Below are 57671 nucleotides of genomic sequence, written 5' to 3' on the forward strand. Positions count from 1 at the left end.
CCAGCACCACGGCATTCTGCGCCATCTTCTCCGCGCCGAGCTTGGCCGGGTCGAGGAACCAGTAGGCATACCAGCCATCCGCCTCGCCCCGCGCCAGCGCGTAGACGAGATAGGCGAGCGGCGGCGCCATGGCCCACACCGTATCGGCCAGCCGCAGCCGGCCGTGCGGCCCCACCAGCCAAACGATCAGGAACAGCACCGGCACCGCCTGATGCAGCAGGCGGTCGGCGACAAGCTGCGCGCCTTGCGGATTCCACACATGGCGCAGCAGCAGGGCATAGATGATGCCCACCAGCACGATGGAGACCACGCTCGTCAGCCGCGCCCGCGCCCCGGTGAGGGCGTGCAGCCCGCCCAGCGCGATCTCCGTGGCCACGATGGCGACGCCCAGATTGGTGAGCACGGTGAAGAAGCCGAGGAAGCGCCACAGCGCGGGGCCGAACCCCTGGCCGACCGCCGCCATCTTCTGGACCACGATGACGAGCTGGAGGATCAGGGCCGCCCAGCCGACCACGGCCGTGAGCGCGGCCATCCGCCGGCACCACACATCATGCCCCATGCCCCGCCTCCCCCGGCCGCGCCCCCCCGGGCGTGGAAAAAGGGTAGGCCGAAGCATCGGCCATGGGCAAGGCCATGGCCGGGCCGCAATCAGCCGCCGGTCTGGACGATGCGCATGTACTGCCCCGGCGCATCGGCCGGAACCACGCCACGGCGCCCGAGATGGTGCAGGCCGTTCACCGCGAGATCGAACGAGCGGTAGCAATAGTGGGCGACGAGCACGAGGTGCTTGAGCTGCTCGGACGTCATGGCGTCCGGCTCGAGGAAGTTGCGCACATAGACCGCATCGCCCTCCACCAGCTGGTTCAGGGCGGCGTAAACGTCGGGTCCGCGCATGGGCAGGATCATCCGCCGGCTGGTGGATGCCATCATGTGCGGAATGAACCCCCGCGCCCGGAGCGCAAGGTCCATCTCCCCATACGTCGCCTGGCCCTTGTAGAGCGGCACGAACGAGACCTCGAGCTGAATGCAGACCGCCTCGGCGAGGGTATCGCCGGCGCCGTCCAGCACCGCGCGCTCGCCGCCCTGGAGGTCCATCTTCAGCATCTCGATGCCGTCGATCTCCGGCACGGCCGAGAGGGCAACCGTGTCGATCTGCCGGCGATCCAGCACCCGCCCCCAATCACCGAGACCGGGGAAATGGGAGAGGACGTGCGGATCTGGCTCCAGCAGGCTCGTCATGCCGGACGCGGCGCAGACGTGGAGCGTCCGGTGCTGCCCGTCAGCGATCGCGTGGGGCAGATAGGTCTCCAGATCGCTCTTGGCCGCGTTCAGCCGGGCCAACGCCTCCGGCTGGGGCTCGAAGCCGACGACGCGGCACAGGCGCCGGGCGAGAAGGGGCTTGTAGGGCGGATCGCCGTCGATGGGATTCGCGCCGATATCCACCACCCGGGTGAGGTGCTCCGGGCGGAGCAGCAGCGCGAGCTGGGACGGCGTGGCGTCTGTCACTCCGGTCCCTTTCCTGTCACCGCGCGGCGCTGGTGGCGGTGGACGCCGAGGCGGCGACGGGCCTTGCCGCTGCTGTGACCACTGGCTGGGTCTTGGCGCCCGAATTGGCGGGATCGGCCGGAGCCGCCACCGAGCCCGTGCTGGCCGGGGCGCCGTCGCCTTCGTCGGCGCGCAGAAGCGCGTCGGCCTGGAGCTTGGCGGCGGTCTCCTTGGGCGGGTTCACATATTCCGGCAGCCGGCCGGGCGCCTGGGTGTAGGAGAGCTGGCCGGTCTCGCGCTCCTTGAGCTTGGCGAGGAAGATCGGATGCATGCCGCCATCGGCACCGGTCTTCACCGGGGCAACGGGCGCGGAGGTGGAGAGCGCGGCGAACTGCGCATCGTCGGCCCGCTGCTTGGCGGCCACGGCGGAGGCGATCTGCGGCGCCACCTGATAGGGCGGGCAGGCCTGGGCGGCATCGAAGGCGCGGCCCGGCGCGGGCGTGGCGTCGAACACGTAGGTGCGGTTGCAGACCGACACCTTCGGCTCCTGCTTCGTCACCTCGAAATGGTCGGAGCCCTGCTTCAGGTTCCGCCAGAAGGCCATGTTGGGGTTGTTGCGGTAGCGGGCGAGGTTTTTCGCCGTCATCCGGAAGGGATAGGCCTGCACCTGGAAGGCGCGCTGCCCGCCAGCGAAGCTCTCGCGGGCGAGGGAGAAGATCTCGGAAATCTGGTCGTCGGTCATGGCGTAGCAGCCCGAGGACGAGCAATCGCCATGCACCATCAGGAAGTCGCCGGTGCGGCCGTAGGCCTTGTCATAGGCGTTGGGGAAGCCGAGGTTGAACGCCAGATAATAGCTGGAATTCGGATTCATCTGGCCGGGGGTGATGGTGTAGAAGCCCTCCGGCGCCTGGCGGTCGCCGGTGCCCACCTTGGGGCCGAGTTCGCCGGACCAGCGGCAGATGGGATAGGTCTTGAGCAGGGCATAATTGCCCTCGGACGTGACCTTCCAGACCTCCAGCTCGGATTCCTGCTTGAAGATGCGGACGAGGATGGGGGTCGAGGGCGCCATGTCCTTCTTGGCCAGCAGCGACACCATCTCAGGCGACAACGGCTTGTTGGCCTTGCGCGCGACCTCGGAATCGGTGGCGTTGCAGCCCGCGAGGGCAAGGGCCGCGCAGGCGGCAAGGCCAGCCATGCGCAGGCGCGAGGCGAAGCGCGAGGAAGGGGTCGTCATCGGACGGCTCATGGCGAAGCGGCTCAACGCAAACTCCCGGGTCCGGACCGGCCAATCAGGCCGAGAAGGCTAACCGGTCCCCCTTGACGCGACGTTATCAACGCCGCTCCGGCTCGATGGAGAAAATAAGGCAAATGCGGCCAAGATGGGGAGGCTCCGTCGCCGATCCCCCATGCCGCAGCGCCATGGTTAAGGATTCCTTACCGCTGTGGCCGCGAAACCGCGCCCCTTACAGGGAGCGGCCGATGGCGAGGAACTTGTCGCGGCGCGCCTTGCGCACCTGCGCGCCGTCGAGGCCGGCGAGGGAGGACAGCGCATCGGCGATGGCGTCGCCCGCCGCCGCGATGGCCGCGTCCGCGTCACGGTGGGCGCCGCCGGCCGGCTCCTTCACGATGCCGTCGATGACACCGAACCGCAGCAGGTCCTGCGCGGTGATCTTCATGTTGGTGGCCGCGTCCTGCGCCTTGGCGGTGTCGCGCCACAGGATGGAGGCCGCGCCTTCCGGCGAGATCACGCTGTAGATGGCGTGCTCCATCATCAGCACCTTGTTGGCGGTGGCGATGGCGATGGCGCCGCCCGAACCGCCCTCACCGATGATGAGGGCGACGTTGGGCGCGGAAAGCGCGAGGCAGGCGTCGGTGGAGCGGGCGATGGCCTCGGCCTGCCCGCGCTCCTCCGCGCCGATGCCGGGATAGGCGCCGGCCGTATCCACCAGCGAGATCATGGGCACGCCGAAGCGGTCGGCCAGCTCCATGATGCGGGCGGCCTTGCGATACCCCTCGGGGCGGGCCATGCCGAAATTGTGCCGGATGCGGGTCTCGGTGCTGGAGCCCTTCTCGTGGCCCAGCACGCACACCGCCTCGCCACGGAAGCGGGCGAAGCCGCCGATGATGGCCTCGTCCTCGCCGAACTTGCGGTCGCCGGCGAGCGGGGTGAAGTCCTCGAACAGGCCGCGGGCGAAGTCGGCGAAATGCGGCCGCTGCGGATGGCGGGCCACCAGCGTCTTCTGCCAGGGCGTCAGATTCGCATAGAGCGCGACCAGGGCGTCCCGCGCCTTGCCCTCCAGCTTCAGCACCTCGTCGGTGATGGCCACGCCGTCGCCGGAAGAGGAGAGCGCACGCAGCTCTTCCACCTTGGCCTCGAGTTCGGCAACCGGCTTCTCGAAGTCCAGATAGCTGCGCATGAGGGTCCGTGAGGTTTGAGGAGGTCGGCGCCCCCTAAAGCGGCGGGAAGCTGCCTTTGCCACGCCGTCAAGTCAAGGTCGCCAGATCAAGTCGGCGCGCGGCGCGAACAAAAGGCCCGTCGCGCGGCCCTGCCGTAGGGCAAGGCGACACTGCAACGGAACCGAGCGGGGAGCGTTGTCCCCAAATCATGGTGACATCATGGAGGCTGTCATGAAACCGCAAGACGCGACGCCGCAGAAGGCCAAGGAAGGCCACCCGCCCGCCCCTGCCGCCGAGGAGCGCCCTCCGGAGGCGCAGCGCCAGAAGCCGGCCGCCGGCCCCCATGCCAAGCCGCAACTGACCGATCCCGAGAAGACGCCGGGGGCCGGCGCCCTGGCCGATCCCGACAAGCCGCAGGACCCGGACGCGACCGGCTGACGCAGCCGGCCGGCGCCGGGGGCCGGCGGCCGGCCTTGTTCCCGGGGGGCTGCTGGGGCTATTGCTGGCACGCCACTTCCCGGGGACCCTTCCGACGATGCGCGCGCTGCTCGACGTTATCCTTGTCGTTCTCCAGCTCTATGTCTGGATTCTCATTGCCGCGGCCGTGCTGTCCTGGCTGGTCGCATTCAACGTCGTCAATCCGTACAACTCGTTCGTGCGGAACGTGGGCGAGTTCCTGTTCCGGGTGACGGAACCCCTGCTCGCGCCCATCCGCAACGTGCTGCCCAATCTCGGCGGCATCGACCTGTCGCCGATGGTGCTGATTCTCTTGATCTTCTTCCTGCAGCAGGTCATCGCCTACTACATCTACCCCTACGTGTTCTGAGCCGGCTGCCGTGGCGACCGACCCGTCCTTCCTGCGCGTCCTGCCGGACGGCGTGGAGGTGACGGTGCGCGCGACGCCGCGCGGCGGGCGCGATGCCGTGGACGGCGTCGCCGCCCTCTCGGACGGGCGCGAGGTGCTGAAGGTGCGGGTACGGGTGGCGCCGGAGGATGGCGCCGCCACCGCTGCCGTCGCCAAGGTGGTGGCCGGGGCGGCGGGTGTCGCCACCTCCCAGGTCCGGCTCACCTCGGGCGCGACGGCGCGGGTGAAGACCTTCCGCATTGCCGGCGACGGCCCGGCCCTCGCGGCGAAGCTTGCCGCCGCCGCGGGGAAATGAGCCTCAGGCGGGCTTCACGAAATCCTCGCGCATGGGCGTGAACACGTCCACCAGCACGCCGGGCTCGATGCACACCGCCCCGTGGTGCACGCCGGAGGGCACATAGAAGCTGTCCCCCGCCTTCAGCCGCTCCGTCCGCCCGCCGATGGTCAGCTCGAACAGGCCGCTCTCCACGCTGGTGATCTGCGTGTGCGGATGGCTGTGCGGCACCCCCATCTGCCCCGGCGCGCGGGCGATGACGCGGACCAGCATGATCTCGTCGTTGAAGGTGAGGATCTGCCGGCTCACCACCTCGTCCAGCACCTCCACCGGTGTGGTCTCGGCGAAGGCGAAGACGTTGCCCTTCTCGCTCATCTCTTGATCCTTTCAGCGCGCCAGCCAGCCGCCGTCCACGGGCAGCACGATACCATGCACATAATCTGCCGCCCGCGATGAGAGGAACACCGCCGCGCCGCCGATGTCGGTCGGGTCGCCCCAGCGGCCGGCCGGGATGCGGCCGAGGATGGCCGCATTGCGATCCGCATCCGCGCGCAGGGCCTCGGTGTTGTTGGTCACGAAATAGCCGGGGGCGATGGCGTTCACGTTGATGCCCTTCGCCGCCCATTCGCAGGCGAGGAGGCGCGTAAGGCCGGCCAGCCCGCTCTTGCTCGCCGTGTAGGACGGAATGCGGATGCCCCCCTGAAAGGAGAGCAGGGAGGCGATGTTGACGACCTTGCCGCCCTTCCCGTCCGCCAGCATCCGCCGGGCGAAGGCCTGGGTGAGGAAGAAGGTGGACTTGAGGTTCACGTCCATCACCTCGTCCCAATCTTCTTCCGTGAAGTCGATGGCGTCGGCGCGGCGGATGATGCCGGCATTGTTGACGAGGATATCGACGCGCCCGCCGATCTCCGCCTCGGCGACGATGCGGTCGATGGGCTTGAGGGTGGCGAGGTCGGCGCGGACGGCGGTGAAGCTGCCGCCGGCGGCCGCCACCAGGGTGGCGGTCTCGTCCATGGCGGAGCGGCCCACCCCCACCACACCCGCGCCGGCCCGCGCGAGCGCGACGGCGATGGCCTGGCCGAGGCCGGTATTGGCGCCGGTGACGACGGCCCTGCGGCCGGACAGATCAAACGGATTCACGACACTCACTTCAGTTGGTCCATGGCAACCATGTCCATGTCCGTATAGTCGATATTGTCGCCGCCCATGCCCCAGATGAAGGTGTAGGCGCGCGTGCCGCAGCCGGAATGGATGGACCAGGGCGGCGAGATCACCGCCTGCCCGTCCGCCACCACGATATGCCGCGTCTGGGTCGGCTGGCCCATCAGGTGGATGACGCGGGCGTCCGCCATGAGGTCGAAATAGAGATAGACCTCCGAGCGCCGGTCATGGACGTGGCAGGGCATGGTGTTCCACACATTGCCCTCGTCCAGCTGGGTCATGCCCATCACCAGCTGGCACGAGGTCACCACGTCAGGGTGGATCATCTGGTAGATGGTGCGCCGATTGGCCGTGGCGGCCTCGCCCAGCAGCATCTTCTTGGCTTGTGCGATCCGCACCACCTTGGTCTCGTATCGCGCATGGGCGGGCGTGGAGAGCAGATAGAAGCGGGCCGGCACATCGGCGCTGTCGGAGGTGAACAGCACCTCCTTCGTGCCCATGGGCACATAGATCGCGTCCCGGTTCCCCAGCGCATGGGCCACACCGTCCACGCTCACCTTGCCGGCGCCGCCGATGTTGAAGACGCCCAGCTCCCGCCGGTCGAGGAAGTTGGGCGAGCCGATGGTGGCCTTGTCGCTCTCCAGCGCCAGCGGCACCGTGACCGGCGTGGCCCCGCCGATGACGAAGCGCTCCACATGGCTGTAGGTGAGCAGCACCATGCCCGGCTCGAACAGGCGCTCCACCAGATAGTTGCGCCTGAGCGCCTCGGTGTCGAAGCCGCGTGTGGCGTCCTGGTGGTGCACATGGCGCACGTCGATCATCATGGGGCAGTCTCGGGGCAGGAGAGCGGAGAGAAGAGAACGGCGGCTAGCGGAACACCCCCGGCAGCCAGAGCGACACGGCCGGCACGTAGGTGACGATCATCAGCACCGCAACGGAGGCGCCGAAGAAGGGCCAGATGGTCTTCATCGCCTCGCCGATGGTGATTTTGCCCACGGCGCAGCCCACGAACAGCACCGAGCCCACGGGCGGCGTGTTCAGCCCGATGCCGGCGTTGAGGATCAGGATCACCCCGAAATGCACGGGATCGATGCCGAAGGCCTTCACCAGCGGCAGGAAGATGGGCGTGCAGATGATGATCATCGGCGCCATGTCCATGAAGGTGCCGAGGATGAGCAGGATGATGTTGATGAGCAGCAGGATGACGTAGGGGTTGGACGAGACCGCCTGCATCAGTTCGATGGTAGCCTTGGGCACCTGGAGGAAGGCCATGAGCCAGCCGAAGGATGCCGCCGTGCCGATGACGAGCAGCACCATGGCCGTGGTGCGCACCGCGCCCAGCGTCGCCTCCACGAAGCCCGCCCAGTCCATCTCCCGGTAGACGAAGGTCGTCACCAGCAGCGCATAGATGACGGCGATGCAGGAGCTTTCCGTCGCGGTGAAGATGCCCGAGCGCACGCCGCCGAAGATGATGCCGATGAGCATGATGCCGGGGATGGCCGCCACGACCGAGCGCAGCACCGCGTACCAGCCGGGAAAGGTGCCGGCGGGATAGCCGCGATTGCGGGCCACCATGTAGGCCGTGATCATCATCGCCGCGGCGAGCAGGAGGCCGGGCATGATGCCGGCGGTGAACAGGTCCGCAATCGAGATCGTGCCGCCCGCCGACAGGGAATAGATGATCATGTTGTGCGACGGCGGGATCATCAGCGCGATGATGGCCGAGTTCACCGTCACGTTGACCGCATAGTCCTTGGCATAGCCGTGGCGCGCCATCTGCGGGATCATGATGCCGCCGATGGCCGAGGCATCCGCCACCGCCGAGCCGGAGATGCCGCCGAACAAAGTGGAGGCCACCACGTTCACCTGCCCCAGGCCCCCCCGCAGGTGCCCGACGAGGCTCGCCGCCATGCCGATGAGCCGGTCGGCGATGCCGCCGCGCATCATCAGGTCACCGGCGAAGATGAAGAAAGGGATGGCCAGCATGGAGAAGGCGTTCATGCCGGAATTCAGCTGCTGGAACACCACCACCGGCGGCAGATCGAGATAGAGCACGGTCGCGAGCGAGGCGAGGCCGAGGCAGAAGGCCACCGGCGTGCCGATGACGAGGAGCAGCGCGAAGACGCCGAAGAGGATGGTGATGGCCATGGGTCTGGTCCGGCGTCATTCCACGGTGTGGACATGGGCGAGCGGCACCTCGGGCACCCGCCCCTCGGTGAGGTCGGTGAGGAGCCGCTCGAACGAGAACAGGCAGATGAGCGCGCCGCCGCCCACCAGCGGCAGGTAGTCCACGCCCTGCGGCAGGTCCACGCCCGCCATCTTGGCGCTCCAGGTGCCCATGGCGAGATCCCAGCCATACCAGGCCATGGCGCCGCCGAAGCCCATGACGAGGACGTGGGTTGCGATCTCCATCACGCGCCGCACCGGCGGGGAGGCGAAATGCAGGCCGATCTCGAAACCGAGATGCATGTTCTCCCGCACGCCCACCGCGGCGCCGAGCAGGATGAACCAGCTCATGAGCAGCAAGGACAGGGGCTCGGTCCAGCTCGGCGAGGCGTTCAGCACGTAGCGGCCGATGACCTGCCAGAACACCGCCGCCGTCATGGCGACGAGGCCGGCGCCGGAGATCCACAGCGCCACCGCCGACAGGACACGCACCACCCGCCTCAGCGCGAGCAGCGGAGCCGGCCTTGCAGCCTCTCCGCTCCCGCCGGAACGCTCGCTGGACTTGATGTTCATGCCGCTGCGCCTCCCGGGGATGGCCGGGCGCGCAGGCCCGGCCGGTGCCGCGCCTTCAGTTCACCGCCCGGATGCGGGCGACGAGGTCCTTCATCTTGTCGGTGGTGACGAACTTGTCGTAGACTGGCTTCATGGCGTCGATGAAGGGCTTCTTGTCCACCTCGTTGATGATGGCGCCGCCCTTGACCACGTGGTCCTTGGCCTCGACATCGCGCTTGGCCCACAGCTCGCGCATCTTCTTGGTGGCCTCGAGCCCGGCCTCCTTGAACATCTTCTGCTCGTCCGGGCTCAATTTGTCGAAGGCGCGCTTCGACATCACGAACACCTCCGGCGCCAGCGAGTGCTCGGTGAGCGAATAGTATTTCGCCACCTCGTAGTGCTTCACCGAGTCATAGGAGGGATAGTTGTTCTCCGCGCCGTCCACGAGGCCGGTCTGCAAGCCGGAATAAAGTTCGCCGAAGGGCATGGGCGTCGCGTTGGCGCCCAGCGCGTTGATCATGGCGATGAAGAGGTCCGACTGCTGCACCCGGATCTTCATGCCCTTCATGTCGTCGAGGGTCTTGATGGGCTTCTTGGAATTGTACATGGAGCGGGCGCCGCTATCGAAGAAGCCCAGCACCACGAGGCCGTGCGGCTCGAAGGCTTTCGCAATCTCCGCGCCGATGGGGCCGTCCACCACCTTGTACATGTGGTCGGTGGAGCGGAACAGGAACGGCATGCCGAGCACCGCCGTCTCGGGGATCAGATTGTTGAACGGCGCGGTGTTGATGCGGTTGAGATCGATGACGCCGAAGCGGGTCTGCTCGATGGTGTCCTTCTCGCCGCCGAGCTGGCCGGAGGAGAAGACCTGAACCTTGTACTTGCCGTTCGACTTCTTCTCGATGATCTCGCCGAAATACTTCACGGATTCGACGGTGGGGTAGCCGTCCGGATGGATGTCGGCGGACCGCAGCGTGGTCTGTGCCATCGCCGGCAGCGCCGAGAGCGCAAGGCCGGAGAGCGCGAGCGCGGCGGCGCGGGAGGTCAGTCGGCGTCGGGTCAGCATGGGCGTTCTCCCTGTGTGTCGGATATTTTTCCGCTTTATTGCGGCCTTTGCGGCCGTTCACTTCCCACGGGCGCGGCGGCCTACATCACCGCGCCGATCTGCCAGGGCACGAACTCGGCATCGCCGTAGCCCAGTTCCTCGGACTTGGTGTGGGCGCCGGAGGCAACCGCCAGCACCTTGTCGAAGATCTCGCGGCCCTTCTCCTCCAGCGACACGCCATCGAGCACGTCGCCGCAATTGATGTCCATGTCCTCTTCCATCCGGCGATAGATGTCGGAATTGGTGGCGAGCTTGATGGAGGGGGTGGGCTTGGCGCCGAAGGCGGAGCCGCGACCGGTGGTGAAGCAGATGACGTTCGCCCCGCCCGCCACCTGCCCGGTGGCGGCCACCGGATCGTAGCCGGGGGTGTCCATGAAGACGAAGCCGGCATCCGTCACCGGCTCGGCATATTCATAGACCGCGCGCAGGGTGGAGGAACCGCCCTTGGCGGCGGCGCCCAGCGACTTCTCCAGAATGGTCGTGAGCCCGCCCGCCTTGTTGCCGGGCGAGGGATTGTTGTTCATCTCCCCCGCATTGCGGGCGGTGTACTCCTCCCACCACTTGATGCGGGCGACCAGCTTCTCGCCGACCTCGCGGGTCGCGGCACGGCGGGTCAGCAGGTGCTCGGCCCCGTAGATCTCCGGCGTCTCGGAGAGAATGGAGGTACCGCCCTGCGCCACCAGCAGGTCGGAAGCCACCCCCAGCGCGGGGTTCGCCGTGAGCGCCGAATAGCCATCCGAGCCGCCGCACTGGAGCGCCAGCACGATCTCGGACGCCGGCCGGGCCTCCCGCTGGGCGGCGGCGGCGCGGGGCGCCATCTCCTTCAGCGTGCCGAGGATGTGCTCCACCGTGCGGCGCGTGCCGCCCTCGTCCTGGATGGTGAGGGTGCGAAAGCCGTCCGCCTCCTCCACCCCATATTCCTGCTTGAAGCGGGCGATCTGGAACATCTCGCAGCCGAGCCCCACCATCACCACGGCGGCGAAGTTGGGGTGGGTGGCATAGCCCCAGAGGGTGCGCGAGAGCACGTCATAGCCCTCGCCCTTGGAGGCCATGCCGCAGCCGGTGCCGTGGATGATGGGCACGATGCCGTCGATGCCTGGAAAGTCCGCGAGGATGCCGGAGCGCTCCGCCGCCTGCGCCGCGAACCGCGCCACTGAGGCCGAGCAGTTCACGCTGGTGAGGATGCCGAGATAGTTGCGCGTGCCGGTGCGCCCGTTGGAGCGGCGGAAGCCCATGAAGTGGGCGCGCTCGGCCTCCGGCACCAGCACATCGTCGCGGGCGTCGGCGGCGAAGGCGTAGTCGCGGGCGAAATCGTGCAGCACCACATTGTGGGTGTGGATGTGGGCACCGGGGGCGATGTCCTCGCTGGCAAAGCCGATGACCTGGCCGAACTTCACCACCGATGCGCCGGCGGGAATGGGCTCGATGGCCACCTTGTGGCCGCGCGGGATGCGCTGGGTGGCGACGATGCCCGCGACCGAACCGCCGGGCGCAACCTCGTCCAGCGCCACCGCCAGATTGTCCTTCGCAGAAAGCCGAAGGGTGCGTGGCGCCATGCCCGCCTCCATCCCCATGAGCACGTCTCCCCGACCTGTTTCACGGCCACTCTCGGACCCGCGCCTTCGTTGACGCTCTTGATATGCTAATATATTAGTATGGAAGACCTCGCAAGAGCGGGCAGGCTGCCGGGGAGGCTGGAACGGTGGTGGTGACGGGGGCGGATCTCAGGCGCAGGCCGGCGCTTCGCAGCGAGAATGTCCGTGCGGCGCCGGCATCCTCACGCATCCACGCCGCCCTGCGCGACGACATCGTGGCCATGACCCTTCCGCCCGGCGCGCCGCTGCAAGAAAAGCAGATCGCCCTCGCCTACGGCGTCAGCCGTACGCCGGTGCGCGAGGCCATCCTGAAGCTCGCCGACGAGCGGCTGGTGGACATCTTTCCCCAGTACGGCACCTTCGTCTCGCGCATCTCGGTGCCGGCGGTGCGCGACGCCATGATCATCCGCAACGCGCTGGAACGCACCAGCGTGCGCGAGGCGGCGGCCCATGTGGCGACGCTGCCGGAGAAGGCGCGGCGGGTGGCGATGGCGCCGCTCCTCGCCACCCTGCGCCAGCAGCGCGCCGCCCACCGCGCCGGGGCGCTGGCGGAGTTCCACGCCGCCGACGAGGCCTTCCACCAGATCATCGCGGAGCTTGCCGGCCACCCGAACATCTGGCGGGTCATCCGGCAGGAAAAGGCGCACGTGGACCGCTGCCGCCTCCTCACTTTGCCCTCCCCCCAGCGCCGCGCCAGCGTCATCGCCGAGCACCAGATGGTGGCCGATGCCATCGGCGAGGGCGATGCGGATGGGGCGGAAAAGGCCATGGCGGCCCATCTCGGCCGGGTCATCCCCAGCGTCGAGGATCTGGGCGCCGCCCACCCCGATTATTTCGAGGCGGAAGGTGCGCCCGCCGATGCCGTGAACGCGAGGTGAGTTCCGTGTCCAGCCTCCTCCATCCCGATCGCCTGCTGCCCGCCGATCCGTCCGTGCGCGCGGTGGCCCGCCGGCTCTATGGGGAGGTGGAGACGCTGCCCATCGTCTCGCCCCACGGCCACACCGACCCGCGCTGGTACGCCTTCAACGAGAACTTCCCCGATCCCGCGCGGCTGTTCGTGGTGCCGGACCATTATGTGTTCCGGATGCTCTACAGCCAGGGCATCCCCCTGGAAAAGCTCGGTGTTCCCCGCGCGGACGGCGGCGAGACGGAGCAGGATGGGCGGGCCATCTGGCGCCTGTTCGCGGCCAACTACCACCTGTTCCGTGGCACCCCCACGCGGGCATGGCTGGACCATGCCTTCGCCACCCTGTTCGGTCTTGAGGAGCGTCTCAGCGAGAAGACCGCAGATGCCGCCTACGACCTCATCGCCGATAAGCTGCAACAGGAGGCGTTCAGGCCCCGCGCCCTGTTCGAGCGCTTCAACATCGAGGTGATCGCCACCACCGAGAGCCCGCTGGACGACCTTTCCGCCCATGCGGAAATCCGCGCCAGCGGCTGGGGCGGGCGAGTGGTGACGGCCTATCGGCCCGATCCGGTGGTGGACCCGGAGTTCGAGGGCTTCACCACGAACCTGCGCCGCTTCGGCGAGATCACAGGGGAGGACACCTTCTCCTGGCCGGGCTATCTTGCCGCCCACCGCAAGCGGCGCGCCTTCTTCAAGACCTTCGGCGCCACCTCCAGCGACCACGGCCACCCCACCGCCGCGACCTTCGACCTGCCGCCGCAGGAGGCCGAGGCACTGTTCCGCCGTGTCACCGGCAATGCACCCGTGAGCGCGCAGGATGCCGAGCTGTTCCGCGGCCAGATGCTCACCGAGATGGCGCGCATGAGCCTGGAGGACGGGCTGGTGATGCAGATCCATCCCGGCGCGGTGCGCAACCACAACGGCCAGATCTTCGCCCGCTTCGGCCGGGACAAGGGGGCGGACATCCCCTCCCCCACCGAATATGTGCGCGCGCTGAAGCCGCTGCTGGACCGCTTCGGCAACGAAGCCGGCCTCACCATCATCCTCTTCACGCTGGATGAGACGAGCTACGCGCGGGAGCTGGCGCCGCTGGCCGGCCATTACCCGGCGCTGCGGCTCGGCCCGGCGTGGTGGTTCCATGACAGCCCGGAGGGCATGAAGCGCTTCCGCGCCATGACAACCGAGACTGCCGGCTTCTACAACACCGTGGGCTTCAACGACGACACCCGCGCCTTCCCCTCCATCCCCGCCCGGCATGACGTGGCGCGGCGCATCGATTGCGGCTTCCTCGCCGAGCTCGTGTGCGAGCACCGGCTGGACGAGGACGAGGCGGTAGAGGTGGCGCGCGATCTGGCCTATGGGCTCGCCAAGAAGGCCTACAGGCTTTGAGCCCCCGGCTCTCGCTTTCGACCCTCGCCGACCTGCCCGCCGCCGTCGCCCGCCCGGCGTATGACATTGCGGCGGCGGAGGTGGGGGTGGTGCATCTGGGCGTCGGCGCCTTCCACCGCGCCCATCAGGCGGCCTATCTCGACGCCATCCTCGCGCGCGGGCACACGGGCTGGGCCATCTGCGGCGCCAGCCTGCGCTCGCCCGACACCTCGGACGCGCTCGATCCGCAGGATGGCCTCTACACGCTCGCCGAACGCTCGGGCGCGGGGGACAAGCTGCGCGTCATCGGATCGCTCCGCCGGCTGCTGGTGGCGCCGCGCGATCCCGAGGCGCTGCTGTCGGCCATGTCCGATCCGCGCGTGCGCATCGTCACCCTCACCGTCACCGAAAAGGGCTATTGCCACGATCCCGCCTCGGGCACGCTGGACGAGGCGCACCCGGACATCCGCGCCGATCTGGCGAACCCGCACCGGCCGGTGAGCGCGCCCGGCTTTCTGGTGGAGGCCCTCGCCCGCCGCCGCGCCGCCGGCATCGCCCCCTTCACCGTGCTCACCTGCGACAACCTCCCGGCCAACGGCAAGACCGTGGCGCGGGTGACGGCCCGCCTCGCGGCCCTGCGCGACGATGATCTCGGCCGCTTCGTCGCGGGTGAGGTCGCTTTCCCTTCCACCATGGTGGACCGCATCGTGCCCGCCACCACGGACGACGACCGCGCGCTGGTGGCCGCCGGGCTGGGGATGGGAGATGCGTGGCCGGTGATGGCCGAGCCCTTCACCCAATGGGTGGTGGAGGACCATTTCCCCCTCGGCCGGCCGCCTCTGGAGGAGGTGGGCGTGGAGCTGGTGTCGGACGTGGCGCCGTTCGAGCACATGAAGCTGCGCCTGCTGAACGGCGCCCATTCCACCCTCGCCTATCTCGGCTATCTCGCGGGCCACGCCACCATCGCCGACACCATGGCGGTGCCCGCCTTCGCCCGGTTGGTGGCGCGCCTTCAGGATGAGGAGGTGACGCCCACGCTGCATCTGCCCGCGGGCGTGGATGTGGCCGCCTACAAGCGCGCGCTTCGGGAGCGGTTCGCCAATCCGGCGCTCAGGCACCGCACGTGGCAGATCGCCATGGACGGCTCTCAGAAGCTGCCCCAGCGCCTCGTCGCCACCGCGCGCGACCGCCTCGCGACGGGTGCGCCCATCCCGCTCCTCGCCCTCGGCGTCGCCGGATGGATGCGCTACGTGACCGGGCGGGACGAGCAGGGTGGCATGATCGACGTGCGCGACCCCCTCGCCGCCCGCCTGAAGGCGCTGGCGGACGAGGCCGGTCCCGATGCGACGCGGCTCGCGCCGGCGCTTCTCTCGGTGCGCGAGGTGTTCGCCGACCTCGGCGCCGACCCGCGCTTCGCCGGCCCGGTGCGCGAGGCGCTGGCCCGCCTCATGGCGCGCGGTGCCGCGGCGACGGTGGAGGAGATGGCGGGCGGGTGAAGCCCTCCCGGCGCCGGTCAGAGACCGGGGCCGAGGGCACACGAGGCGCCCGCGCCGCTCAGTGCTTGTTGTTGGAGAGCTTGTCCGACCAGGCCAGCACCAGGCTCGATCCCACGAACACCATGTGGATGATGACCAACCACATGAGCGTGTTCTCGCTCATGTTCCCCTTGTCGAGGTTCATGAAGGCCTTGAGCAGCTGGATGGCCGAGATGGCGACGATGGAGGCCAGCAGCTTCTGCTTGAGGCCGGTGAAGTCCACCCGCGTCATCCAGTCCGGCCAGTCGGGGTGGCCGTCGGGATCGATCTTCGACACGAAGTTCTCGTAGCCGGAGAAGATGACGATCACCACGAGGTTGCAGGTGAGCGTCAGGTCTACCAGAGCGAGGATGCCGAGGATGATGTCGCTCTCGGTGGCCGAGACCGCGTGCAGCACGAAGTGCAGCAGCTCGTGGCCGAACTTGAACAGCAGCACCAGCATGCCCACGACGAGGCCGACATAGAAGGGCGCGAGAATCCAGCGGCTGCGGAACAAGATCCCTTCGATCACCCGCTCGATCATCCCTCACCCCCGCTTTCCCCCGGCGCATGATGCACCGCAACGAGCCGCGGCAAGGGGTGCCACGGCGCGCGCGCGAGGGCAAGCGGGCAAATTCGGCAGGCGCGGCCCCCGGAAGGGTGTGCCCTACTCCTTCACCGCTCCGGTCATGGACGAGACGTAATAGTCCACGAAGAAGGAATAGAGGATCACCACCGGCAGCGAGCCGATGAGGGCGCCGGCCATCAGCGATCCCCATTCATAGACGTCCGACCGCACCAGCTCGGTGAGCACGCCCACCGGCACGGTCTTGTTCTCCGACGACTGGATGAAGGTGAGCGCGTAGATGAATTCGTTCCACGACAGGGTGAAGGAGAAGATGCCCGCCGAGATCAGCCCCGGCACCGAGAGCGGCAGCAGCACCTTGATGAGGATCTGCCAGCGCGAGGCGCCGTCCACCAGCGCGCACTCTTCCAGCTCGAACGGGATGGAGCGGAAGTAGCCCATCAGCAGCCAGGTGGAGAAGGGCACGAGGAAGGTGGGGTAGGTGAGGATCAGCGCCAGCTTGGTGTCGTAGATGCCGAGGCCGAACACCATGATGGCGAGCGGAATGAACAGGATGGAGGGCGGCACCAGATAGGCGAGGAAGATGCCGAGGCCGACCCAGCGCGAGCCGTTGAAGCGCAGGCGCTCAATGGCATAGGCCGCGAACACGCTCGTCACCAGCGAGATGACGGTCGCCGCCACCGAGATGTAGACCGTGTTCCACAGCCAGTGGGGATAAGAGGTCTCGAACAGGAGATACTTGATGTGCTCCAGCGTCGGCTCCACCACCCAGAGCGGGGAGTAGTTGTTGTAATCGGTGAGCTGGAAGTTCGGTTTGATGGCGGTGATCGCCATCCAGTAGAACGGGAACAGCAGCACGAAGACAAAGACGATGAGCGGCAGGAAGACGGTGACGACCCGCCGGGGCAGGCTGTCGAGATAGCTCATGCCCGTGGAATTGTCGGTCATCTCAACGGGTTGGGGCTGGGCCATGGGGGTCCTCGCAGAATTGGGGGGCGGCGCGCGGGGCTTTGAGGGCGGGCTCAGTCGGCCCCGCCCTGCTGCCACTTGCGGCGCTGCAGGCCGAAATAGCTGAACAGGATCGCCGCCAGCAGGAAGGGGATCATGGCCACGGCGATGGCCGCGCCCTCGCCCAGCGAGCCGCCGGGAATGGCGCGCTGGAAGGAGAGCGTCGCCATGAGGTGGGTGGAATTCAGCGGGCCGCCGCGGGTCAGCACGTAGATCAGCTGGAAATCGGTGAAGGTGAACAGCACCGAGAAGGTCATCACCACCGCGATGATCGGCGAGAGCATGGGCAGCGTGATGTAGCGGAAGCGCTGCCAGTTGGTGGCGCCGTCCAGCGTCGCCGCCTCGTGCAGCGAGGGCGAGATGGTCTGGAGGCCCGCCAGCAGCGAGATGGCGACGAAGGGAATGCCGCGCCAGACATTGGCCGCGATGACCGAGGCGCGGGCGTTGGTGACGTCGCCGAGGAAGTTGATGGGCGCGGAGATGAGCCCCATCTTGATGAGCGCCCAGGAGATGATCGAATACTGGCTGTCGAAGATCCACCAGAAGGCGATGGCCGAGAGCACGGTGGGCACTACCCACGGCAGCAGCACCACGGCGCGGAAGAAGGCCTTGAACGGCAGGTTCTCGTTGAGCAGCAGCGCCAGCCACAGGCCGAGGCCGAACTTCAGGATCGAGGCGGCGATGGTGTAGAGGAGCGTGTTGAACACCACCAGCCAGAACAGGCTGTCGCCCCAGAGCGACTCGTAGTTCTCGAGGCCGATGAACACGCCCTCGCGGCCGATGCGCGTGTCGGTGAATCCGAGCCACACGCCGAGGCCGAGGGGATAGGTGAGGAAGAACAGCAGGAAGACGGCCGCCGGCACCATGAAGGCGATGCCGAGCACGTGCCGGCCCTGACCGATGCCGGCCCAGAAGGACCGCTTGTGGGTCGGCTCAGCCGCTGCGACGTTGGCCATGAATGGGTCTCCGGAAGCATTTTGACGAGCGCCTCCCGACCGGGAGGGAAAGCCCCTCTCCCCTTGCGGGAGAGGGTGGATCGCGGCGCAGCCGCGAGACGGGTGAGGGGTTTGCTCCCCCCACCCCGCATCGGCCCTCACCTCCAGCCCTCACTCGCGAGTTGAGAGGGGAGGAGGATGAAGGCGTCTGTCCCGCCTCAGCGGTAGATGCGCTCGGCGCGCTGCTGGGCGCGCTTGGCGGCTTCTTCTGGCGTGCGCTGGCCGGTGGCGGCTTCCGCCACCATGTCCACGACGATCCAGTCGGCCATGGCCGCGGCCGACTTCGGCCCGAGCGGACCGGCGTAGCCGTTGGGCTGCAACGTCTCGGAGGCGAGCGCATAGGCGGCGTGGATGGGCTTGGAGGTCCACACCGGATTGTTGGAGAAGCTCTTCAGCGTCTGGCAGCAATAGGCGCTCGCGCCGGTCAGCCAGGCATTGTACTGGTCGGCCTGGAACATGAAGGCGAGATAGGCCTGCGCCGCCTTGGGGAACTTCGAATACTTGAAGATGCAGGCGGTGGTGGTCTGGTGCAGTTCCACCTTCTTGCCGACGGGGCCGACCGGGAAGTTGGTGGACTTCATGTCCGCCGCCATCTCGGCGAGCTTGGGGTCGTTGGCCGCCGCGTAATAGACCGACACGCCGTTCGCCGTCACCGACAGGTCGCCGGCGATGAAGGCGCGGTTGTTGTTCACGTCGAGCCAGCTCTCGGTGCCGGGGATGAAGGTCTTGTACAGCTCGGCCACGTATTTCAGGCCGGCCACGGTCTCCGGCGAGTTGATGACCACCTTGCCGCTCTCGTCCACCATCTTGCCGCCGTGGCTCCACAGCACCCAGTGGCAGAAGTTGTTGCCGTCACCCACGCCATGGCCCAGCGTGAAGCCCATGGGGTGGTTGTTGGCCTTGAGCGCCTTGCCAAGTTCGAGAAGGCCCTTGGTGTCCTTCGGGAATTCGGAGAAGCCCGCCTGCTTCACCCAGCTGTCGCGATAGACCACCGCGTTGCCGATGGTGGCGAGCGGCAGGCCGACGAAGCGGCCCTTGACCGTCGCATAGGCCGCGCAGGCCGGATAATAGCCGCCATACTGCTTGGCGAGGCTGTCGGCGAGGTCGGTCACGTCGAGCAGCTTGTCGGGATACTGCTGGGCGTCGTCGAACCACACCCACACGATGTCAGGGCCGGAGCCCACGTTGGCGGCGACGGCGGCCTTGGGACGGATGTCCTCCCAGCTCTCCTTGTCGATGCGCACCTCGATGCCGGTGGCCTCGGTGAACTTCTTGGTGTTGGCGATCCAGGCGTCTTCCTCGCCCTTCACGAACGGCGACCAGCGCAGCAGGCGCAGCGAGGCGCCGGCCTCCGGCTCGAACTTGGCGACAGCCTGGGCGATGGCCTCCTTGGTGGAGAGCATGGGCAGGGCCATGGCGCCGGCCGCAAGGCCCGCGCCGCTCATGAGAAGGTCACGTCTGGAAATGGTCATTGGTCTTCCTCCCGTGAAGCGTTTCCTCGAGGATGGGCCGTTTCGGACGACAGTCTCGAACGGTCTTCTTTCCCCCTGATCGTACCGAAGCCCGGCACGGTACCGGACCTTGTCAGAGGCGACTGCCGGTCGCCTCGTCAAAAAGATGTGTGAGGCCCGGCTGCGGCGCGATGCGGATCGTCTCGCCGGGGCTGAAGCTCAGCCGCTCGCGGAACAGGCAGGTGATCTCCTGCGCCGCGGCCCCCTCGCCCAGACGGGCGACGACCAGGATCTCCGAGCCGGTGGGCTCGGTGACCACCACCTGCGCCGGCACGCCCGCGGGATCGAGGCGGATGTGCTCGGGGCGCAGGCCGTAGACCACCTTCTGCCCGTCGGCGAGGCCCTGCGCGTCCGGCAGGGGCACCTCGACGCCGCTGTCCGTCACCAGCATGGGATTGGCGCCGAGCCGCACCTTGCCCTTGACGAAGTTCATGGAGGGCGAGCCGATGAAGCCGGCGACGAACTGGTTGGCGGGCCGGTCATAAAGGTCGAGCGGGGCGCCGATCTGCTCCACGATGCCGTCGTGCATCACCACGATCTTGTCGGCCATGGTCATGGCCTCGATCTGGTCGTGGGTGACGTAGACCGTGGTGGTCTTCAGCCGCTGGTGCAGTTCCTTGATCTCGGTGCGCATCTGCACGCGCAGCTGGGCGTCGAGATTGGAGAGCGGCTCGTCGAACAGGAACACCTGCGGATCGCGCACGATGGCGCGGCCCATGGCGACGCGCTGGCGCTGGCCGCCGGAGAGCTGGCGGGGGTAGCGGTCGAGCAGCTTGGTGAGGTTCAGGATCTCGGCGGCGCGCTGGACCCGGCTCTCGATCTCGGACTTCGGGGCTTTGCGCAGCTTCAGCGAGAAGCCCATGTTGTCCGCCACCGTCATGTGCGGATAAAGCGCGTAGTTCTGGAACACCATGGCGATGTCCCGTTCCTTCGGCGGCATCTCGTTGATGACGCGATTGCCGATCAGGATTTCGCCACCGGAGATGTTTTCGAGGCCGGCGATCATGCGCAGCAGCGTGGACTTGCCGCAGCCCGAGGGGCCGACCAGGACCACGAACTCACCGTCGCGGATGTCCACGTCCACGCCATGGATGACCTGCGTCGACCCATAGGCCTTCTTCACACCGCGAATGTCCACGGTCGCCATGCAGCGTCCTCTCCCCTCGCCGTTTCCTCGTGCCGCGCGGGGGCCCTTGAGGACCTTGCCCGATGCAGCCGCACCATTCTTGGGCCGGAACAGACCTCCGGCCGGGCGCCCCTTCCGGAACGCGGCGCGATCATGGTGCGAGGCGAGAACGGGATCAAGTGGAAATTTAAAACGATTGAAGCTCCATTGGACGAAGGTCTGATATGGGGCTAGAGATACCCCTCCCGCCGAGGGGATGGCCGTTTCCGGCCGTGCTCTGCGGGCTCCGGCGCGGGTTCAGGGGGCGGCGCTCCCGCCGGCCCGCCGGTGACATTTCCATCCGTTTTTCCTGCCCAGCCGCCATAGCGGAGACTTGCGATGACCGGATCTGCCATGACCGATGCCGCCCGCCCGGCCCTTCTCCTCACCGGCTCCGTGATGGAGGAGGTCGTCGAGCGCCAGCTTTCCGGCCGCTTCACCCTGGTGCCGCTGGAGGCCCTGAACGACAGCAATGCCGGCGCGGTCGAGGCCATCGCCACCCGCGGCAAGGTGAAGGTGGACGACGCGCTCATGGCGCGCCTGCCCAACCTGAAGATCGTCGGCAATTTCGGCGTCGGCTACGACACGGTGGACGCGGCGGCGGCGGCGAAGCGCGGCGTGATCGTCACCAACACGCCGGACGTGCTGAACGAGGAGGTGGCCGACCTCACCCTCGGCCTGCTGCTCGCCACCGTGCGGCAGATCCCCCAGGGCGACCGTTTCGTGCGCTCGGGACAGTGGACCAAGGGCGCCTTTCCCCTCGGCCCCACCCTGCGCGACCGCACCGTGGGCATCCTCGGCATGGGCCGCATCGGCAAGGCCATCGCCAAGCGGCTTGAGGCCTTCTCCGTGCCCGTCGTCTATCACAGCCGGCGGCCGCAGGCGGACGTGGCCTATCGCCATTATCCCGACCTCGTGGAGATGGCGCGGGCGGTGGACGTGCTGGTGGCGATTCTTCCCGGCGGACCGGCCACGCGCCACATCATCAATGCCGAGGTGCTGGCGGCGCTGGGCGCCAACGGCATCCTCATCAACGTGGCGCGCGGCACCGTGGTGGACGAGGCGGCGCTGCTTTCGGCGCTTAAGTCGGGCACCATCCTCGCCGCCGGCCTCGACGTGTTCGAGGACGAGCCCAACGTGCCGGAGGCCTTCTTCGCCCTCGACAACGTGGTGCTGCTGCCGCACGTGGGCTCCGCCACCCACTTTACCCGCGCCGCCATGGGACAATTGGTGGTGGACAACATCCTCTCCTTCTTCGACGGCAAGGGGCCGCTGACCCCCGTCGCGGAGACGCCCTGGCCGCGGGGCTGACCCACGGACGCCCCCGGGCTGCGACGCGCCGGTCCTCGCGCCGGCGCGCGTGCCTGATGATCCCCTGCCCGCGCGGTGCTAAACTCGCAGCGCGACGCGGCGGGGCGACCGGGGCGCGGGTCGTCGTGGAGGGCAGCATGGCGCATCTGAACGATTTTCCGCGGGTTCAAACGCGCCGCGGCGCGCTGTGCCGCGTGCTTGCTGCCCCTCTCCTTGCCGCCCCCCTTCTTGCCGCCCCCCTTCTTGCCGGCCTGATCGCCATCGCGCCTGCTTTCGCCCAGAAGGCCGATCCGGCCGCGAAGCCGCCGGCCGCCACCGTGGCGCCGAAGCTCGATCCCGCTGTGCGTGAGGCGGCGGCCCGCATGGCCGCGCCGCTCCGGCTCTCCAGCGCCGACGGCGCACGCGGCTGCGCCTTCGCCCTGAAGCCCGACGCCGCCGGCCCCGGCCTCGCGGTGGAGTTCGACCGGCCCGCCTGCGCCGACATCGGCTTTTCCGCGCAGGTCGTCGCCTGGCTGCCCGATCCCTCCGGCTCCATCCGCCTTCTCAATGCGCAGGGCCGCACCGTCGCCGAGTTCACCGAGGGCACCGAAGGCAGCTACGAGGCGCTGCGCGAAGGCGACGGCGTCTATTTCCTCGCCAACCCCGCCGTGGCCGAAGGCACCGAGCTGAAGCCCGAGGAAGTGGTCGGCGACTGGGACCTCGCCCGACAGGTGGGGACGCCCGTGTGCCGGGTGACGCTCCTCGATTCGCCGGCCAAGGGCGGCGGGTTCCGCCTGAGCATCGCCAGCGGCTGCGATGCGGCCCTGCTGCGCTTCGGTCCCACCGCGTGGGACATCGAGGGCGGCAACATCCTCGTGCGCGGCGAGGGCGGCGCCTCGGTCATCCGCTTCGCCCGGCAGGAAGACGGCGGCTGGGCCCGCACGCCGGAACGCGGGCGCCCGCTGCTGATGACGCGCCCCTGACACTCGGGCATCGGCCCCGACCTCGCGCCGGGGCAGCCTCCGCGGTCGGCCCCTATGGCCGTTCCGACCGACCCGGGCGTGCTCCGAGTCACGCCCATGAGTCACCCGTGTGACGGGCCCTGTGATCGGAAAGCGTCACCTCGCCGGATCATAATACCATTTCCATGGCCTTTTTGAGGCGCCCGACCCCTTTCCCGGCACATCATTTTCCTGGCAGGAACGGGCCGCCGTACCGTTTCGGGACAGTGCGTTGCAACCATGCAACAGCAGAATCCAGCAACTGCAACGGTTTGCCTAAAGCGGATGCAATCGCTGCCTCAAATTTCGCATTGGACTTGAAGCCGCGACCTGATTTTTATCATTCCAGATCGCTGCGGGGAAAACCGTTATGAACAAGATTGCAGTCGTGGCCGCTTCCATGCTCCTGGCCGGAGCCGCTTCCGTGGGTGCCGCCGGCGCCGCGGACCTGAGCTCTCCCATGCCCGTGAAGGCCGCTCCGGCGCCTGAGACTCCCCTGTGGGACGTGGCGTTCGGCGTGAAGCTCGGCACCGACTACGTGTTCCGCGGCATCTCGCAGACCGACGGCAACCCCACCGTTCAGGGTTATGCCGAGCTGCGCCTGTTCGACTGGGTCTACGCCGGCATCTTCGCCTCGAACGTGGACTTCCCCCCGATCAACCAGTTCGGCGGCTTCACCGGCCTGACCGACGCCTCGGCTGAGATCGACCTGTACGGCGGCCTGCGCCACACCTGGGGCGCCTTCACCGCTGACGTCGGCTTCGTCTACTACTACTATCCCGGCGAGATCGCCGTGAACTCGCTCGGCGCGGGCATTCCCTCGGTCAACATCGACTACTGGGAAGTCTACTTCAAGCCGACCTACGTCTTCAACGACGTGTTCACCGTCGGCGCCAACCTCTACTACACCAACAGCTACGCGGGCTCCGGCTCCACCGGCACCTACCTGTCGGGCACTGCCAAGATCGACTTCACCAAGTGGAGCCCGGTCAAGGACGTGGGCTTCTACATCTCGGGTGAGCTCGGCTATCAGTGGCTCGGTCAGACCGACCTCGGCAACATCTTCGTCGCCAACTACGAGCTGCCCTCCTACACCACCTGGAACGTGGGCGCCGCCTTCACCTACAAGGCCGCCACCCTCGACCTGCGCTACTACGGCAGCACCCTCACCTCCAGCCCGTCCTACGTGTCCGGCGTCGGCTTCGCCTCCATGGGCACCTGCGGCGTGATCTCGGGCCTGAAGAACGTCTGCGGCGACCGCTACGTGGCCAGCCTCTCCTTCGACACCTCCTTCCTCGCTCTCAAGTGAGGTCGGCCGGGTCGCCTGACCCGGGTCGAGACAGAACAAAGGCGTCGCGCTCTGCGCGGCGCCTTTTTCTTTTGGCACAAGGGCTCAGGACGGCCATTGCAGCCACACGGCGTCATGCTCCGGCCCGTCCGGGGCATCCACCGGCTCGCACGGACGGTGCCGGGTCTCGACGTGGCAGCCCGGCCGCGCCGTGGATCGCCTGCACGAGGCGGGCGATGACGGTTGGGAATACCTGCCGGCGCTCCCCTGCCCTCACCGCCCCTACCGCCCCGGCAGCACCAGCACTGTGCGGGTCTTGGGCAGGGTCTCCCGGCTGAGCAGCACGAACGGCTCGGCGGAGCGCTGAACCGTCCATTCCTGCCCCAGCCGCGCCAGGAAGCGCTCCAGCCCGTACTGGCTGAAGTAGTGCATGGGGATGACCAGCGGCGCGTTGATGGATTTCAGCACCTCCACCATGCCTTCGAGATCGAGCGTGTAGGAGCCGTCCACCGGCGCGAGCACCACGTCGATGCGGCCCAGCGCCTCCAGGTGGTCCTTGGTCAGAAGGTGGTGCAGGTGCCCGAGATGGGCGATGCACACGCCCGCCACCTCGAACACGAACATGGAATTGCCGTCATATTCCGTCCCCGCCCCACGGCGGATGTTGGTGGGGACGTTGCGGATCCACACGTCCTCTACCGTCACCTCATGGTGCGCCGGCGCCCCGTCCCGCCCCCAGCCCTTCAGCACATATTCGATGCCGGGGTCGGGCGCGTCCGTGTAGTGGGTGTCGTGGGCATGGTTCATGGTGACGATGCGCGGCACCAGATTCGCCCGCACATAATCGTTGTAGTCGGTGACGATGCTGACCCCGGCCGGGCTCTCGATGAGGAAGCTCGCATGGCCGATGAAGGTCAGGTGCACCGGCCCCGTGGCCTCCGCGAGCCGCAGCATGGCCGCATCCAGCGCCGCAAGCCGCACCTTGGGCCGCTCGGCCACCATGCGCGGGCACTTTTCTGGCTGCGCCAGCGCGGTCCCTGCCGACAGCGCCAGCACCCCGAAGGCAGACGCGGCGAGGAGCGCGCGCAGACTTCCCCTGCGGCAGTTGGCAGCCACGGCATTCGGCATTGCGGCGAAGGCAGGGGACGACATGGCGGCTCCCATCGGTCGCGCCCGCCCCGCTCCGCGGGCATGGGCGGCGGCGAGGGGTGCTCGGATGTTCCGGCGAAATGCGGATGACACGATTGTGCCGTGTTGCGCCGCCCGCGCAATGTCGTCGCACGTAACGCCAGCGTGAGCCGCCCTGCCAGCCCCGCGCCGGCCGTGCGATCACGCCGCGCGACGCCCCCCATGGACCTTGCGCCCCGGATCGGCAATCGTGCGCCGCGGCGGCGACGGAGGCTGTTCGGGCCGCCCGGACGAAAGGGGAGGCTTCACAATGTCTTTCAACATGGTCATCGTTCAGCCGGCGGTCGCGCTGATTGCAGGAGTCCTGATCCTCGCCTTCCCGCGACTTCTGAACGTGCTGGTCGCCATTTACCTCATCATCGTGGGCGTCACCGGCCTCATGGGGCACTGATCCGCGACGGCTTCAGAAGGGGCCGCGCAGGAACGGCCGTCCGATTGCCCAGTTGATGCTTTGTGCGCTGCACGTTAAAGCATCCCGCCACTCTGCATAATCCCAAACGGGGCCAACCCACATGACGAAATGGGTCTACACCTTCGGCGACGGCAAGGCCGAGGGCAAAGCCGACATGAAGAACCTTCTCGGCGGCAAGGGCGCGAACCTCGCCGAGATGTCGAACCTCGGCCTGCCCGTCCCTCCCGGCTTCACCATCACCACCGAGGTGTGCACCTATTATTACGCCCACGGCCAAACCTATCCGGCCGAGCTGAAGGGCGAGGTGGAAGCCGCGCTCGCTCAGGTGGGCCAGCTCACCGGCAAGTCGTTCGGCGATGCGTCGAACCCGCTGCTCGTCTCGGTGCGCTCGGGCGCCCGCGCCTCCATGCCCGGCATGATGGACACGGTGCTGAACCTCGGCCTCAACGACGCCACCGTGGACGCGGTGGCCCGTCTCGCCGACCGGCGCTTCGCCTATGACAGCTACCGCCGCTTCATCACCATGTATTCCGACGTGGTGCTCGGCGTGGACCACCACCACTTCGAGGAGATCCTGGAGCACTACAAGCTCCAGCACGGCCACACCCTCGACACCGACCTCTCGGCGGACGACTGGGCGGCCCTGGTGGTGAAGTACAAGGCGAAGGTCGAGGCCGAGCTGGGCAAGCCCTTCCCGCAGGACCCGCACGAGCAGCTCTGGGGCGCCATCGGCGCCGTCTTCTCGTCCTGGATGAACGCCCGCGCCATCACCTACCGTCGCCTGCACTCGATTCCCGAGAGCTGGGGCACGGCGGTGAACGTGCAGTCCATGGTGTTCGGCAACATGGGCGAGACCTCGGCCACCGGCGTCGCCTTCACCCGCAATCCGTCCACCGGCGAGAACGCGCTCTACGGCGAGTTCCTGGTGAACGCCCAGGGCGAGGACGTGGTGGCGGGCATCCGCACCCCGCAGGACCTCACCGAGAAGGCCCGCAAGGCCGCCGGCTCCGACAAGCCCTCCATGGAAGTCGCCCTGCCCGACGCCTTCAAGGAGTTCGAGCGCATCTCGCATGTGCTCGAGAACCACTACCGTGACATGCAGGACCTCGAGTTCACGGTGGAGAAGGGCAAGCTCTGGATGCTCCAGACCCGCTCCGGCAAGCGCACCGCCAAGGCGGCCCTGCGCATCGCCGTGGAGCTGGCCGCGGAAGGGCTCATCACCGAGCAGGAGGCCGTCGGCCGGGTCGATCCCGCCGCGCTGGACCAGCTGCTCCACCCTGCCATCGATCCCAAGGCCGAGCGCAAGGTGATCGCCACGGGCCTGCCCGCCTCTCCGGGCGCGGCGGCCGGCGCCATCGTGTTCTCGGCGGATGAGGCCGAGGCGTGGAAGGAGCAGGGCCGGAAGGTCATCCTCGTCCGCGTCGAGACCTCGCCCGAAGACATCCACGGCATGCACGCCGCCCAGGGCATCCTCACCGCGCGTGGCGGCATGACCTCCCACGCGGCGGTGGTCGCGCGCGGCATGGGCAAGCCTTGCGTTTCCGGCGCCGGTGCGCTGCGCATCGACAATGCCGCCCAGACGCTGACCGTGAACGGCCAGACCTTCAAGAAGGGCGACCTCATCACCATCGACGGCGGCACCGGCCAGGTGCTGGCGGGCGAGGTGGCGATGCTCCAGCCGGAACTCTCCGGCGAATTCGCGACCCTGATGGGCTGGGCCGACAAGGTGCGCAAGCTCAAGGTCCGCGCCAATGCCGAGACCCCGGCGGACGCCCGCATGGCCCGTTCGTTCGGCGCCGAGGGCATCGGCCTGTCGCGCACCGAGCACATGTTCTTCGACGCCGGCCGCATCCTCGCCGTGCGCGAGATGATTCTCGCCGACGACGAGGCCGGCCGCCGTTCGGCGCTGGCCAAGCTCCTGCCCATGCAGCGCGACGACTTCGTCGAGCTGTTCGAGATCATGAAGGGCCTGCCGGTCACCATCCGCCTGCTCGACCCGCCGCTGCACGAGTTCCTCCCCCACACGGCGGAAGAGACGGCGGAGGTGGCGAAAAGCCTCGGCGTGGACATCGAGCGGGTGGAGCGGCGCTACAAGGAGCTGCACGAAGTGAACCCGATGCTCGGGTTCCGCGGCTGCCGCATCGCCATCGCCTTCCCCGAGATCGCAGAGATGCAGGCCCGCGCCATCTTCGAGGCGGCGGTCATCGCCGCCAAGTCGACCGGCGAGGCGGTGGTGCCCGAGGTGATGGTGCCCCTCATCGCCACCAAGGCCGAGTTCGACATCGTGGACAAGGTGATCCGCGACACCGCCAAGGCGGTGGAGCAGGAGACCGGCGCCACCCTCACCTTCCAGGTGGGCACCATGATCGAGCTGCCCCGCGCCGCGCTGCGGGCGGAGGAGATCGCCAAGGGCGCCGAATTCTTCTCCTTCGGCACCAACGACCTCACCCAGACCTGCTTCGGCGTGTCCCGCGACGACGCCGGTACCTTCCTCGGCCCCTATGTGCAGAAGGGCATTCTGGAGGTGGACCCCTTCGTCTCCATCGACGTGGACGGCGTAGGCGAGCTGGTGAAGATCGGCGTGGAGCGCGGCCGCAAGTCGCGTCCCGACATCAAGCTCGGCATCTGCGGCGAGCACGGCGGTGATCCGGCCTCGGTGGCCTTCTGCCACGAGGTGGGGCTCAACTACGTCTCCTGCTCGCCCTTCCGCGTGCCGATCGCCCGCCTCGCGGCGGCGCAGGCGGCGCTGAAGAAGTGAGCTTCCGGGGCGCCCCGCGATTAAGCCCGCGCGGCGCCTGAGCGTGCCCCTTGGCCTCGGTCGAAGACCGGGGCCGACGGCAAGATCCTGAAAAGGCCGCCTCAGGGCGGCCTTTTTGCTGTCCATTCGCGAGCGTGGCCGGAACCGTTGGCCTGCTGTACCGTTTCCTCCGCGCCCCCACGCGAGCGGGGCGGTATATCGGAGGGACACCATGCAAGAGGCGCAAGTGGGCTGGATCGCCGCCATCATCATCGGCGGCTTTGCCGGGTGGTTCGCCTCCATGTTCATGAAGAGCGACACCGGCCTCTTCACCAACATCATCCTCGGCATCATCGGCGCCGCCATCGCCAGCTTCCTGTTCGGGCTGCTGGGCGTGGGCTTCGCCGGCTGGCTCGGCTATCTCGTCGCCGGCTTCGTGGGTGCCTGCATCCTCATTGCCGGCGCACGGGCGGTCAGAGGCTGACCGCCCGGCCCTGACCGGCGCTCACTGCACGAAGGTATTCACCAGCGTGCCGATGCCGGCGATCTCGATCTCGATGGTGTTGGTCGGCTCCTTCATGGTGCCGACCCCCACCGAGGTGCCGCAGGCGATCAGGTCGCCGGGGTTCAGGGTCATCTCCTTCGAGAGGAGCGACACCAGCAGCGCCGGCGGGAAGATCATGTCGGCGAGCGGGTAGTTCTGCCGCTCCTGCCCGTTGAGGATGGTGCGCACGCGCGCCGCGGCGGGGTCGAAATCCGTCACGATCCACGGACCGAACGGGCCGTAGCCGTCGATGCCCTTGGCCCGCGCCCACTGGGGGAAGGTCGGGTCGCGGTTGAGGATGTCGGCGGCGGTGATGTCGTTGACCACCGTGTAGCCGAAGATGCCGGCCGCGGCTTCCGCCTCGGAAACGTTGGTCAGCGTCGTGCCGATGACGATGCCCAGCTCGCCCTCATAGACCGTCTTGCCCTCATAAGAGGCCGGCCGGCGCACGACGGAGCCGGGCGCGGAGACGGAGGTGGTGGCCTTCAGCAGATAGAGCGGCTCGGCGGGCTCCGCCACCTTCAGCTTGGCCGCGAGCTCATGGAAGTTGTTCCACAGCGCGATGATCTTGGAGGGGGCGCAGGGCGCCTCCAGCGCCACATCGGCGAGCTTCACGGTCGCGCCGGTCGCGGTGGCGCCCGCGAACATGCAGCCCTCGTTCACGGCGATGGTGTCGCCCTGAAGCGTGCCAAAGCCAGTCTTTCCGTCGGCGGCGAAGCGCAGCCAGGTGGTCATGGGTGTTTCCTCTGGTGATTGTTTTAGAGCCTCTGGCTCACCGAGCCTGCCGTCATGGCCGGGCTTGTCCCGGCCATCCACGTGGCTCGGCCGGGAATTTTCCGCAGGTAAAGGCACAATCGGCCCGACGTGGATGCCCGGGACAAGCCCGGGCATGACGCCCGTTTGGGGGAACAGCGCCCCGCAAAGGAGCCGCAGCCGTCTCCCCTCAGCCCTTCAGCACGTCGACGAGGGTCTTGCCGAGGCGCGCCGGCGAGGGCGACACGCGGATGCCCGCCGCCTCCATGGCCGCGATCTTGTCCTCTGCGCCGCCCTTGCCGCCGGAGATGATGGCGCCGGCATGGCCCATGCGACGGCCGGGAGGGGCCGTGCGGCCGGCGATGAAGCCCACCATCGGCTTCTTGCGGCCTTGTCGAGCCTCGTCGGCGATGAACTGGGCCGCGTCCTCCTCGGCCGAACCGCCGATCTCGCCAATCATCACGATCGATTGGGTCTTGGGATCGGCGAGGAACATCTCCAGCACGTCGATGAATTCCGTGCCCTTCACCGGATCGCCGCCGATGCCCACCGCCGAGGTCTGGCCGAGGCCTTCCTGGGAGGTCTGGAACACGGCCTCATAGGTCAGCGTGCCGGAGCGCGAGACCACGCCCACGGACCCCGTCTTGAAGATGTTGGCGGGCATGATGCCGATCTTGGCCTGCCCTGCCGTCACGATGCCGGGGCAGTTCGGACCCACGAGGCGCGACTTGGAGCCGGAGAGCGCCCGCTTCACCTTCACCATGTCGAGCACGGGAATGCCCTCGGTGATGCAGACGATGAGCGGGATTTCCGCGTCGATCGCCTCAAGGATGGCATCGGCCGCGCCGGCCGGCGGCACGTAGATCACCGAGGCGTCGGCGCCGGTGGCTTCCTTCGCCTCCAGCACGGTGTCGAACACCGGCAGGCCGAGATGCACCGATCCGCCCTTCCCGGGGGAGGTGCCGCCCACCATCTTCGTCCCGTACATGATCGCCTGCTCGGCGTGGAACGTGCCGTTCTTTCCGGTGAAGCCCTGGGTGATGACCCGGGTGTTGGCGTCGATCAGCACGGACATCACGCAGCTTCCTTCTTCACGGCCGCGACGATCTTCTGCGCCGCATCGTCCAGATCATCAGCGGGGATCACGTTGAGCCCGGATTCGCGGATGATCTTCTTGCCCTCGTCCACGTTCGTGCCGGCGAGGCGCACCACCAGCGGCACCTTCAGCCCCACCTGCCGCACGGCGGCGATGACGCCCTCGGCGATCACGTCGCAGCGCATGATGCCGCCGAAGATGTTCACGAGGATGCCCTCGACATTCGGATCGGCGGTGATGATCTTGAAGGCCGCCGTCACCTTCTCTTTGGTGGCGCCGCCGCCCACGTCGAGGAAGTTGGCGGGCTCGCGGCCATAGAGCTTGATGATGTCCATGGTGGCCATGGCAAGGCCCGCGCCATTGACCATGCAGCCGATGGTGCCATCGAGCGCGATGTAGGAGAGATCGTAGCGCGAGGCCTCGATCTCCTTGAAATCCTCCTCGCTCTCGTCGCGCAGCTGGGCCACGTCCGAGTGGCGGAACAGCGCGTTGGAATCAAAGCCCACCTTGGCGTCGAGGCAGACGAGGCGCGCGTCCTTCGTCACCACCAGCGGGTTGATCTCCAGAAGGCTCATGTCCTTCTCGGTGAAGGCCTTGTAGAGGTTGGCGGTGAGCGCGCCGGCCTGCTTGGCGAGATCGCCGGTGAGGCCGAGGGCCTGCGCCACCTTGCGGCCGTGCAGGGGCTGCACGCCGGTGGCCGGGTCCACGGAGAAGGTGTGGATCTTCTCAGGCGTGGAATGCGCCACCTCCTCGATGTCCATGCCGCCTTCGGTGGAAACCACGAAGGCGACGCGCGAGGTCGCGCGGTCCACCAGCATGGAGAGATAGAATTCCTTGTCGATGAGCGCGCCTTCCTCGATGTAAAGGCGGTTCACCTGCTTGCCGTCCGCGCCGGTCTGCAGCGTCACGAGCGTATTGCCGAGCATCTCGGCAGCATTCGCCTTCACGTCGGCGGCGGTCTTCATAACGCGGACGCCACCCTTGGCGCCCTCGGGCAGCTCCTTGAACTTGCCCTTGCCGCGTCCGCCGGCATGGATCTGCGCCTTCACCACGAAGGCGATGCCGCCGAGCTTGCCGGCCGCGGCCTCGGCCTCTTCGGGGGTGAAGGCGGGAAAGCCGCGGGAGACCGGTACGCCGAAATCGCGGAGGATGGCCTTGGCCTGGTATTCATGAATGTTCATCGGGGTTTCCTCCCTCGTCGAGGGCCGCGTTTGCCGCGGCTCAAGGTGCGCTTTGGCTGCCCATTGCGACGAAAGTCGCAGTCTGCACCCAATCGCGCGCACGCTCCAGTGCGACACGACGCCAGTGGGGGCGTGGGGCCAGTGGGGCGCGAGGCGTGACGCACTCGGCGAGGTGAATTTTGCGGACCGTCCTTGCGGACGAAAGATCGCCTCTCCCCTCAGGGGCGGCGTGAAGCCGGCGGCCGGAGCGCTCAGCGCATCGGGCAAGGCCGGGAATGACAGGGATCATCCACGGGGACGATCCGACCTCGGACGCAATCAGTTTCGGCGTCATGGCCGGGCTTGTCCCGGCCATCCACGTGGGACGGCCGGGATCAGGTTTCGGAAGACTGCGCCATCGTCGCGACGTGGATGGCCGGGACAAGCCCGGCCATGACGTTCGCTGCGAGCCCGCGCAGGCTTCAATCCCTCAGATCAGACCACGCGACCTTCGTGCATGGACTTGATCTGCTCGGGGGAATAGCCGAGCTCCGCCAGCACCTCGTCGGTGTGCTCGCCGAGCAGCGGGGAGCCGGTGACTTCCACGCTCATGTCGGAGAACTTGATCGGGCTGCCGACGGTCAGATACTTGCCGCGCTGCTTGTGATCGACTTCCACGATGGTGCCGCTCTCGCGCAGGGACTTGTCCTCGGCGATCTCCTTCATGGTGAGCACCGGGGCGCAGGGGATGTCGAACTTGCGCAGGATGTCGACCGCCTCGAACTTGGTCTTGTCGGCGAGCCACGCCTCGATCACCGCGAAGATGTCGAAGATCTTGTCCTGGCGCGCGCGGGCGGTGTTGTAGGCGGGATCGTTGATCCACTCGGGCTTGCCGATGGCTTCCGCCACCTTGCCCCAGGCCTGCTCCTGCACGGTGAAGTAGATGTAGGCGTTGGGATCGGTCTCCCAGCCCTTGCACTTCAGCACCCAGCCGGGCTGGCCGCCGCCGCCCGCGTTGCCGCCGCGCGGAACCACGTCCGAGAACGTGCCGTGCGGGTACTGCGGGTACTCCTCGAGGTAGCCCACGCGGTCGAGGCGCTGCTGGTCGCGCAGCTTGACGCGGCAGAGGTTGATGACCGCATCCTGCATGGACACGGCGACCTTCTGGCCCTTGCCGGTCTTGTTGCGGGCGTGCAGCGCGGTGAGGATGCCGATGGCGAGGTGCATGCCGGTGTTCGAGTCACCGAGCGCCGCCGCGGACACGGTGGGGGGGCCGTCCCAGAAGCCGGTGGTGGAGGCCGCGCCGCCGGCGCACTGCGCCACGTTCTCGTAGACCTTCAGGTCTTCGTAGTGGTGGCCGTCGGAGAAGCCCTTCACCGAGGCGACGATCATGCCCGGGTTCAGCTCGTTGATGTGCTCCCAGGTAAAGCCCATGCGGTCGAGCGCGCCGGGGGCGAAGTTCTCGACGAGGACGTCGCTCTCCTTGATGAGCTTCGTCAGCACTTCCTTGCCTTCCTGGGTCTTGGTGTCCAGGGTCAGGGAGCGCTTGTTGGAGTTCAGCATGGTGAAGTACAGCGCGTCGGCATTGGAGATGTCGCGCAGCTGGTTGCGGGTCACGTCGCCCGAGCCGGGACGCTCCACCTTGATGACGTCCGCGCCGAACCAGGCGAGGAGCTGCGTGCAGGCGGGGCCGGCCTGAACGTGCGTGAAGTCGATGATCTTGATGCCTTCCAACGGCTTGCTGGTCATTTGCGTTCCCTTTTCAAAAACTGGTCTTCAACAGCGGGACGGCGTCACGCGAGGCATCCGCAGTCCCGAAACCTTCCGGCGTCACGGCACGGGGCCGCCGCCGGCTTCACCCGCCGGTTTGCCCGGTCTCTCATGCTTGGGATGCCGCCTTCATCTGCGTCTCGGCGTCCGCGAGGCGCTTGCGAAGGTCGCGCTCCTCCTTCCATCGCGCCGTCTCGTCCCGGATGACCGAGACGATGTGCGTGGGCACGCCCGCCTCGGACACGAGGAGGGCGACGGTGAAGGCGATGGACAAGGCGTGGCCGTCCTTGTGGATGGCCGGCACGCGCAAGAGCGTCGTCCCGTAGCGGGTGACGCCGGTGCGCATGGTCTCGTGATAGCCGTCCCAGTGCCGCTGGCGCTGGCGCTCCGGGATGATGATGTCGAGCGACTGCCCCATGGCTTCGTCGGGCGTGAAGCCGAACATGCGCTCGGCGGCCGGATTCCAGAGCGCGATGGCGCCGGCCTTGTCGCAGACCACGATGGCGTCCGCCACGGCATCCATCAGCTGAGCAAGATCGAGGGCCGCACTCATCACGTCTTCCTTTCGAACCTGTCACCTCCCGCCGTCGCCGGCGATGGGGCGGCCCCCTGAGGACCGCCGCCCCGAGGCGTAGCTGCTATTCCGCCGCCATGCGGCGGGGGGTGCCGATGGCGCCCGAGGCGCGCAGGGCGTCGATGCGGTCGGGGGCGAGGCCAAGCACGCCGGCGAGCACCTCCTCGGTGTGCTCCCCGAGCAGCGGCGAGCGCTCCACCTCGACCTGGTTGTCCGAGAGCTTGATGGGGTTGCCGACGGTCAGATACGTGCCGCGCATCGGGTGCTCCACCTCCACCAGCGTGCCGGTGGCGTAGAGCGACTGATCCTCGGCGATCTCCTTCATGGAGAGGATGGGACCGCAGGGGATGTCGTATTTGTTGAGGATCTCCATGGCCTCGAACTTGGTGTGGGCCATGGTCCACGCTTCGATGCGCGTGAAAATCTCGTTGAGGTGCGGCAGGCGCGCGGCCGGCGTCGCGTAGTTCGGGTCGGTCTTCCACTCGGGCTCGTGGATGACGTCGCAGATCTTCTCCCAGACCGGGGCCTGGGTGATGAAATAGATGTAGGCGTTGGGATCGTGCTCCCAGCCCTTGCAGCGCAGGATGCGCCCGGGCTGGCCGCCGCCGGAATCATTGCCGGCGCGGGGCACGCTGTCGCCGAACGGGATGCCTTCGCCGAACTGGCTGTATTCCTTGAGCGGGCCGTTGGCGAGGCGCTGCTGGTCGCGCAGCTTCACCCGGCAGAGGTTCAGCACCGCGTCCTGCATGGCGCACAGGACGCGCTGGCCGCGGCCGGTGTGCTCGCGCTGGAACAGCGCGGTGACGATGCCGAGCGCGAGGTGGAGGCCGGTGCCCGAGTCGCCGATCTGCGCGGCGCTGACCATGGGCAGGCTGTCGCGGAAGCCGGTGGTGGAGGCGGCGCCGCCCGCGCACTGAGCGACGTTCTCATACACCTTGCAATCCTCGAACGGACCGGGGCCGAAGCCCTTCACGGAGGCGAGGATAAGGCGCGGATTGATGGTGGAGAGGCGCTCCCAGGTGAGGCCCATGCGGTCGAGCGCGCCCGGCGCGAAATTCTCGACCAGCACGTCGCACTGGCGCACCAATTGCTCGAGGACGGCCTTGCCCTCGGGGTTCTTGGTGTCGAGGGTGATCGACCTCTTGTTCGAGTTGAGCATGGTGAAATAGAGGCTGTCGGCGCCGTCCACGTCGCGGAGCTGGCCGCGCGTCACGTCGCCCTCGCCGGGACGCTCCACCTTGATGACGTCCGCGCCGAACCAGGCGAGCAGCTGCGTGCAGCTCGGTCCGGACTGAACGTGGGTGAAGTCCAGGATGCGGACCCCCTCTAGTGCCTTGCCCATCGTATCCTCACAATTCCGCTCTGTTTTCGTTCCCGGTTTTACTTTTATTATTTTAGGTCGTCGGGTTGGGTGGCGGGACCTGAGGCCCCGCCGACCAGCCTTGCATCATGAGTGGCACCGGCTCATGCGCCGGGCGCCGCTCACTTCTTCTTCTTGACCACGCTCTGCGGGTTCAGCGAGCCGATGTTGCCGCTCTCGGAGCCGGCAGCCGGGTCGATTTCCGCATTGATGAGGGTGGGCTTGCCGCTATCCATGGCGGCGCTGACCGCGCGATAGAGCTCGTCGGGGGACGTGACGTTCACGCCCACGCCGCCGAAAGCTTCCATCATCTTGTCGTAGCGCGCGCCGGGGACGAACACCGTGGTGCCGGGATCACGCCCGGTGGGATCGGTGTCGGTGCCGCGGTAGATGCCGTTGTTGTTGAAGATCACGATGGTGACCGGCAGGTTGTAGCGGCAGATGGTCTCCACCTCCATGCCGGAGAAGCCGAAGGCGCTGTCGCCTTCCACCGCGAGAACCTTCTTGCCGCTCTCCACCGCCGCCGCGATGGCGAAGCCCATGCCGATGCCCATCACGCCCCAGGTGCCGACATCGAGGCGCTTGCGCGGCTCGTACATGTCGATGATGCCGCGGGCGAGGTCGAGGGTGTTGGCGCCCTCGTTCACCAGCAGGGCGTCGGGACGCTCCTTGATGACGTTCTTCAGCGCGCCGAGGGCCGAGTGGAAGTCCATGGGCACCGAGTTCTTCAGGAGCTTCGGCGCCATCTTGGCGATGTTGGCTTCCTTCTTGGTGCGGATGGTCTCGGTCCACTGGGCCGGGGGAACCTTCCAACTGCCGTCGAGGCGGGCGTTGAGCGCGGCGATCACCGAGCCGATGTCACCGACGAGGGGAGCCGCGATTTCGACGTTGGAGTCCATCTCCTTGGGCTCGATGTCCACCTGGATGAACTTCTTCGGGGCATCGCCCCAGGTCTTGCCCTTGCCGTGGGAGAGCAGCCAGTTGAGGCGGGCGCCCACGAGCAGCACCACGTCGGCATCCTTCAGCGCGGTGGAGCGCGCGGCGCCGGCGGACTGGGGATGGGTGTCCGGCAGCAGGCCCTTGGCCATGGACATGGGCAGGAAGGGAATGCCGCTCTTCTCGATGAAGGTGCGGATCTCGTCGTCGGCCTGCGCGTAGGCCGCGCCCTTGCCGAGGATGACGAGGGGACGCTCGGCGCCCTTGAGCAGCTCCATGGCGCGGTCCACCGCGGCCGGGGCCGGGATCTGCGCCGGGGCGGGATCGATCACCTTGACGAGGGACTTGGCGCCGGCCTCGGCATCCATCACCTGGCCGAAGAGCTTGGCCGGCAGGTCGAGATAGACGCCGCCGGGACGGCCCGACACGGCCGCGCGGATGGCGCGGGCGACGCCGATGCCGATGTCCGCCGCGTGCAGCACGCGGAAGGCGGCCTTGCACAGGGGCTTGGCGATGGCGAGCTGGTCCATCTCCTCATAGTCGCCCTGCTGGAGGTCGACGATCTCGCGCTCGGAGGAGCCGGAGATGAGGATCATCGGGAAGCAGTTGGTGGTGGCGTTCGCCAGCGCCGTCAGGCCGTTGAGGAAGCCGGGGGCCGACACGGTGAGGCAGATGCCGGGCTTCTTGGTGAGGAAGCCCGCAATCGCCGCCGCGTTGCCGGCATTCTGCTCGTGACGGAAGGAAATGACACGGATGCCCTCGGCCTGGCACATGCGGCCGAGATCGGTGATCGGGATGCCGGGCACGCCGTAGATCGTCTCGATGCCGTTCAGCTTCAGGGCATCGATGACGAGGTGGAAGCCGTCGGTGAGCTCACGCTCGGCCTCGGCGGCCGGGTCGATGTGCACCACGTTGTCTTCGATCTTGGACTTTTCCGCCGTAGCCATGAGGATCTCCTAGGGCGTCGTTCCGTGGCCTGTGACCGGCCTATTCGGGGAAGACGCCGTGCCGTTCCACATGAGCCGCAAGGCCCATGGTGTGTTCCCGCACCAGGCGCTCGGCGAGATCTGGGTCTCTTGTCTCGAGCGCATCGATGATCGCCATGTGTTCCCGCATGGAGATTTCGTGCCGGTTCTCCTGCCGCACCGAGACTGCGCGGATGGCGCGCATGTGCAGGAACAGGTTCTCCGTCATGTCCACGATCAGCCGGCACCCGCCCATGCGGATCACGGCCTGATGGAAGGCGATGTTCGCCTCCGAATACTCGTTCATGTGGCTGGCGAGGGGCTGCGCCTCGAACTCGTGGAACAGCCGGCGCAGGCCCGCAATCTCGCTGTCGGAGGCGTGGGTCGCGGCCAGGCGCGCCGCCATCGCCTCCAGCGCCGCCCAGACCACGATGAGGTCGAGGATCTCGCGCTTGGTCTTGCGCACCACGAAGATGCCGCGGCGCGGAACGGAGCGCACGAAGCCCTCCTGCTCCAGAACGGTCATGGCTTCGCGGATCGGGGTCCGCGAGACGCCCAGCGTCTCGGAGAGCTGGCGCTCGTCGAGACGGAATTCGGTGGTCGAGCCGTAGATGTCCATCTGCGTGATGGCGCGCTTCAGGGCTTCGTAGGCCAGCATGCGCAGGCTGGACGCGGCCTCCAGAGGCTCGACCTTGAGCTTCGGAGGATCAACGACCTCAAGCGCGGGCGTCTGATGCACGGGCGTCTGCACGACCTGGACTTCCTCTCCCTGGAAGCGGCCGCCTTCTGTCGAGGCGCTCCTCATCCGTGAAATACTGTATACGGTGTTCATTGCGCCATATCAATCCCGTCCGCCGGGAATTCGATTGCGCGTCGCAGCACGACCCAGGGTCAACGGCCCGGAAAAGCGATGCGGGCGGAGGCTGTTGTGCCATCGGCCTCGGTCTTTGTCCGAGGCCGAGAGGGCCACGCTCAGGCGCCGCGCGGGCTGGACCAAAGGCCCATGAGCCGGGCTCATTGGCCTTTGGTTATCCCGCCCGCCGTCTTTCACTCGGCGGCCGCCGCCTCTTTCCCGCCGTTGAGGCGGGCCATCACCTTGGACACCAGCGGCCACACCAGCATCACCAGCGCGAGGGTGACGATGGAGCCCACCAGCGGGTTGGACCAGAAGATGGAGAGGTGGCCCTGCGAGACCAGCATGGCCTGCCGGAAGGACGATTCGGCCATGTCGCCGAGCACCAGGGCCAGCACCAGCGGGGCCAGCGGATATTGGAGCTTCTTGAACAGGTAGCCGATGACGCCGAAGATCAGCATGACGGCGATGTCGAGCCCGGCATTGTGCACCGTGTAGGCACCCACCGCGCAGATCACGAGGATGATGGGCGCGATCACGCTGAACGGGATGCGCAGGATGGCCGCGAAGATCGGGACGGTGGTCAGCACCACGATCAGGCCGGCGATGTTGCCGAGGTAGATCGAGGCGATGAGGCCCCACACGAAGTCCTTCTGCTCCACGAACAGCAGCGGGCCGGGCTGGAGGCCCCAGATGAGCAGGCCGCCCAGCAGCACCGCCGCGGTGGGCGAGCCGGGAATGCCCAGGGTGAGCATGGGCAGCAGCGCCGAGGTGCCGGCGGCGTGGGCCGCCGTCTCCGGCATGATGACGCCTTCCAGCTCGCCCTTGCCGAAGTTGCGCCCGTTCTTGGAGAACTTCTTGGCGAGGCCGTAGCTCATGAAGGAGGCCGGCGTCGCGCCGCCGGGGGTCACGCCCATCCAGCAGCCGACGATGGCCGAGCGCAGAAGGCCCGCCCAGTATTTGGGGATCTGCGCCCAGGTGTGCAGCACCACCCTGGGATTGATGGAGGCGCTCTTGCCCTTGAAGGCGAGGCCTTCCTCCATGGTGAGCAGGATCTCGCCGACGCCGAACAGGCCGATGACCGCCACCAGGAAGTCGAAGCCGCGCAGCAGCTCCACCGAGCCGAAGGTCATGCGCAGCTGGCCCGTCACCGTGTCGATGCCCACCGCCGCGAGGGCGAAGCCGAGCATCATGGCCGCGATCACCTTGGCCGGCGGCTCCTTACCCATGCCGACGAACGAGCAGAAGGTGAGGAGGTAGACGGCGAAGAACTCGGCCGGGCCGAACTGCAGCGCGAACTTGGCGATGACCGGCGCGAGGAAGGTGATGAGCAGCACGGCGAAGAAGGCGCCGATGAAGGAGCCGGTGAAGGCCCCCGTCAGCGCCTCGCCGGCCTTCCCCTTCTGGGCCATGGGATGCCCGTCGAAGGTGGTGGCCACGCTCCAGGGCTCGCCGGGAATGTTGAACAGGATGGAGGTGATGGCGCCGCCGAACAGGGCTCCCCAATAGATGGAGGAGAGCATGATGATCGCCGACACCGGCGACATGGAGAAGGTGAGCGGCAGCAGGATGGCGACGCCGTTGGCGCCGCCCAGCCCCGGCAGCACGCCGATGAGGACGCCGAGCGAGATGCCGACGAACATGTAGACGATGTTCATGGGGTCGGCGAGGACACCGAACCCTCCGATGAGTGACGTGAGCGCTTCCACGGGGTCCTCCGTTGCGCCCCCCGGCCGCTTCTGTGGCGGCTCGCGCGGGGTCGGGCGCGTTGCCTGTTGTGCGTCGATGGTCTCGAAAAGATGGATGGGCGTCGGATCGCCCGTGGGTCCGCCGGGCGGGGCCGGGCGGAGATCGTCTGTCGCCTCCCGCGGCCCCGGAGGCGGGGCGCGCGGGCGGGACCGCGGCGCGGGGCGCCGGCGGTCAGTAGCCGAGCGCGGTCTCGAGCGGGCCCTTGGGCAGCGGCACCAGGAACCAGATCTCGAACATGACGAAGAGGGCGAGCGGCACGCCCACGGCGACGGGGATGATCTTCGCCACCGGGTATTTGCCGAGCCACCACATGAAGAAGGCGATGAACACCGCCGACGCGAGATAGATTCCGACGAGGAAGATCAGCCCCACATAGACCGTCGTCGGGATCAGCACCTGCATCACCGAGACGAGCTGGGAGCGATCGACGAAGTTTCCGAGATCCGGATGGCGGCTCACCAGCGCCGTCACCAGCGTGACGGTGGAAGCGATGAACATGATGAGGCCGACATAGAAGGGGAAGTAGCCGGCCTGCGGGCCATCCGAGGCCCAGCGCGCGCCCACGCGCCAGCTGTCGGACATGACGAGGGCCGCGAGGGCCATGAAGATCAGCGCCACCGCCGCGTCCATGGTGCGGTTGGTGACGGTCTTCTCATTGTGCGCGGTGGGGGCGGAGTGTCCGCTTTCAGTGCTCATGGGATCAGATCCTTGAAGCGCCCCGCCGGTCAGGCATCCGTCTCAGGCTTCGTGCGGGGCTTCAAAACGGGGCCGGTCACGGCCGGGGCGCACGACGGTCGCGTTCCGCGCGGCGTCCCGGATGGGCTTCCCAGATCGGCGCACAGGGTCGGCGGCCGGCCCAGCCCCGCCGTCGTGCGGCGAAGCCTCTGCCGTCCCTGCCCTTCCGGCGCCCGCGGCTCTGCGGCCACACGGCACCGGCGCCGCGAACCTCGTCGCCTATTTGGCGACGAAGCCCGCCTTCTCCATGAGGTCCTTGTGCGTGGCCTCGGCCTTGGTGAGCCAGGCCGAATATTCAGGACCGCTCAGGGCCGTGGTGTTGAAGGCCCCCTTCTGCATGAATTCCTGCCACTCGGGAGTGGCGCGGACCTTCTTGAACAGCTCGACGAAGTAATCGACCTGATCCTTGCTGGCATTCGGCGGCATGAGGATGCCGCGCAGCATCAGATATTCGATGTCGAGGCCGGATTCCTTGCAGGTGGGGATGTCCGCCCAGGACTTGCCGTTGGCGATGGGCTCCTTGTAGGGCAGCCGCTGGTAGTCGAACACGCAGAGCGGCTTCAGCTCGCCCGCGCGCCACTGGGACACCGCCTCGATGGGGTTGTTGACCGAGGCGGTCACATGGCCGCCGACGAGCTGGGCCGCGACGTCGCCGCCGCCCTTGTAGGGCACGTAGATGAACTTGGCGCCGGTCTTCTGCTCGATGGCGGCGGTGATGATCTGGTCTTCCTGCTTGGAGCCGGTGCCGCCCATCTTGAAGGTCTGGTCGCCCGAGGCGGCCTTGAGCGCGGCGAGGAAGCCCTTCACGTCGTCATAGGGCGCCTTGGCGTTCACCCACAGCACGAACTCGTCGAGCGCCAGCATGGAGACCGGGGTCATGTCCTTCCAGGAGAAGGGCACGCCGGTGGCGAGCGGGGTGGTGAAGAGATTCGAGAGCGAGATGATGATCTTGTGGGGGTTCCGGTTGGAGCCCTTCACGTCGAGGAAGCCCTCGGCGCCGGCGCCGCCGGACTTGTTGATGACGACGAGCGGCTGGCTCATCAGATTGTTCTTCTGGACGATACCCTGGATCATCCGCGCCATCTGGTCGGCGCCGCCGCCGGTGCCGGCGGGAACGATGAATTCCACGGTCTTGGTGGGCTCCCAGGCCGCATGGGCCCAGGACGGCATAACGGCCGGCGCGAGCGCCGTCGTGACCGCGAGCGCAGCCGCACCTCTCCTGACGATCTTGGCGATTGCCGAATGCATCTGATTTTTCCTCCCCACGTCCGCGTTCTTTTTGGTGCGGATCGCAATTCCAGAGCTTCAATCAACCGACGCCTGTTGCGCCGGGCAAGGTCCCGAAAACACTTCTGTTCGTCGAACCCCCGGGCTTAGCCTCTATGGAGCAGACGAAAACGGGACTTCAGCCTGTTTTACATCGCGCATCTTCACCAATACGCGATTTATGCCGGCAATTTAGTTGGCGTTCCCACCGTTGCCGTTACGGCGGCTTGGCAAGAGTATAGACCAAGGGAGGGGTGTCAATTGGAATTTTCAATTCGGAATTAGGTACGTTGTATGCCACAACTTTGGAATACTGTATTCCAGTTGCGGAAGGCCGCCTCAGCGGAAGGCGGCGTAGTCCTGCGGCAGGTTTTCATCGGCACCGGAATACAGGCGCGTCATCTGCTCCGCCGCCGCCACCACGCGCCGGCCGAGGCGCTGGATGCGGTCCTCGCTCATGCGCACCGCCGGGCCGGACACGGACACCGCGCCGATGGGCTCGCGCCATTCATTGAGGATGGCGGCCGCCACCGCGCGCATGCCGGGGGCGTGCTCCTCCCGGTCCACGGCGAAGCCGCGCTCCAGGATTTCGGCGACATCATCCATCAGCGCCCGCTCCTCGCGGCGGGTGGCGGTGGTGAAGGGCTCGTAGCGGATCTGGGCGAGACAGGCGCCGCGGAAGGAGGGGCTCGCGGCAGCCAGCACCGCCTTGCCGGCGGCGGTGGCATGCAGCGGCAGCCGCGCGCCCAGGCGGAAGAAGGCGCGCACGGGCGCGTGGGCCTCCGCCTGCGCCACCACCACCAGCTCCATGGCATCGAACATGGCGAGGTTCACGGTCTCGTCGGTCTCATGGAGGAGACGGCGAATCACCGGACGGCCGATGTCCGGCAGCTTGCGGATGCGCAGATAGGCCGAGCCGATGCGGAACAGGCCGAGCCCCACCGTCCAGAGCCCGGTGGACAGGTCGTGATTGACCAGCTGGCGCTTCTCCAGCGTGGTCAAAAGGCGGTGCACGGTGGAGACGGGCAGCTCGGCGCGCCGGGCGATCTCGGCCAGCGCCATGCCGTCCTGATCGGCCACCACGCGCAGCAGGGCGATGGCGCGATCCAGCGACTGGACCTCGGCCCCGCCCTCCGACGCCGTGCCGGAGGCCGGCCGTCCCCTGCGCCGCGGTGCGACCTCGGTGTCCGGCATGCCGCTTTCTCCTCCCGTTTCGTTGCGCATCAAACTATCTTTCCCCTCGCGCCCGTCCACCCCGTGCGCTGCCCCTGCGTCAAATTTTCCACGTTGCGGAATTAATTTCCATAAGTATTGTGTCCGGGACTTGCCGGACGGCGGGGCTGCCCGCTAATCTGGTATACATAATACGACACAGATCGCGCTCAGCAGGGAGGATCAGCCATGAAGGTATGCATTTACGGTGCCGGAGCCATTGGCGGCTATCTGGGCGTGCAGCTCGCCCAGGCCGGCGCCGATGTCAGCCTGGTGGCCCGTGGCGGCCATCTGGAGGCCATGCAGACCAATGGCGTGAAGCTGCTGATCAATGGCGAAGAGCGCGTCGCCAAGGTGCGCGCCACCGACGACCCGCGCGAGCTGGGCCCGCAGGATTACGTCATCATCGCCCTCAAGGGCCATTCGGTGCCCGGCGTGGTGCAGCAGATGCGCCCCCTCCTCGGCAACGACACCTCCGTCGTCACCGCCGTGAACGGCGTGCCCTACTGGTACTTCTACAAGCATGGCGGGGCGCTGGAGAACCGCACCCTCGCCACCATCGATCCCGGCGCCAAGCAGTGGGAAGTGCTGCGTCCCGAGCGCGCCATCGGCTGCATCGTCTATCCCGCGACCGAGGTGGTGGCGCCCGGCGTCATCCAGCACATCTATGGCGACAAGTTCCCCCTCGGCGAGCCGTCGGGCGAGATCACGCCCCGCGTCACCGCCCTCAGCCAGATGATGGAAAAGGGCGGCCTGCGCGCGCCGGTCATGACCAACATCCGCGACGAGCTGTGGCTGAAGCTGTGGGGCAATCTCTGCTTCAACCCCATCAGCGCCCTCACCCACGCCACCCTCGACCTCATCGCCGCCGATCCCGGCACCCGCGCCGTCGCCAAGGCCATGATGCTGGAAGCGAAGGCCATCGCCGAGCGCATCGGCGTCAACTTCCGCGTGGACGTGGAACGCCGCATCAACGGCGCCGGCGCCGTGGGCGCGCACAAGACCTCCATGCTCCAGGACCTGGAGCGCGACCGCCCCATGGAGATCGATCCGCTGGTCAGCGTCGTCCAGGAAATGGGCCAGATGCTGGACATGCCCACCCCCACCCTCGACGTGGTGCTGGCCCTGGTGCGCCAGCGCGCCGCCATGGCCGGCCTCGGCGGCATCCTCGCCAACCCGCCGCTGACCGCCGCCGATCTCGAGCCGCAGAAGAAGGCCGCGGTGCACTGAGACCTCCCCTCCCGATGGCCGGGTCCGCCCGGTCATCGGACGCGGCCCACAGGGTGACTTGAAAATGAAAAGGCCGGGCGCTTGCCCGGCCTTTTTCATGTCTGCGTCGCTTCAGGAAAACCGCGCGGGCCTCGACCTCACACCCGCCCCACGGACGGGAGGCGCCCCGGACGGGCGCCTTGATCGGGATGCGTTCAGTCGGCCTCGCTCTGCGCGGCGGCAGGCGAAACGGGGGAAGCGGCGTCGGCCGGCTGGCTGGCGTTCAGCGCCATGCCTGTCAGCACATAGCCCAGCACGAGAGCGGCAAACACGGCGATTCGCTTGGTCATCCTCGATCCTCAGAACTTGCGTCGCGGCTTCCGTCGCCGACGACACCCGCTTGCGGCGGTGCAGCACGAAATACGCTTCCCGTGCGGCACCGGAGCTGAATGAGTGTGTCAGCAGCGGTTCATAAAGACTGAACGGCACCGGGGTGTTCCCCGGAAATCGTCCGGGGCGTGGCCCGCCCCGCTGGCACCGCGACCGGGGTATCGCCCCCGCGACTCGACCGCAGCGAAACCGGGTTTACACCGCGCCGCGTCACGTGTCTGTGTCCTGCGAGTCACAGCGCCCTTGCGTGAACCGGGGTGGTAAAGCAGCGGTTTACGCGGTGCCGCAGCGGGGTACATCCCGGCGCAGACGCGGCGAACGGGAGCCCGCGCCGCGGGCTGGCGAAAGGCCGCGCCGGCAGGCCCGCGCGGCGCTTTACTCGGATCGTTCCAGGCTCTAAGCGAGGGCACCTTTTCGCGACGCAGCAAGGCGCCCATGCTCCGCAAGCTCTACGACTGGATCATCGCGTATTCGTCGAAGCCGTCGGCACCCTGGGCCCTCGCCCTCGTCGCCTTTGCGGAAAGCTCGGTGTTTCCGGTACCGCCGGACGTGCTGCAGGTGCCCATGACGCTGGCGCGGCCGGACAAGGCCTGGCGCTACGCCCTCATCGCCACCATCGCCTCGGTGCTGGGCGGCCTTGTCGGCTACGCCATCGGCGCGCTGCTCTATGACAGCGTGGGCAAGTTCCTCATCGAGCTTTACGGCTACGGCCAGAAGGTCGACCAGTTCCGCGCCGCCTATGCCCATTACGGGCACTGGGTGATCCTCCTGAAGGGGCTCACGCCGATCCCGTTCAAGCTGGTCACGATCACCTCGGGCTTCGCCAACTACAGCCTGTTCTGGTTCTTCGTGCTGTCGGTGATCACCCGCGGCGCCCGCTTCTTCCTGCTGGCGGCGATCCTGTACTACTTCGGCCCGTCCGCGCGCGAGTTCATCGAGAAGCGGCTCGGCCTCGTCACGCTGGGCCTGCTGGCCGTCATCGTGATCGGACTGGTGGCGGCGGCCTATTTCGTCTGAGGCTGCCGGCCTCCCCTACTGACCTTTCGGACGCGACAGCACCGAGGCGGTGCCCGCCGACGCGCTGTCGGTGGTCGCCGTGCCGGCGCCCGCCTTGCGCTTCTGCGGCTGGGCCGGGCTCGCCGGGGTCGCGGAGGGGGCGGCGTTGGCCGACTGCTGGGCGGCCGTCTGCCCGGCCGGCGCGTTCGCGCTGGCACCGGGCGTCGGCTGGGCCGCGGGGGCCGCGGCAGCAGCCGGCTCAGGCGCGGCGGGTGCAACCACCGCAGGCGCTGGCGTGACGGCGGCCATGGTCGCCTCCGGCGGGCGCTGGGGCGGCAGCGGCGCCGGGGTTCCGGCAATCGAGGGCGACGGGGCGGAATAGGACGGTGCCGGAGCCGGGGGAACGGCACGCGCCGTCGCGGGCGGTGCCTGGCGCTGGGGCGCGGGCGCCGGCGCAGCCATGGCAGGACCGCCGGGACCACCCGGAATGGCGCGCGCGCTCACCACCCGGCCGGTGAAGGCATTCACCCGCAGGAGCGCCCGCCCCTCCTGATCGGATGCGGCAACGAGATAGAAGCGGCCGGAGAGCTTGGGCGCACCGATGCTCCAATAGCCCATGCTCTGGACGATGCCGCGGATCTCCTCGGGCGGCAGCACCGGATAGCGCGCCTGCGGCACCCCATACGCCCCGCCGGGATAGGTGCCGGGCGGATAGGCGCCGGGCGGCACCGGATAGCCGCGCGGCGCGAGGCCGGGCTGGCCCTCATAGATCAGCACCTGCGCCGCAGCCGGCAGCGCGCTGCCGATGAGAAGGGCAGAAACGGCGGCCGCGCGCAGCACCGGCCGGGAGCCGAGGGGAAGGGAGAGGGTGTGGTGCACGGCGCAGCTCCGGAACGGTAGAAACGTGAGGCGGTCGGTCGGCCTGCGCCCCTTCTTCTCCGCGCGCGTCCACGCATGCGAGGACGGGACCCGGCGGAGCCGCCTGATTCCCGTTCACCTAAGCCTTCCAATGCGGCAGCCGTAGGACGCAAGTCAGGACGCAAAATTGGGGCGGGAGCCGGCAATCGGCCGCATCGGGATCGGACCCGCCGGGAGGCGCCGAAATCCCGTTGCGCGAACGCCAACCGCCCCGTACCGTTCTTGCGCCAGAACCGCCAGTCGCGCAATTTTTCGCCAATTTGACCGCTTCTGCGCCATCGTGGCGCTTGTGAGGCTGCTGCTTTTCTGTCATCTTCGCCGAGATAGGGCAGTCGTACTTCCCTATCTCCCGTGCGCGCCGAATTGCCGAGCTCACGTTCCACAGGGCCGGCGCGTCGCCGGCCGAAGTCGGACGGAGGCGCAGTTCCGCGCGGCGCGGCTGTGGTGCAAAAGTTGCAAAGCAGGTATCGGATATCGCCGGGACGCCCCGTCCGGGCGAAGGGGGTCCGGCGCCCGGCGCGATGCGCACGGGCACCGACAGTCTGGGGAAGCCGGCGGCACAGCCGGAAAATGCGGGCGGCGCGCCGCCCTATGGAAAAGGAATGGTCAGATGGCACCGATGGATCGCAAGGATGGCTTGATCGGAAGCGTGGCTCAGACTGCCGCCGCCGTGAAAGACACGGCGATCGTCGGCCGTCCGGACGCCTTCGGCCTGTTCGACCCGGCGCACGAGCGTGACGCCTGCGGCGTCGGCTTCATCGCCGACATCAAGGGCCGCAAGAGCCACCGCATCGTGCAGGACGGCATCAACATCCTGCTCAATCTGGAGCACCGCGGCGCCGTGGGCGCCGATCCGCGCGCCGGCGACGGCGCGGGCATGCTGGTGCAGATCCCGCACAAGTTCTTCGCCAAGGAAGCGGCCCGCCTCGGCTTCGCCTTGCCGGAGCCCGGCCAGTATGCCGTCGGCCACATCTTCATGCCGCGCGAGGCCGAGGGTGAGACCATCGTGCGCGCCGCCTATGAGCGGGTGGTGGCGGAAGAGGGCTTCCAGCTCATCGGCTGGCGCGACGTGCCCACCGACAATTCCTCCCTCGGCGTCAGCGTGCTGCCGACCGAGCCCAAGCACGTGCAGATCTTCATCGGCCGCGGCGAATTCGCGGGCGACGAGGACGGCTTCGAGCGTCGCCTGTTCGTGCTGCGCAAGGTGATCTCCAACACCGTCTATGGCGCACGGGACCCGCGCACCGCCGGCTATTATCCGGTGTCGCTGTCGGTCCGCACGCTGGTCTACAAGGGCATGTTCCTCGCCGACCAGCTGGGCGCCTATTATCCGGACCTGCACGACCCGGACTTCGAGAGCGCGCTCGCCCTCGTGCACCAGCGCTTCTCCACCAATACCTTCCCGGCTTGGCCGCTGGCCCACCCCTATCGCATGGTGGCGCACAACGGCGAGATCAACACCCTGCGTGGCAACGTCAACTGGATGGCGGCGCGGCAGGCCAGCGTGGATTCCGAGCTGTTCGGCGCCGACATCTCCAAGCTCTGGCCCATCAGCTATGAGGGCCAGTCGGACACCGCCTGCTTCGACAACGCGCTCGAATTCCTGGTGCAGGGCGGCTATTCCCTGCCCCACGCGGCCATGATGCTGGTGCCTGAGGCCTGGGCCGGCAACCCGCTCATGGACGAGGAGCGGCGCGCCTTCTACGAGTACCACGCCTCCCTCATGGAGCCGTGGGACGGCCCCGCCGCCATCGTCGCCACCGACGGCCGGAAGATCGTCGCGACGCTGGACCGCAACGGCCTGCGCCCCGCCCGCTACATGGTGACGAACGACGACACCATCGTCCTCGCCTCGGAAATGGGCGTGCTCACGCTGCCCGAGGAAAAGATCGTCACCAAGTGGCGCCTCCAGCCCGGCAAGATGCTGCTGGTGGACCTTGAGGAAGGCCGCCTCGTCCCCGACGAGGAGATCAAGACCGAGCTGGCCCGCGCCAACCCCTACAAGGAGTGGCTGAAGCACACCCAGCTGGTGCTGGAAGACCTGCGCCCCGTGGAGGCGCGCGAGGTGCGCACCGACGTGTCGCTGCTCGATCGCCAGCAGGCGTTCGGCTACACGCAGGAAGACCTGAAGCTGCTCATGGCGCCCATGGCCATCACCGGCCAGGAAGCGGTCGGCTCCATGGGCACCGACACGCCCATCAGCGTGCTGTCCAACAAGTCCAAGTCGCTGTTCAGCTATTTCCAGCAGAACTTCGCGCAGGTGACGAACCCGCCCATCGACCCGATCCGCGAGGAGCTGGTGATGAGCCTCGTCTCCTTCATCGGGCCGCGGCCGAACATCTTCGACCTGGAGGGCAACGCCCGCCGCAAGCGGCTCGAGGTGCGCCAGCCCATCCTCACCAACGAGGACCTGGAGAAGATCCGCTCCATCGGCTTCATGGAGGAGCGGTTCGACACCCGCACGCTGGACATCACCTACCCCTCCGACAAGGGCGCGGCGGGCATGGAGGATGCCGTCGAGCGGCTGTGCGAGCGCGCCGAGGCGGCGGTCCACGGCGGCTACAACATCATCATCCTGTCCGACCGCATGATCGGACCGGACCGCATCCCGATCCCGGCGCTGCTCGCCACGGCGGCGGTGCATCACCACCTCATCCGCAAGGGCCTGCGCACCTCGGTCGGCCTTGTGGTCGAGACCGGTGAGGCGCGGGAGGTGCATCACTTCGCCTGTCTCGCCGGCTACGGCGCCGAGGCCATCAACCCCTATCTCGCCTTCGAGACCCTGCTCTCCATGAAGGACGAGATTCCGGAGGAGGTGGACGACAAGGAGATCGTGAAGCGCTTCATCAAGTCCATCGACAAGGGACTGCTGAAGGTGATGTCCAAGATGGGCATCTCCACCTACCAGTCCTATTGCGGCGCGCAGATCTTCGACGCGGTGGGCCTCTCCTCCGAGCTGGTGCGGAAGTATTTCTTCGGCACCGCCACCACCATCGAGGGCGTGGGCCTGCCGGAGATCGCGGAAGAGACCGTGCTGCGGCACACCCTCGCCTTCTCGGACGCGCCCGTGTTCCGCATGGCGCTCGATGTGGGCGGCGAATACGCCTACCGCATCCGCGGCGAGGACCATGCGTGGTCGCCGGATTCGGTCTCGGCGCTCCAGCACGCCGTGCGCGGCAACGCGCAGGACAAGTACAAGGCGTTCGCCGCCATGATCAACGAGGAGGACAAGCGCCTCCTCACCGTGCGCTCGCTGTTCCGCATCCGGTCGGCGGGCGAGATCGGGCAGGCGAGCGTGGACGTCTCGGAGGTGGAACCCGCCTCCGAGATCGTGAAGCGCTTTGTCACCGGCGCCATGTCGTTCGGCTCCATCTCGCGCGAGGCGCACACCACCCTTGCCATCGCCATGAACCGGATCGGCGGCAAGTCGAACACCGGCGAGGGCGGCGAGGAGCCCGAGCGCTTCAAGCCCCTGCCCAACGGCGACAGCATGCGCTCCGCCATCAAGCAGGTGGCCTCCGGCCGCTTCGGCGTGACGGCGGAATACCTCGTCAATTCCGACGTGATGCAGATCAAGGTCGCGCAGGGCGCCAAGCCCGGCGAGGGCGGCCAGCTGCCCGGCCACAAGGTGGACGCGGTGATCGCCAAGGTGCGCCACTCCACCCCGGGCGTGGGCCTCATCTCCCCGCCCCCGCACCATGACATCTATTCCATCGAGGACCTCGCCCAGCTCATCTACGACCTGAAGAACGTGAACCCCGACGCGGACGTGTCGGTGAAGCTCGTCTCCGAGGTCGGCGTGGGCACGGTGGCGGCCGGCGTCGCCAAGGCGCGCGCCGACCACATCACCATCTCCGGCTTCGAGGGCGGCACGGGCGCGAGCCCGCTCACCTCCATCAAGCACGCCGGCTCGCCGTGGGAGATGGGCCTCGCCGAGACCCAGCAGACGCTGGTGGCCAACCGCCTGCGCTCGCGCGTCGCGCTGCAGGTGGACGGCGGCCTGCGCACCGGCCGGGACGTCATCATCGGCGCCCTGCTCGGCGCCGACGAGTTCGCCTTCTCCACCGCGCCGCTCATCGCGGCGGGCTGCATCATGATGCGCAAGTGCCACCTGAACACCTGCCCGGTGGGCGTGGCGACGCAGGACCCCGTGCTGCGCAAGCGCTTCAAGGGCACGCCCGAGCACGTCATCAACTACTTCTTCTTCATCGCGGAAGAAGTGCGCGAGATCATGGCCTCCCTCGGCTTCCGCAAGCTGGAAGAAATGGTGGGCCGCGCCGACGTGCTGGACCAGAAGGCCGCCATCGACCACTGGAAGGCCAAGGGCCTCGACTTCTCGCGCATCTTCGCGGTGCCGCAGGTACCGGCCGAGGTCGGCATCCGCCACACCGAGCGCCAGCACCACCCCATCGAGAAGGTGCTCGACCGCACCCTCATCGCAAAGGCGGCCCCGGCGCTGGAGCGCGGCGAGAAGGTGGTCATCGAGACCCCCATCCGCTCGGTGGACCGCTCCGCCGGCGCCATGCTCTCGGGCGCGGTGGCCAAGGCCTATGGCGGCGCCGGCCTGCCCGACGATACCATCCACGTCACCCTCTCGGGCACGGCGGGCCAGGCCTTCGGCGCCTTCCTCGCGGCGGGCGTCACCTTCGACCTCATCGGCGAGGCCAACGACTACGTGGGCAAGGGCCTGTCGGGCGGGCGCATCATCGTGCGGCCGCCGGCCCATTCGGCCATCGTTCCGGAGAACTCCATCATCGTCGGCAACACCGTGATGTATGGCGCGACCGAGGGCGAATGCTACTTCCACGGCATCGCCGGGGAGCGCTTCGCGGTGCGCAATTCGGGGGCAATCGCCGTCGTCGAAGGCACCGGCGACCATGGCTGCGAATACATGACCGGCGGCATCGTGGTGGTCATCGGCCCCACGGGACGCAACTTCGCGGCCGGCATGTCCGGCGGCGTCGCCTACGTGCTCGACGAGGACAAGAGCTTCGCCAAGCGCTGCAACCTCTCCATGGTGGACCTGGAGCCGGTGGAGGAGGAGGAGGACCTGCTTGAGCGCCTCCACCACCACGGCGGCGACCTGGAGTTCAAGGGCCGCATCGACGTGCAGGGCGACATGTCCCGCCACGACGAGGAGCGCCTGCACCAGCTCATCGCCAAGCACCTGCACCACACGGGCTCGGCGCGGGCGCAGATGATCCTCGACAACTGGGCGGACTACCGCTCCAAGTTCGTCAAGGTGATGCCGGTGGAATACCGCCGTGCCCTGCGCGAGATGGAGAAGCGCCGCGGCCTCGCGGCGGCCGAATGAGGCAGGAGCGTCCCCTCTCCGGAGGGGACGCCGGCCGGCCCCGAACGGCCGGCACGCGGGCCGGTCGCCCGTGCGGAAACGCGCGCGAAAACCGAGTCCTCAAGCTGGAACAATTCTTGTAATGGAACTGGTGGTGCGGCACGCGGAGACATCCGGCGCGCGCGGCGGTTCCCTCAAGGTTCGCCAACGAGGTTTTTATGGGCAAGGTCACGGGGTTCCTGGAGATTGATCGGCGCGAGCAGAAGTATCAGCCCGCATCCGACCGCATCCGCCATTTCCGCGAGTTCACGCTGCCGCTGCCCGACGCCGAGGTGGAGAACCAGGCGTCGCGCTGCATGGATTGCGGCATCCCCTTCTGCCACGGCTCCACCGGCTGCCCGGTCAACAACCAGATCCCGGACTGGAACGACCTCGTCTATCGCAACGAGTGGGAAGAGGCCGCGCGCAACCTCCACTCCACCAACAATTTCCCCGAGTTCACCGGCCGCATCTGCCCCGCCCCGTGCGAGGAAGCCTGCACGCTGAACCTCGAGGACGTGCCCGTCACCATCAAGACGGTGGAGCAGGCCATCGCCGACAAGGCGTGGAAGAAGGGCTGGATCAAGCCCGAGCCCGCCGCGGTGAAGACCGGCAAGAAGGTGGCCATCATCGGCTCCGGCCCGGCCGGCCTTGCCGCCGCCCAGCAGCTCGCCCGCGCCGGCCACGACGTGCATGTCTATGAGCGCGAGCCCAAGGCCGGCGGCCTGCTGCGCTACGGCATCCCCGACTTCAAGATGGAAAAGCACCACATCGACCGCCGGGTGAAGCAGATGGAGGCGGAAGGCGTCACCTTCCACTACAACGAGAACATCGGTGTGGTCCGCCCCCTGCAGGAGCTTCTCGACGGTCACGACGCGGTACTGCTCGCCGGCGGCTCCGAGGCCCCGCGCGATCCGGGCCTGCCCGGCCAGGAGATGGAGGGCGTGCACTTCGCCATGCCCTATCTCGTCCAGTCCAACCGCCGCGAGAGCGACGAGCCGGTGAACGAGATCCCGATCCTCGCCGGCGGCAAGCATGTGGTGGTGGTGGGCGGCGGCGACACCGCCTCCGACTGCGTGGGCACCGCCTTCCGCCAGGGCGCGCTCTCCGTCACCCAGCTCGACATCCGCGCGGTGCCGCCCATGAAGGAGGACAAGCTGGCGGTGTGGCCCTTCTGGCCCACCAAGTTCCGCACCTCCTCCTCCCAAGCCGAGGGCGCCGAGCGCGAGTTCGCCTGCGCGACGCTGGGCATCGAGGGCCGCAACGGCCGCGTCACCGGCGTGAAGTGCGCCCGCGTGGATGCCAAGCGCCAGCCCATCCCCGGCACCGAGTTCGTGCTGCGCGCCGATCTCGTCTTCCTCGCCATCGGCTTCGCCCACCCGCTGTTCGCCGGGCTCATCGAGCAGTCCGGCGCGGCGCTGGACAAGCGCGGCAACGTGAAGGCGGACGAGGAGGCCTATGCCACCTCCGTGCCCAAGCTCTACGCCGCCGGCGACATGCGCCGTGGCCAGTCGCTGGTGGTCTGGGCCATCCGCGAAGGCCGCCAGGCCGCCCACGCCATCGACAAGGACCTGATGGGCGCGACGACCCTGCCGCGCTGAGGCGGTTGGGGCGCCGGGCTGTTCCCCGGACAAGCGACGGCGCAAGCCGGAGCGCTGATCCGGGGGCCAGCGCAAGACTCCCCGCGCAGCGGGGCATATTTGAAAGCGTCAGATTGAGAAGCGCCTTCGGCGGTCCCTTGCGCTGGGCCCCGGATCGCATTCCGCTGTCGCTGCATGCGTCCGGGGCGCGAGGGCGGTTCCCGGACCCGCCGTCATGCCCGGCCTTGTGCCGGGCATCCACGTCGGGCCGACGGAGCTAAGGCCGAGCGCGTGTTCCCAGCCGACCCACGTGGATGGCCGGGACAAGCCCGGCCATGACGGTGGTGAGGGCGGGCGACCAGCCCGCTGCCCCCGCCCCCCTCAGATGTTCGTCTTGTCGGCACCCTTCAGCTGCAGGATCTCGCGCGCCTCGTCGGGGCTGGCCACTTCCAGCCCCAGGCCCTCGATGATCTTGGCGGCGAGCTTCACCTGATCGGCGTTGGAGGTGGCGAGTTTGCCACGGCCGGCCCAGAGCGAATCCTCCAGTCCCACCCGGATGTTGCCGCCCATGGAGGCGGCCATGGCGGCGATGGGGAGCTGGTTGCGGCCGGCGCCGAGCACGGACCAGCGATACTGATCGCCGAACAGCCGGTCGCAGGTACGCTTCATGTGCATCACGTCCTCGGGGTGGGGACCGATGCCGCCGAGAAGCCCGAACACCGACTGCACGAACAGCGGCGGCTTCACCAGCCCGCGCTCCAGGAAGTGCGCGAGATTGTAGAGATGGCCGATGTCGTAGCACTCGAACTCGAAGCGCGTGCCGTTGTCGTAGCAGGTGGTCAGGATATATTCGATATCCTTGAAGGTGTTGCGGAAGACGAGATCGCGCGTGTTCTCAAGATGCGTCTTCTCCCACGGATGCTTGAACTCCTTGTACTTGTCGAGCAGGTGGAACAGCCCGAAATTCATGGAGCCCATGTTGAGCGAAGCCACTTCCGGCTTGAAGGTGGCGGCAGGCAGCACGCGCTCCTCCACCTTCATGTAGGGGCTGCCGCCGGAGGTGATGTTGATGACCGCGCTCGTCGCCTGCTTGATGCGCGGCAGGAACGGCGCGAACGCCTCCGGCGTCTGGTCCGGCTGGCCGGTCTCCGGGTTGCGCGCGTGCAGGTGCAGGATGGCCGCGCCGGCCTCGGCCGCCTTCAGCGCGTCGGCGACGATCTCGTCCGGCGTGATGGGCAGATAGGGCGACATGGTGGGCGTGTGGATCGCCCCCGTGATGGCGCAGGTGATAATGACCTTGCGGTTGGATTTCTTGGGGGCGGCCTCGGTCATGACGGTGTTGCCTCGGTGGTCGTGAATATGGGGGTTCGGAAAGCTCAGGCGCCGATGTCCTTGTCGGCCTTGCGCTTGTGGGCGGCCAGCGCCATCAGTCGGCGGTCGCGCCACACCTGCCGCTCCTGAAGGGCATCGTGAGCGAGGCGCGCGCGGCGCTCGGCGAGCACGGTCTCCAGCACCGGGCCGGCCCAGTCCACGCGGCGCCACTGGTCGGGCGAGATGCGCTCGTAAATCTGCTGGTAGCGCGCCACATAGTCCGCGACACCGCCGGGCGCGTTGAGGTCGATGGTCTCGAACGGCCCCATGAAGGACCAGCGCAGCGCCAGCCCCTCGCGGATGCCGATGTCCACGTCCTCGACGCTGGCATAGCCGTCCGCCACGAGGCGGAACGCCTCTTCCAGCAGAGCGCCCTGCATGCGGTTCATCACGAAGCCGTCCAGCTCGCGCTTCATCACGATGGGCGACTGGCCGGCGGCGCGCATGAGGTCGGCGGCGCGGGTCATGGTGTCCGCGGAGGTCCAGGGCGCGGGCACCACCTCCACGGCGGGGATGAGATAGGGCGGGTTGATGGGATGGCACACGCACACCCGCTCGCGATGCTTCAGGCTCTCGGAAAAGCGCGAGGGCAGGATGGCCGAGGTGGAGGAGGCGAGCACGGTCTCGGGCGCCGCCAGCGCGTCGAGTTCGGCATAGAGTGCCTGCTTGAGGGCGAGGTCTTCCGGCGCATTCTCCTGCGCATGGACGGCCCCCTCCAGCGCCTCGGCATAGGAGCCGGCGGCGCTGAGGCGCGCGCGCACATCCTGCGGGCTGGCGCCATTGAGGAGGTCGTTGGCGGCGAGGTCCGGCAGCACGCCCTCGATGTAAGCGAGCGCCGCCTCGGGCGCGCCTTCCGCCTTGTCCGCCAGCGCTACGTCGAAGCCGGCACGGGCGAAGGTGATGGCCCAGGCCCGGCCGATGAAGCCCGAGCCGATGATGGCGATCTTGGTCATGGATGCCTCTTGAGGTCGAATAAGCTTGCGCCCCGGACCAGCGACGGCGCAGCCGGAGCGCCGAGCCGGGGCCCAGGGGAAAAGTCGGCGCAGCCGGCGATGTCCATCGGACGACCCTTCTCCCCTCGCGGGAGAAGGTGGATCGCGGAGAAGCCGCGAGCCGGATGAGGGGGTGGTGTCGTTTGACCGATGAGTGCGATGGAGGAGGGGCTCCCACCCCTCACCCCCATCCCCTCTCCCGCAAGGGGAGAGGGGTGGCTTTTGGAGGTCATTGCCCCACCCCTCACAGCCACAGCACCTGCCTCCGCAGGTCGAGGTCGCGCGCCAGCGGGCGGGCGGGGCCTTCGTGGACCACCTCGCCGCGCTCCAGCACCACGGCGCGGTCGGCGAGGTTCAGCACCACATCGAGATGGTGATCGACGATGACGAGGGTGAGCGAGCGGCGCAGCCGGTCGAAGGCGTCGAACAGTTCCTCGGTGACGGCCGGGGAGAGGCCCTCGAACGGCTCGTCCAGCAGCAGCACGCGGGTGTCGCCCATGAGCGCGCGGGCCACCGCCACCATCTGCTGCTCGCCGCCGGAGAGGAGATCGGCGGGCGTGTCCATGCGCACCTTCAGGCGGGGGAAGAGGTCCAGCACTTCCTCCTCGCTGAAATGCTTTCCGGCACCGGTGATGCGCTTCAGCCGCCCGAGTTCGAGGTTGTGGCGCACGCTCATGCCGTGGAACAGCGCCCGGCCCTGCGGCACGTAGCCGACGCCGCGCCGGGCGATGGCGGCGGAGGAGAGGCCCATGAGTTCCTCGCCCGCCAAAGTCAGCGACCCGTTCATGGGCTTGACGATGCCGGTGATGGCCTTGAGCAACGTGGACTTGCCCGCCCCGTTGCGGCCGAGCAGCGCGAGGATCTCGCCCTCCTTCGCCTCCAGCGAGACGCCGGCCAGGATGCGGCTCTTGCCGTAGAAGGCGTCGATGCCGTGGAGCCGCAGCATGATGGTGTCGGTGGCGGCGGATTGAAGGTCGCGGGCGGCCAGCGCCGCGGCACCGGAGCCGATATAGACCTCCTGCACGCGCTTGTCGGAGCGCGCATCCTCCACCGTGCCGTCCACCAGCACCGCGCCGTCGGCCATCACGGTCACCGCGTCGGCCAGTTCGAACACGCGGTCGATGTCGTGCTCCACCAGCAGCACCGGCACCTCGGCGGAGATGTCCTTGATGAGGTTGGAGACGCGGTTGCGCTCCGCCGCCGCGAGGCCCGCCAAAGGCTCGTCCAGCAGCAGCACGCGCGGACGGGACGTGAGGGCAAGACCCATGTCCAGCAGCCTCTGCCCGCCGTAGGAGAGCGCGCCCGCCTCCGCCCTTTCCATGCCCGCGACGCCCAGGAAG

Annotated in this window: 50 protein-coding genes (2 of these 50 only partly in view); 16 read left to right on the forward strand and 34 right to left on the reverse strand. The window is 67.9% G+C overall.

Annotation, left to right across the window (positions count from 1 at the left end; translation table 11 throughout):
- From V5F74_RS05845 to V5F74_RS05860, 4 genes are all read right to left on the reverse strand, one after another.
- A protein-coding gene (locus tag V5F74_RS05845; protein ID WP_394006809.1) for a Pr6Pr family membrane protein crosses the window boundary here: on the reverse strand, positions 1-559 show its 5' portion. The gene continues 71 nt to the left of window position 1, outside the view; only the first 559 of its 630 coding nucleotides appear in the window; it begins with the start codon at positions 557-559; its stop codon lies off the left edge, out of view.
- Between the two features lie 89 nt (positions 560-648).
- Complete coding sequence (locus V5F74_RS05850; protein WP_394006811.1) at positions 649-1506, reverse strand: FkbM family methyltransferase; 858 nt, start codon at positions 1504-1506, stop codon at positions 649-651.
- A 16-nt stretch (positions 1507-1522) separates the two neighbouring features.
- Positions 1523-2719, reverse strand: a complete 1197-nt coding sequence (locus tag V5F74_RS05855) for a L,D-transpeptidase family protein (protein WP_197022918.1) — start codon at positions 2717-2719, stop codon at positions 1523-1525.
- 229 nt (positions 2720-2948) lie between these two features.
- Positions 2949-3902, reverse strand: coding sequence for an acetyl-CoA carboxylase carboxyltransferase subunit alpha (locus V5F74_RS05860; protein WP_024280308.1), 954 nt, complete (start codon positions 3900-3902; stop codon positions 2949-2951).
- Between the two features lie 211 nt (positions 3903-4113).
- On the opposite strand from V5F74_RS05860, the gene V5F74_RS05865 reads away from it, so the two are divergent.
- The 3 genes from V5F74_RS05865 (at position 4114) to V5F74_RS05875 (ending at position 5042) form a co-directional block, all read left to right on the forward strand.
- Positions 4114-4320 (forward strand): hypothetical protein, encoded by a 207-nt coding sequence (locus tag V5F74_RS05865; RefSeq protein ID WP_051678743.1) that lies wholly within the window; start codon positions 4114-4116, stop codon positions 4318-4320.
- Between the two features lie 97 nt (positions 4321-4417).
- On the forward strand, positions 4418-4708 hold the full coding sequence (locus tag V5F74_RS05870; protein WP_024280310.1) for a YggT family protein: 291 nt from the start codon (positions 4418-4420) through the stop codon (positions 4706-4708).
- 10 nt (positions 4709-4718) lie between these two features.
- Positions 4719-5042, forward strand: a complete 324-nt coding sequence (locus V5F74_RS05875; protein ID WP_394006814.1) for a DUF167 family protein — start codon at positions 4719-4721, stop codon at positions 5040-5042.
- 3 nt (positions 5043-5045) lie between these two features.
- Here V5F74_RS05875 and V5F74_RS05880 read toward each other — a convergent pair whose 3' ends face one another.
- The 7 genes from V5F74_RS05880 to V5F74_RS05910 form a co-directional block, all read right to left on the reverse strand.
- Complete coding sequence (locus tag V5F74_RS05880; protein ID WP_024280312.1) at positions 5046-5396, reverse strand: cupin domain-containing protein; 351 nt, start codon at positions 5394-5396, stop codon at positions 5046-5048.
- A gap of 12 nt (positions 5397-5408) precedes the next feature.
- Entirely contained in the window at positions 5409-6170 is a 762-nt protein-coding gene (kduD, locus tag V5F74_RS05885; RefSeq protein ID WP_394006816.1) for a 2-dehydro-3-deoxy-D-gluconate 5-dehydrogenase KduD, read from the reverse strand.
- Positions 6167-7006 carry a 5-dehydro-4-deoxy-D-glucuronate isomerase gene (gene kduI / locus V5F74_RS05890; protein WP_394006818.1) on the reverse strand — a complete coding sequence of 280 codons (840 nt, stop codon included), beginning with the start codon at positions 7004-7006 and terminating at the stop codon, positions 6167-6169. Before kduI ends, kduD begins: the two co-directional genes overlap by 4 nt.
- 43 nt (positions 7007-7049) lie before the next feature.
- A complete protein-coding gene (locus V5F74_RS05895; RefSeq protein ID WP_394006820.1) occupies positions 7050-8330 on the reverse strand; it encodes a TRAP transporter large permease in 1281 nt (426 codons plus the stop codon).
- A gap of 15 nt (positions 8331-8345) precedes the next feature.
- Positions 8346-8921, reverse strand: a complete 576-nt coding sequence (locus tag V5F74_RS05900; RefSeq protein ID WP_394006822.1) for a TRAP transporter small permease — start codon at positions 8919-8921, stop codon at positions 8346-8348.
- 55 nt (positions 8922-8976) lie between these two features.
- Positions 8977-9966 (reverse strand): TRAP transporter substrate-binding protein, encoded by a 990-nt coding sequence (locus tag V5F74_RS05905; protein ID WP_374251603.1) that lies wholly within the window; start codon positions 9964-9966, stop codon positions 8977-8979.
- Between the two features lie 80 nt (positions 9967-10046).
- Positions 10047-11561, reverse strand: a complete 1515-nt coding sequence (locus V5F74_RS05910; RefSeq protein ID WP_156026226.1) for a UxaA family hydrolase — start codon at positions 11559-11561, stop codon at positions 10047-10049.
- A 152-nt stretch (positions 11562-11713) separates the two neighbouring features.
- On the opposite strand from V5F74_RS05910, the gene V5F74_RS05915 reads away from it, so the two are divergent.
- Genes V5F74_RS05915 through V5F74_RS05925 form a run of 3 tightly spaced genes read left to right on the forward strand, consistent with a single transcriptional unit; the run spans position 11714 to position 15371 of the window.
- Positions 11714-12478 (forward strand): GntR family transcriptional regulator, encoded by a 765-nt coding sequence (locus tag V5F74_RS05915; protein ID WP_394006824.1) that lies wholly within the window; start codon positions 11714-11716, stop codon positions 12476-12478.
- 5 nt (positions 12479-12483) lie between these two features.
- Complete coding sequence (gene uxaC, locus V5F74_RS05920; protein WP_394006826.1) at positions 12484-13896, forward strand: glucuronate isomerase; 1413 nt, start codon at positions 12484-12486, stop codon at positions 13894-13896.
- A complete protein-coding gene (locus tag V5F74_RS05925) occupies positions 13893-15371 on the forward strand; it encodes a mannitol dehydrogenase family protein (protein WP_394006828.1) in 1479 nt (492 codons plus the stop codon). Before uxaC ends, V5F74_RS05925 begins: the two co-directional genes overlap by 4 nt.
- A gap of 58 nt (positions 15372-15429) precedes the next feature.
- Here the strand turns inward: V5F74_RS05925 and V5F74_RS05930 are convergent, their stop codons facing one another.
- The 5 genes from V5F74_RS05930 to V5F74_RS05950 all read right to left on the reverse strand — a co-directional run bounded on the left by V5F74_RS05930 (position 15430) and on the right by V5F74_RS05950 (position 20636).
- Positions 15430-15933: a TIGR00645 family protein gene (locus V5F74_RS05930; RefSeq protein WP_197022919.1), complete on the reverse strand. Its 504-nt coding sequence runs from the start codon at positions 15931-15933 to the stop codon at positions 15430-15432.
- A gap of 123 nt (positions 15934-16056) precedes the next feature.
- The gene (locus V5F74_RS05935; protein WP_029555259.1) at positions 16057-16947 is read right to left on the reverse strand and encodes a carbohydrate ABC transporter permease; all 891 of its coding nucleotides are present in this window, start codon (positions 16945-16947) and stop codon (positions 16057-16059) included.
- Between the two features lie 50 nt (positions 16948-16997).
- Positions 16998-17849 carry a carbohydrate ABC transporter permease gene (locus V5F74_RS05940; protein ID WP_374251619.1) on the reverse strand — a complete coding sequence of 284 codons (852 nt, stop codon included), beginning with the start codon at positions 17847-17849 and terminating at the stop codon, positions 16998-17000.
- Between the two features lie 287 nt (positions 17850-18136).
- Positions 18137-19450 (reverse strand): ABC transporter substrate-binding protein, encoded by a 1314-nt coding sequence (locus V5F74_RS05945; RefSeq protein ID WP_029555260.1) that lies wholly within the window; start codon positions 19448-19450, stop codon positions 18137-18139.
- A 112-nt stretch (positions 19451-19562) separates the two neighbouring features.
- Positions 19563-20636: an ABC transporter ATP-binding protein gene (locus V5F74_RS05950; RefSeq protein ID WP_250167184.1), complete on the reverse strand. Its 1074-nt coding sequence runs from the start codon at positions 20634-20636 to the stop codon at positions 19563-19565.
- Between the two features lie 357 nt (positions 20637-20993).
- Here V5F74_RS05950 and V5F74_RS05955 point away from each other — a divergent pair, with 357 nt between their 5' ends.
- From V5F74_RS05955 to V5F74_RS05965, 3 genes are all read left to right on the forward strand, one after another.
- On the forward strand, positions 20994-21965 hold the full coding sequence (locus V5F74_RS05955; RefSeq protein ID WP_394006831.1) for a 2-hydroxyacid dehydrogenase: 972 nt from the start codon (positions 20994-20996) through the stop codon (positions 21963-21965).
- Between the two features lie 137 nt (positions 21966-22102).
- A complete protein-coding gene (locus V5F74_RS05960) occupies positions 22103-22927 on the forward strand; it encodes a protease inhibitor Inh/omp19 family protein (protein ID WP_394006832.1) in 825 nt (274 codons plus the stop codon).
- Between the two features lie 388 nt (positions 22928-23315).
- A complete protein-coding gene (locus V5F74_RS05965) occupies positions 23316-24254 on the forward strand; it encodes a TorF family putative porin (protein ID WP_029555264.1) in 939 nt (312 codons plus the stop codon).
- Positions 24255-24515: 261 nt separating this feature from the next.
- On the opposite strand, the gene V5F74_RS05970 is transcribed toward V5F74_RS05965, so the two are convergent.
- On the reverse strand, positions 24516-25385 hold the full coding sequence (locus V5F74_RS05970) for an MBL fold metallo-hydrolase (RefSeq protein ID WP_197022921.1): 870 nt from the start codon (positions 25383-25385) through the stop codon (positions 24516-24518).
- Positions 25386-25671: 286 nt separating this feature from the next.
- Here V5F74_RS05970 and V5F74_RS05975 point away from each other — a divergent pair, with 286 nt between their 5' ends.
- The 3 genes from V5F74_RS05975 (at position 25672) to V5F74_RS05985 (ending at position 29054) form a co-directional block, all read left to right on the forward strand.
- The gene (locus V5F74_RS05975) at positions 25672-25812 is read left to right on the forward strand and encodes a DUF3096 domain-containing protein (protein ID WP_081762717.1); all 141 of its coding nucleotides are present in this window, start codon (positions 25672-25674) and stop codon (positions 25810-25812) included.
- 121 nt (positions 25813-25933) lie between these two features.
- Complete coding sequence (ppdK, locus tag V5F74_RS05980; protein WP_029555266.1) at positions 25934-28591, forward strand: pyruvate, phosphate dikinase; 2658 nt, start codon at positions 25934-25936, stop codon at positions 28589-28591.
- A gap of 211 nt (positions 28592-28802) precedes the next feature.
- The gene (locus tag V5F74_RS05985; RefSeq protein WP_024280333.1) at positions 28803-29054 is read left to right on the forward strand and encodes a GlsB/YeaQ/YmgE family stress response membrane protein; all 252 of its coding nucleotides are present in this window, start codon (positions 28803-28805) and stop codon (positions 29052-29054) included.
- Between the two features lie 21 nt (positions 29055-29075).
- Here the strand turns inward: V5F74_RS05985 and V5F74_RS05990 are convergent, their stop codons facing one another.
- From V5F74_RS05990 to V5F74_RS06045, 12 genes are all read right to left on the reverse strand, one after another.
- Entirely contained in the window at positions 29076-29849 is a 774-nt protein-coding gene (locus V5F74_RS05990) for a fumarylacetoacetate hydrolase family protein (RefSeq protein ID WP_394006835.1), read from the reverse strand.
- A gap of 208 nt (positions 29850-30057) precedes the next feature.
- On the reverse strand, positions 30058-30942 hold the full coding sequence (sucD, locus tag V5F74_RS05995) for a succinate--CoA ligase subunit alpha (RefSeq protein ID WP_394006837.1): 885 nt from the start codon (positions 30940-30942) through the stop codon (positions 30058-30060).
- Positions 30942-32144 (reverse strand): ADP-forming succinate--CoA ligase subunit beta, encoded by a 1203-nt coding sequence (sucC, locus tag V5F74_RS06000; RefSeq protein WP_394006839.1) that lies wholly within the window; start codon positions 32142-32144, stop codon positions 30942-30944. Before sucC ends, sucD begins: the two co-directional genes overlap by 1 nt.
- 474 nt (positions 32145-32618) lie before the next feature.
- Positions 32619-33872: a formyl-CoA transferase gene (gene frc / locus V5F74_RS06005; protein ID WP_168459886.1), complete on the reverse strand. Its 1254-nt coding sequence runs from the start codon at positions 33870-33872 to the stop codon at positions 32619-32621.
- A 130-nt stretch (positions 33873-34002) separates the two neighbouring features.
- Positions 34003-34446 (reverse strand): PAS domain-containing protein, encoded by a 444-nt coding sequence (locus V5F74_RS06010; protein WP_250167176.1) that lies wholly within the window; start codon positions 34444-34446, stop codon positions 34003-34005.
- A gap of 85 nt (positions 34447-34531) precedes the next feature.
- The gene (frc, locus tag V5F74_RS06015) at positions 34532-35809 is read right to left on the reverse strand and encodes a formyl-CoA transferase (protein WP_029555271.1); all 1278 of its coding nucleotides are present in this window, start codon (positions 35807-35809) and stop codon (positions 34532-34534) included.
- 140 nt (positions 35810-35949) lie between these two features.
- On the reverse strand, positions 35950-37710 hold the full coding sequence (gene oxc, locus V5F74_RS06020) for an oxalyl-CoA decarboxylase (RefSeq protein ID WP_051678746.1): 1761 nt from the start codon (positions 37708-37710) through the stop codon (positions 35950-35952).
- A 40-nt stretch (positions 37711-37750) separates the two neighbouring features.
- A complete protein-coding gene (locus V5F74_RS06025; RefSeq protein ID WP_051679355.1) occupies positions 37751-38386 on the reverse strand; it encodes a GntR family transcriptional regulator in 636 nt (211 codons plus the stop codon).
- Between the two features lie 389 nt (positions 38387-38775).
- Complete coding sequence (locus tag V5F74_RS06030; RefSeq protein WP_024280342.1) at positions 38776-40290, reverse strand: tripartite tricarboxylate transporter permease; 1515 nt, start codon at positions 40288-40290, stop codon at positions 38776-38778.
- Between the two features lie 211 nt (positions 40291-40501).
- Complete coding sequence (locus tag V5F74_RS06035; RefSeq protein WP_029555274.1) at positions 40502-41026, reverse strand: tripartite tricarboxylate transporter TctB family protein; 525 nt, start codon at positions 41024-41026, stop codon at positions 40502-40504.
- A gap of 258 nt (positions 41027-41284) precedes the next feature.
- Positions 41285-42313: a Bug family tripartite tricarboxylate transporter substrate binding protein gene (locus V5F74_RS06040; RefSeq protein WP_250167174.1), complete on the reverse strand. Its 1029-nt coding sequence runs from the start codon at positions 42311-42313 to the stop codon at positions 41285-41287.
- A gap of 357 nt (positions 42314-42670) precedes the next feature.
- Complete coding sequence (locus V5F74_RS06045; protein WP_029555276.1) at positions 42671-43525, reverse strand: IclR family transcriptional regulator; 855 nt, start codon at positions 43523-43525, stop codon at positions 42671-42673.
- Between the two features lie 207 nt (positions 43526-43732).
- Here V5F74_RS06045 and V5F74_RS06050 point away from each other — a divergent pair, with 207 nt between their 5' ends.
- The gene (locus V5F74_RS06050; RefSeq protein ID WP_038192482.1) at positions 43733-44773 is read left to right on the forward strand and encodes a 2-dehydropantoate 2-reductase; all 1041 of its coding nucleotides are present in this window, start codon (positions 43733-43735) and stop codon (positions 44771-44773) included.
- Positions 44774-44967: 194 nt separating this feature from the next.
- On the opposite strand, the gene V5F74_RS06055 is transcribed toward V5F74_RS06050, so the two are convergent.
- Entirely contained in the window at positions 44968-45102 is a 135-nt protein-coding gene (locus tag V5F74_RS06055; protein WP_280938294.1) for a hypothetical protein, read from the reverse strand.
- Positions 45103-45577: 475 nt separating this feature from the next.
- On the opposite strand from V5F74_RS06055, the gene V5F74_RS06060 reads away from it, so the two are divergent.
- The gene (locus V5F74_RS06060) at positions 45578-46159 is read left to right on the forward strand and encodes a YqaA family protein (RefSeq protein ID WP_029555278.1); all 582 of its coding nucleotides are present in this window, start codon (positions 45578-45580) and stop codon (positions 46157-46159) included.
- Between the two features lie 15 nt (positions 46160-46174).
- On the opposite strand, the gene V5F74_RS06065 is transcribed toward V5F74_RS06060, so the two are convergent.
- Positions 46175-47017 (reverse strand): hypothetical protein, encoded by an 843-nt coding sequence (locus V5F74_RS06065; protein ID WP_394006844.1) that lies wholly within the window; start codon positions 47015-47017, stop codon positions 46175-46177.
- A 649-nt stretch (positions 47018-47666) separates the two neighbouring features.
- Between V5F74_RS06065 and gltB the strand changes: the two genes are divergently transcribed.
- Positions 47667-52370, forward strand: coding sequence for a glutamate synthase large subunit (gene gltB, locus V5F74_RS06070; RefSeq protein WP_394006845.1), 4704 nt, complete (start codon positions 47667-47669; stop codon positions 52368-52370).
- A 197-nt stretch (positions 52371-52567) separates the two neighbouring features.
- Positions 52568-53989 (forward strand): glutamate synthase subunit beta, encoded by a 1422-nt coding sequence (locus V5F74_RS06075; protein WP_250167170.1) that lies wholly within the window; start codon positions 52568-52570, stop codon positions 53987-53989.
- Between the two features lie 360 nt (positions 53990-54349).
- Here V5F74_RS06075 and V5F74_RS06080 read toward each other — a convergent pair whose 3' ends face one another.
- The 3 genes from V5F74_RS06080 to V5F74_RS06090 all read right to left on the reverse strand — a co-directional run.
- Positions 54350-55300 carry a BKACE family enzyme gene (locus V5F74_RS06080; RefSeq protein ID WP_029555282.1) on the reverse strand — a complete coding sequence of 317 codons (951 nt, stop codon included), beginning with the start codon at positions 55298-55300 and terminating at the stop codon, positions 54350-54352.
- A 44-nt stretch (positions 55301-55344) separates the two neighbouring features.
- On the reverse strand, positions 55345-56292 hold the full coding sequence (locus V5F74_RS06085; protein WP_394006847.1) for a 3-hydroxyacyl-CoA dehydrogenase: 948 nt from the start codon (positions 56290-56292) through the stop codon (positions 55345-55347).
- A gap of 283 nt (positions 56293-56575) precedes the next feature.
- On the reverse strand, positions 56576-57671 hold the end of the coding sequence (locus tag V5F74_RS06090; RefSeq protein WP_029555284.1) for a branched-chain amino acid ABC transporter ATP-binding protein/permease. 1430 nt of this gene lie beyond the right edge of the window; only the last 1096 of its 2526 coding nucleotides appear in the window; its start codon lies beyond the right edge, outside the window; its stop codon occupies positions 56576-56578.

The organism is Xanthobacter aminoxidans (assembly GCF_043193615.1).
Lineage (GTDB): Bacteria > Pseudomonadota > Alphaproteobacteria > Rhizobiales > Xanthobacteraceae > Xanthobacter > Xanthobacter aminoxidans.

Coding starts and splice junctions, on each gene's coding strand:
- V5F74_RS05900 (WP_394006822.1), bottom strand. CDS start 8,921: ATGAACATCAAGTCCAGCGAGCGTTCCGGCGGGAGCGGAGAGGCTGCA.
- V5F74_RS05905 (WP_374251603.1), bottom strand. CDS start 9,966: ATGCTGACCCGACGCCGACTGACCTCCCGCGCCGCCGCGCTCGCGCTC.
- V5F74_RS05955 (WP_394006831.1), top strand. CDS start 20,994: ATGACCGGATCTGCCATGACCGATGCCGCCCGCCCGGCCCTTCTCCTC.
- V5F74_RS05960 (WP_394006832.1), top strand. CDS start 22,103: ATGGCGCATCTGAACGATTTTCCGCGGGTTCAAACGCGCCGCGGCGCG.
- V5F74_RS05950 (WP_250167184.1), bottom strand. CDS start 20,636: ATGGCGACCGTGGACATTCGCGGTGTGAAGAAGGCCTATGGGTCGACG.
- V5F74_RS06035 (WP_029555274.1), bottom strand. CDS start 41,026: ATGAGCACTGAAAGCGGACACTCCGCCCCCACCGCGCACAATGAGAAG.
- V5F74_RS05975 (WP_081762717.1), top strand. CDS start 25,672: ATGTCTTTCAACATGGTCATCGTTCAGCCGGCGGTCGCGCTGATTGCA.
- V5F74_RS06010 (WP_250167176.1), bottom strand. CDS start 34,446: ATGAGTGCGGCCCTCGATCTTGCTCAGCTGATGGATGCCGTGGCGGAC.
- V5F74_RS05895 (WP_394006820.1), bottom strand. CDS start 8,330: ATGGCCATCACCATCCTCTTCGGCGTCTTCGCGCTGCTCCTCGTCATC.
- V5F74_RS06085 (WP_394006847.1), bottom strand. CDS start 56,292: ATGACCAAGATCGCCATCATCGGCTCGGGCTTCATCGGCCGGGCCTGG.
- V5F74_RS05970 (WP_197022921.1), bottom strand. CDS start 25,385: ATGTCGTCCCCTGCCTTCGCCGCAATGCCGAATGCCGTGGCTGCCAAC.
- frc (WP_168459886.1), bottom strand. CDS start 33,872: ATGACCAGCAAGCCGTTGGAAGGCATCAAGATCATCGACTTCACGCAC.
- kduI (WP_394006818.1), bottom strand. CDS start 7,006: ATGATGATCGACGTGCGCCATGTGCACCACCAGGACGCCACACGCGGC.
- V5F74_RS06045 (WP_029555276.1), bottom strand. CDS start 43,525: ATGCCGGACACCGAGGTCGCACCGCGGCGCAGGGGACGGCCGGCCTCC.
- V5F74_RS05945 (WP_029555260.1), bottom strand. CDS start 19,450: ATGACCATTTCCAGACGTGACCTTCTCATGAGCGGCGCGGGCCTTGCG.
- V5F74_RS05865 (WP_051678743.1), top strand. CDS start 4,114: ATGAAACCGCAAGACGCGACGCCGCAGAAGGCCAAGGAAGGCCACCCG.
- V5F74_RS05855 (WP_197022918.1), bottom strand. CDS start 2,719: ATGACGACCCCTTCCTCGCGCTTCGCCTCGCGCCTGCGCATGGCTGGC.
- V5F74_RS05910 (WP_156026226.1), bottom strand. CDS start 11,561: ATGGCGCCACGCACCCTTCGGCTTTCTGCGAAGGACAATCTGGCGGTG.
- V5F74_RS05990 (WP_394006835.1), bottom strand. CDS start 29,849: ATGACCACCTGGCTGCGCTTCGCCGCCGACGGAAAGACTGGCTTTGGC.
- V5F74_RS05930 (WP_197022919.1), bottom strand. CDS start 15,933: ATGATCGAGCGGGTGATCGAAGGGATCTTGTTCCGCAGCCGCTGGATT.
- ppdK (WP_029555266.1), top strand. CDS start 25,934: ATGACGAAATGGGTCTACACCTTCGGCGACGGCAAGGCCGAGGGCAAA.
- frc (WP_029555271.1), bottom strand. CDS start 35,809: ATGGGCAAGGCACTAGAGGGGGTCCGCATCCTGGACTTCACCCACGTT.
- V5F74_RS05935 (WP_029555259.1), bottom strand. CDS start 16,947: ATGGCCCAGCCCCAACCCGTTGAGATGACCGACAATTCCACGGGCATG.
- V5F74_RS06075 (WP_250167170.1), top strand. CDS start 52,568: ATGGGCAAGGTCACGGGGTTCCTGGAGATTGATCGGCGCGAGCAGAAG.
- V5F74_RS06055 (WP_280938294.1), bottom strand. CDS start 45,102: ATGACCAAGCGAATCGCCGTGTTTGCCGCTCTCGTGCTGGGCTATGTG.
- V5F74_RS05860 (WP_024280308.1), bottom strand. CDS start 3,902: ATGCGCAGCTATCTGGACTTCGAGAAGCCGGTTGCCGAACTCGAGGCC.
- V5F74_RS05870 (WP_024280310.1), top strand. CDS start 4,418: ATGCGCGCGCTGCTCGACGTTATCCTTGTCGTTCTCCAGCTCTATGTC.
- sucD (WP_394006837.1), bottom strand. CDS start 30,942: ATGTCCGTGCTGATCGACGCCAACACCCGGGTCATCACCCAGGGCTTC.
- V5F74_RS05965 (WP_029555264.1), top strand. CDS start 23,316: ATGAACAAGATTGCAGTCGTGGCCGCTTCCATGCTCCTGGCCGGAGCC.
- V5F74_RS06040 (WP_250167174.1), bottom strand. CDS start 42,313: ATGCATTCGGCAATCGCCAAGATCGTCAGGAGAGGTGCGGCTGCGCTC.
- V5F74_RS06050 (WP_038192482.1), top strand. CDS start 43,733: ATGAAGGTATGCATTTACGGTGCCGGAGCCATTGGCGGCTATCTGGGC.
- oxc (WP_051678746.1), bottom strand. CDS start 37,710: ATGGCTACGGCGGAAAAGTCCAAGATCGAAGACAACGTGGTGCACATC.
- V5F74_RS05985 (WP_024280333.1), top strand. CDS start 28,803: ATGCAAGAGGCGCAAGTGGGCTGGATCGCCGCCATCATCATCGGCGGC.
- V5F74_RS06080 (WP_029555282.1), bottom strand. CDS start 55,300: ATGACCGAGGCCGCCCCCAAGAAATCCAACCGCAAGGTCATTATCACC.
- V5F74_RS06025 (WP_051679355.1), bottom strand. CDS start 38,386: ATGCTGGCCTACGAAGCCCTGAAGCGCGCCATCACGCAGATGGACATC.
- gltB (WP_394006845.1), top strand. CDS start 47,667: ATGGCACCGATGGATCGCAAGGATGGCTTGATCGGAAGCGTGGCTCAG.
- V5F74_RS05880 (WP_024280312.1), bottom strand. CDS start 5,396: ATGAGCGAGAAGGGCAACGTCTTCGCCTTCGCCGAGACCACACCGGTG.
- sucC (WP_394006839.1), bottom strand. CDS start 32,144: ATGAACATTCATGAATACCAGGCCAAGGCCATCCTCCGCGATTTCGGC.
- V5F74_RS05940 (WP_374251619.1), bottom strand. CDS start 17,849: ATGGTGCCGGCGGCCGTCTTCCTGCTGTTCTTCCTCACCTATCCCCTC.
- V5F74_RS06060 (WP_029555278.1), top strand. CDS start 45,578: ATGCTCCGCAAGCTCTACGACTGGATCATCGCGTATTCGTCGAAGCCG.